The sequence below is a fragment of the Anderseniella sp. Alg231-50 genome, from assembly GCF_900149695.1.
Taxonomy (GTDB): Bacteria; Pseudomonadota; Alphaproteobacteria; order Rhizobiales; family Aestuariivirgaceae; genus Anderseniella.
Window position 1 is genome coordinate 1 of sequence record NZ_LT703008.1, and the last position, 56,213, is coordinate 56,213.

Consider the following 56,213-nt stretch of genomic DNA (forward strand, 5'->3'; position numbering starts at 1 on the left):
CTTGATGAACAACGACCCGTAAGTGCCTGTCACTTCGGCAGCGCCGGTAACCCCGTCGAAGGGAAGGTCCGCTTGTACATCTGCGGCCGCCGAGCCGTGTGTGACGGCCAGAAGCCCTGCTTCGACCTGGTCAACATCACTCCAGGTGCCGGACACGTCGCCGGAGACTTCATCAACACCGGCCACACCGAAGCCCGCCTCGATCAATCCTGTAGCATTTACCTCGGCAGCAGAGATGACCGGTTGGTCGTTGGTGCCATTGATCGTCACCACCACGTTCTGCGTGGTGCTGCCGCCATTGCCGTCACTGATGGTGACGACATAGGTCAGCTCGACACTGTCGCCTTCACCGAGGAAGTCGATATCGGCATTGGCCACGTCATAGGTCCAGCCGGTGGARCCGGTGCCGTCGGTCTGCGAGAAATTGCCCAATGCCGGATCATCSAGGCTGAACGCTGCCTTGAGGGCTGCTTCCTGCGGGCCGGTCAGCGTGTAACCGTTGGCCAGCGTGCTGGCGCTCACCGTACCGCCGTCATGGCCGGCGGACGGATTGTCGCTCAAATCCACATCGGTAAAGCTGATGGTGCCGGTCGCATCGTCAGGATCGGCGTCGGTGCCGCTGGGCACATCCGCTGTCTCAGTCACCGTACCGGCTTGCGCGGCCGAAGTGATGACAGGCTCATCATTGCTGCCGGTAACAGTGATGATGACCGTATCAGTGACAACGCCGCCATTGCCGTCATCAATTGTCACTTCAAACGACAGTTCGACGACATCGTTGGCGCCGAGGAAATCAATATCCTGATCGGAAATCAGATAGGTCCAGTCGACAGTGCCGTCGCCGGCGGTTGTCGAACCGAATACACTGTCGAAAGAGCTCCTGACACCGCCGTCATCAAGGGAGAATGCATCGAACAACGCCGTGGTCTGCGCCGGTGTCAGCACATATCCATTGGCCAGGGTAGACCCTGTAACCGCGCTGCCTGTGATGGAGGTCGTGTGCTGATCGCTCAGATCAACGTCGGTGAAGGTGATCACACCGGTTTCCACCAGATCAGTGGTCAGTTCGGCCGGACTGGTCGACAAGTCTGCGATTTCGTCGAGCGTGCCGCTGACATCGCGTGCACTTGCCGTGACATCGACCAGGGGCACGTCATTAGTGCCGGTAATGGTGACTGTTATCAATTGCGAAGTGGTGTCATTCGACGTGCCGCTGTCGTCCTGAATATTCACCAGATAGGTTACGACAAGGGTCTCACCGGCCCCCAGGAAATCGATGTCCTGGTCTGCAATGGTGAACTCCCACGCAACTTGCCCCGGATTGGGGCTGGCGCCAGGATCGGGTGTTGCGGACGGTGTCTCCGTCAGGGTGAGTTGCACACCGCCGAAAATTTCGCCGAATACATCGCCCAGATTTTCGGACGGCAAGTCAGCGCGGTTCCACTGGGCACCGTCAAAAACCGGCGTGTTGGTCACGACGGTGTTGTGGCCGTCGGTTGAATCAAGGTCCTCAAAAGCGACGAAACCTGATGCCATCAGTTCGACCGGCGAATCCTGTACCGCAGCGGTTTCGATGATACCGTCTTCATGGCTGGCTTGCGCAGACACAACTACCGGTTGATCGTTGCTGCCAAAAACCGTTACCTCAACCGTGTCGGAATCAGTGGAGTTTCCAGGGTCTGCAATCAGGTAGGTGAAGCTATCGACAGCACTTTCGCCATCGGCAAGGTAGTCAAATGCAGGGTTCGGGTTATAGGTGAAGTCACCGTTGGCGGCGATCTCGACCACAGCCCCGGACGACAGTACAAATGTCGTCGATCCGGTGGGGCTGATAATTCCGCCGACAAAGTCAAAATCGACGCCCTCTTCCCAGATCAGGTCTTCTCCGAACCCAACCACCCGGACATCAAATCCTTCAGGGTCTTCATCAGGCTGGATGCTGGTGTTGGCGATGACATTGCCTGCGAAAATGTCATCCTCATCAGTGAAGAAGCCATCAAAAAAGGCGACCGGAGGGTCATCCTGATCAGGAGTATCAAATACAATTTTCTGGGCAGACGCGATGGCGAGCGGGTTGCCGGCGAGTTCTTCGATGGTAAACGAACCGGACAGGGCGACCAGTTGTATATCAAGAAACGATCCTGATCCGCTTTCGTTGTCAAACTCGCCCTGCTGGCCGCTCGCTTTGGCGTACACTGCCCTGATCAATTCCAGTGCGCTAAGGTCGTTCAGCGTATCCTGGTCAGTCTTCTGGACGATGATCGGGGTTTCACCGACACCGGTTATTATGAGCTTGTTACCGACTTCGGTGACCCTGCCGATAATTTCACCGGTCGCCTTGTCCAAAACCAGGTACTCGCCGGTATTGTTGCTGTCGATATCCTGGAACAGGGAAAGTTCCGTTGAACCCAGTTGGCTATCAATTTCAGCTCCAACCGTTGTCCCGCGAATGGCCAGGACCGCGACGGGGGTTTCAACTTTCATGTTGCCGGTGGGTGCAATCGAACCGGCGACAAACACGAACGCGCCCTGCACCAGGTTGACCAGCATTGAAGAGTCCTGGGCCTGATCACCGTTGAACACGAATTCGTTCAACACCATGCGGGCATCAGACGTCATCGAGAACAGCGAGCCGTCTTCCAGACTCAGACCGAATTTGGTGTCGGGTCCGGTCTCGACCACGTCACCCAGATACACCTTTGTTCCCGGTGACAATTGCACAACGCTGCCATCGGTCCGGGTTGCAATGGCGGTTCCCTCGAGATGCTGGACTTCGCCGATCGGATTGCCTGCTTGTACGCCACCGCCGGACTGCGCATATTGACCCGGGAACAGCGGGCCTGCCAACGCTTCGACAACGTCACCACTGAGCATTGCGCCGTTCGGTCCGACCAACGTGGATGCTGTACCGGTGTGGAAGTATCCCTCGACTGTTATAGTCTTGCCATCAGAACCGGAAATTTCCAGATCGTTTCCTGAACGGGAGTAATCGCCTTTGAAGAGCAGCGCTGCGTCGGCAATCTGGATCGCAGATCCGTCGCCGGGCGCCTGCAATTGCACGTGCGGAGCATTGGTATCCGGAGAGGTAAACTGGTTAACAGCCATAACAGGAACTTTCCAAGCTTAAGTACTTGTTTCCCCAGATCGAAGGAGAATACTTTACGTAACGTTGAATCACAACCCTTGCGGGTGGAGCAAATATCGGGCCAGACTTCGAATTTCCGGTCAAATTCATCGATTAACGCTCCCGAAACGCCTCACCGGCGATTTTTCGCACCGGTTTCAGCAGATAGTTCAAAATGGTGTGATCACCTGTCAGGATATCAACAGATGCAATCATGCCCGGAATGATCGATAACTGGGCTTCAGGTGGTCCAATCTGGTTCGATTTTGTGCGTACAATCACCCGGTAGAACGACTGTTTGTCCTCATCCGTCGAACTGTCGGCACTGATTCGCTCCACATTGCCCGAAATCACCCCGAAGACGGTGTAATCATAGGCAGACAATTTGACGTTGGCCTTCTGGCCGGGGCGGATGAAGGCCACATCGCGCGGACTGATCTGCACTTCGATCAACAGGCTTTCATCCAGCGGCACGATCTCGACAATATCCTTGCCGGGTGTCACCACGGCTCCCACGGAGCTGACATTCAACCGGTTCACCACACCGCGCAGCGGCGCCAGCAGCGTTGTCCGGCGGACCCTGTCTCTGGCCGATTTGATGGTTTCAGTCACAACTGACAGGTCCGAGCGCACCTTCACCAGTTTTTCCCGCGCCTCTGTGCGAAACGTCTGGGCGGCATTTGCCAGGCGCTGTTCGGCTTCCACGACTGAAGCCCGCTCACGCGGCACCCTTGCGCGAACTTCGGCCAACTGCCCAGCCGTTTCAGCATGCAGGCGGCGGACCTTGATCAGTTCCAGCGTCGGGATCGCGCCGCGTTTTTTCAAATTTTCCGACAGTTTCAATTCTTCGGCGGAAAACTTGTTGGACTGTTTCAGCCGCGCCTCGCGGGCTTCGAGCTCCGCTAGGGTCTGCCTGACCTGTATCAGTTGTTGTTCGAGGATGGTCTTCTCTTCGGAGCGCTTTTGCCGGCGTGCCGCAAACAGCGCACGTTCGCTTTCAACCTTGTCCGAAGCGTCAGCAACCAACTTTGCCGGAAACGCCAGTGTGTCCAGACCGTTTGCTTCGGCCTGAAGCCGAACTTCTTCGGCACTGAGCGCCAGCCAGCGTTGCCGTACCTCGCCCAGCCGGGCAGAAAACTCCGTATCGTCGATGCGAATGAGCGGCTGGTCTTTTTCAACCGTATCGCCTTCAGATATCAGGAATTCCCGCACAATTCCCGGTTCCAGCGTCTGGACCACCTGCAACTGGCTGGAGGGAATGACCCGACCCGTTCCCCGGGTTACCTCTTCCACCGTCGCCCACCAGGCCCAAACCAGCAGGCTGGCCATGAGACACAGTAGGCACAGGATAAGCATCCACGGCCCGCGCGAATAGGATTGTTCGTAGGCACGCCTGGCGTTCGCGGCAAATCGCAGATCGTCCGTGCGCATCAGCTCATTCCCTTAAGTTGCTGTGTTGCCGCCTTTTTGTTCTGTTGCAATTTTTTCAGGACATCGTCGCGTGGCCCGTCAGCGATCAGCCTGCCGTCCTCAACCACGATCAGCCTGTCAACCAGCGCCAGCAGCGAGGCGCGATGGGTCGCAATGACCAGCGTCGTGCTCTCTCTCGGCAAGTTGGCAAGCTGGGCCATCAGATGGTTTTCAGCAGCCGTGTCCATCGCGGCAGACGGCTCATCCAGGAAGAGCACCTTCGGCTTCCTGATCAGCAATCGTGCAAGCACGACATGATGCCGCTGCCCGCCGGAAAGGTTTTTGCCCCGTTCCGCAACAGGGGCGGCCAACCCCATGGGATGGCCTGCGACAAGCGGATCCAGTCCGGCCTGGTGAACGGCCTCAAGTACTTCGCGATCACTGGCATGCGGGCGACCCAGAACTATGTTTTCCCGAATGGTGCCGGAAAACAGGTGTGGTTCCTGATCCAGATACCCGATGGCCGACCGGACATCGCCAACCGCATACTGACGCGCGTCCAGCCCATCGACCAGGACCGAGCCTTCGGTGGGTGAAACCAGGGCTCCCATCAACCGGCCGAGAGTGGATTTACCGGACCCGATGCGTCCGATCATGCCGACCCGTTCACCCGGTTCTATCGACAGGTTGATATCCTGCAAGGCCGGTCCAGGGCTTTCCGGATAGGACAGAGACACACCGCGGAACTCAACCGCTGCGTCCTTGATGACGCCACCGGCATGCTTGTGGACCACATCGTCGCGATCCAGCTTCATGAACCTGCCCAGTGCCCGCAGGCTTGCAAAGGCAAATTCGGACCGGGACAGGGACATGGCGATATTGGCCAGGGGCGCAAGAATCCGGCCCGCCAGAATGTTTGCCGCAATCAAACCGCCGATTGTCAGTTCGCCTGCACCGATCAGGAACACGCCCCAGACAATGATCGCCACGCTGACGCCCTGCTGCACCAGTCCGGTGAAATTCAGTGCGATGGACGCCCATAGCCGGGTTGTCGCCGAGGCTCGCACAGAAGCTGCGGTAGCCTGTTCCCATTTACCCTGCAGGTACCCTTCCCCGCCGGCTGCCTTTACCGCCTCAACGCCGGTCAGGGCCTCAACAAGCATGCCGTGCCGGTTTTGCATCAGGCCATGGGTCTGCTTGATTGAACGGCTGAGCGGAATCTGGAGCAGCAATGTCACTGCAAGGACCAACGGGACAGCAATGAGCGGGATCAAAGCGAGACTGCCGGCCACAAGCCACAGCACGGCCAGGAAAATGCCGATGAACGCAAGATCGATGACACCCACAAGGAGCGACGACGTCAGGAACTCGCGTGCACTTTCAAAATCCTTGATCTGGTTGGCCAGGACACCGGACGGTGCGGTTCGCGCCGACATTCTCGCGTTCATGGCCTGCTCGAACAGGGTGGAGTTCACCCCGAGATCCACCCTCTTACCGGCTCCGTCCAGAAGCAGGCCGCGCATCAGTTTCAGGATGAAATCAAACAGGATGGCAATTGCCACGCCGGCTGTTAATGCCCACAAGGTCGGCATCGACTGGGTCTGTATAACCCGGTCATAGACGTTCATGATGAACAGTGGCAGCGCCAGTCCAAGTATGTTGATGACCAGCGCGGCCAGGGCTACCTGAATTCCCACTGGCCAGAATTTGAACAGCGGCGACAGCAACCAGTGCCGTGCGGGTTTCACGTCTTCGGTAAATCCGGGCGACTGATCGGCGACTGCCGAAACATAGATCACATAGTTGGAAGCCTGCTTGTCGAGCTTCTTCAGCCGCACCCGGCGCGGCTTGTCGGAAACGGCGGGAAACACCACGCGGGCAAATTTGCCGATGGTGGAAATATCGGTGACGACGCAGGCGTCCCCGCGATCGAATAACACGATGAACGGTGCAACCAGGGCGGGCACCTCGGAAGGTTTACGCTGGAACACCTGGGCTTCCATGCCCAGATTTTCCGCTGCCCGGCCGACCAGTTCAGGTGTCAGGCGACCGTCTACCAGCGGCAGGTTACCGCCGGCAGCGCCGGATGAAAACGGCAAGCCTGCCTGCGCCGCGATGAAGCCGAGACAGGCCAGCACATGATCGGTTGCTACCGGATCAAACCCGTCCACAGCATGCCCGGTATTCGCTTGCCGGTCATCACCGGAGCCTTCGGCCACCGGTTGGCTGGGTTTCGATCGTTGCAGCATTCAAGAACACCATTATCTTTGTGCGTCCAGACGAATTCACGCGATGACAACTGCTTGTCTAGCGAAGCGGTTGAATGACCAGGTCATGATTGCCGCCCAGACTGCGTGCCGGTGCAATGTTGCTGATCGGGACCGCCTCTTTCGGTGCTTCGACCCCGAATGTGTCGAGCAACTGCCCGGTCAGGGCTACCACCTGGTAAATTGCAAACCGCTTGATTGCCTCGGCGCTCGAAAGATCAAAGCGCACCCTGAATCTAGTATTTTCAGCATCCAGCACGTCCAGAATGCTGCGCTTGGACAGCTGGTATTCGTCGAGGTAAGTGCGAATGATCTTGGAGTTGCTGGCTTCCTGGCTTTTCAGCGCCGCCACACGGGCGTGGCCGTTTGTGTATTTCGCCCACGCCGATTCGATTTGCTGAATGACTTCACGCTCACGTCGTTCCAGATCAGCTACCCTCTGCACCACGCGTTCGGACAGTTCGCCGACGCGGGCGGTGCGAATCTTCCCGTCGAACAGGCTCCAGCTCAGCACAACGCCGCCGCGCAATTCCCTGCTGCGGCCGGGCGTACCGTCTATATCCTCGCCATACACCGCTTCGCCCTCAAGGAAGACCTGCGGATAATAAGCCGACTTGGACTGGTTGCGCTCGTGTTCAGCCTCGACAATGTCCGACTTCAACGCGAGCAGGACCGTGTTGTGGGCAAGCCCGGTGTTGATCGAGTTGCGTAAGCCTTTTCTGGCGTGGCGAGGAATCGGAATTGAGCGCAGTTTTCCCGGGCGGCGGCCGACGACTTCCGAGTACCTGGCTTCAGCCGTCTGCAGCGCGGTTCTGATCTCGGCATGAACGGCACGCGCGCCTGCAAGCCTCTCCTTGGTCTGGTCGAGGTCCGAAATTGGCGAATTGCCACCCTTGTAGCGGACGTCGACCAGGGACAGGATTTCCCTGTGCCGTTTGATGTTGGCGGCTGCCAGATGCAGCAACCTGCGGTGACGCAACACATCTATGTAAGTTTCAACGGCATCCAGCCCCACGGCTTCAGACGCCGCGAGAACCCGAAGCGCGGCAGAATCAATGCGCGCTTCCGAACGGTAAATCTGATTGGCCCGATCCCAGCCGTCGAACACCACCTGCCTGACCCGCACAGAGACTTCGCGGCGGGCGCGCAGGATATTGTTGTTGGCGATACCGATCCCCAGCGGGCGATCGATTTTTTGCGCCTGCAGGCTGGAATTCATGCTCAGTTGCGGCAACAGCCGGCCGGTGGCCTGGTCGAGTTCATAATTGCGCGCACGCCGGTTGGCGCTGGCTGATTTGATGGCCGGATTGGTGGCAACCGCGCGGCGAACCGCGTCTCCCAGTGTCTGCGCCTGCGCCGGGGATGGATCGGCGATCAAAAACGCAATTGCGCACAGCATGGCCGCTTTCAGCCAATGCCGGCTATAATCTGAATAAGTACGCATGCCCCTCAGCACTCCGCCTTAGTAAAAAAACAAACCTCTGCCGTTGAGTTAGTTTCCTTCACTTGTGACCATTTTGCTTCCCCGGTCGTTGGCTTGCGATTTAACCAACGCAATGCCAACCGGGAAACCAAGTCCGTTTGTGCCTTAAATCCACCCCATAAAAGTCTGGACAATGCCATGATGCACACACTCCGGGCGATCAATCAAGCGAAATGGCCGCAACGTCAACTAATAGTGTTAATTTTCAATATTATGTAGCAGTGTGCAAACCAAGCTACTGTGCGAAAAACTACAGACTCAGGAGCCGTCAATCAAATTTCAGACCGGTTTTTGCCTCATTTCTCAAGGATGTCGTTGACACCTTCCCAATCGCTGCCGGGTGGATTGGCTGAAAACTCGGCGGCCCGGTCGGCGTAAATTGTGTAAAACTCCGCAAAGTCTACCTTTGCAGCTCGGCCAGCACACTTTCTGGCAATTTTTCTGACGTCGTCCCAACGCTGATCGTAGTAGGCTTCCAGCATCACATCATGATCTTTGGCAAGGGAGCGGAAGTTTTCCGTCGCCGCCATTTCGCTGTCTCCCAGCAACGCAAAAATGTCCTCAGGCTCGTTTTTGCCCTTCACACGGACACGGTCAATCAAGAGCACGGCCAGACGGTTTTGTACCGCTTCAGCCGTTTGCCTGCCGATGATGATCTTGGTGCCATAAGATTTTGTCTGGCCCTCAAGCCGTGCGGACAGGTTAACTGCATCGCCCAACACCGTGTAATCGAATCGAAAATCAGACCCCATATTGCCGACCACACACTCCCCGGTGTTGATCCCGACGCCGATTTCCAGCGCAACATCTCCGGCTGCCACGCGTTGCTGGTTGAGCGCGCCGAGACGCCTGGTCATGTCCAGCGCCGCACAGCATGCATTGTAGGCGTGTTCACCATCGGCAAGCGGCGCATTCCAGAAAGCCATGATGTTGTCGCCCATATACTTGTCGATGGTGCCCTTGTGCGCCACCACCGCCTCGGACAGGGGTGTGAGCAGTGAATTGATCAGCATGGTCAAGCCTTGCGGATTGGATTTGTATTTCTCCGAAATGGTGGTGAAACCACGCACATCGGAAAACAGGATTGTCATCGGCTTGGTCTCACCGCCGAGGATCAGCTTGTCGGGATCCTCGGTCAGCTGCGCCACCATGTCCTGGGACAGATATTGCCCAAACGCCGTGCGGATGCGGCGTCTGTCTATTTCTTCCTGCAGATAACCCAGCACAATCAGGACACTGGAAACTGCCAGTGACGCCATCAGGGGGAATGCATAGTCGAATATGAGGGCCTTCTGGGCAAATGCCCACCAGGATGCGCCGACCACGGCAGCCGCCACAACGCCGCCTGCGAACACCGTGATCACCGCACCGAAGCGCGGCAGCAGTGCAATCAGGCCCAGCCCGATCAACAGGGCGAGACTCACTTCCATGCCATTGGCCCAGGCAGGTCGTTGCAGGAGTGTCTTGCTCAACACGGCATTGATGAGCTGGGCATGGGCTTCCACGCCGGGCATAGCGGCTTCTACCGGGGTGGCCTTCAGGTCAAACAGCCCGGTCGCGGATGCACCCAGCAGGACAAGGCGGCCTTTGAATACCTCCGCATTCACCCGGTCCGCCAGCAAGTCGGCAGCCGAAACGAATATCTGCTGATTGTGCGGATGAAAGTGCAACCAGGCCTTGGCATTGCTGTCGGTCGGCATGGCAACGCCGGCCAGTACCAGGGAGCTTACCCCGGCCTCGCCCGACCTGATCAGAATGGTCGACTGGCCTGTTGCCACCCGCAGCAGTTCAAGGCTGAGAGACGGCAGCATCTTGCCCTGGGCCATCATCACCAGTGGCATCTTGCGCACCACGCCGTCGGTTTCCGGACGCAGCGACACCATGCCCCTGCCTTGTGCCTTTGCTTCCAGCTCCGGCACGTTCCTGACCATACCGGGATAGGTATCCAGAAAAGCCTGCGGGTCCGGTCCGAGCATGGCGATGGGCGATTGTTTCAGGTCACCGGCGTGCCACTGCTTGAGTTCCTTGTGATAACCGGACTGGCCCAGCACGACACGGGTTCGTGTCATGGCATCGGCAAATACCTCGTCATTGGATTTCATTGTGCGCAGGCGGGCAGCGGTATCCTTGTCGTAGGCCTCCACAATACCGGCCATGTTTGCCGGCGACATGCGGTCGTGCTCGGGAAACAGGATGTCGAGCCCAACGGCGACAGCGCCGGCCTGCCCCACCTTGTCGATGATTTTCGCCAGCAGTGAACGTGGCCACGGCCATTGGCCCAATTCGTTGAGGCTCTTTTCGTCGATGTCGACGATGATGACCTGCTGCGGTGTCGGCTTCGGCGCCAGGGCCAACTGATACAGGTCGAATGTCTTGAGACGCAGTGTCTCCAGCGGGGCCGGGTCGGCAACCCGCAGCGCCACCAGCAACAACAGCAATACCAGAGCCAGCAACCGACTGACATTTGTCCTGTTCAGTGTCTTTAACAGAGCCGCCTCCCAACCAGACCTGTGCCTGCATTCCAAGCGGGCGATACTGGTCTAGTTGGCAAGCGTTGTGAATACCCTTGGGTAATGTGAACAAGAGTTATGCAGTAGCCATGAGTACTTTCTGGCGGGCGCAGGCGGCACTGCGGTGGACAAAGACATTGCGGTACCCCTCATCGGAGTACAGGTCGATGAGTGACTGGCGATGCGGGTATTTTCCTATGGCGATAACGTCCCACTCTTCTTCTTCACCGATAAACTGACCGGCAAACGGTCCCACATGCAGGAAATGGCCGCCAACCTTTTCCAGGGTGGGGATACTCACGGACGCGTAGCGGCTGAAAGCCTCCTGCCCCGAAATATCGGTGTCCATGCCGGTAAAATCCGATGGATACACGGCGTCTGAATTTAGTTTGAAAAAATTCACAAGCGTGATCGCTGCATCGGTCGGAAGATTGAAAATCCGCTCCCACTGCTGCTCGGTTGGTGATGATCCATCCGAGCCATTGCCATACCATTCCACGAAGTCTTGTGGCGTCATTCTCTGTGTCCCTTGAAAGTCTTGAAGTTGGATAGAAGTAATCTTCGCTGGCGCGGTCGATGTGCAGAAAACTGCTGCGCGCACAACACAAGGCGCCGCCGCCCTGCTGAGGTGCTGCAGGGTCTTTGAGACTGCCCGTGATATAGGCGCTCTTGTAGGTCAAAATGAGGAACAAACATTGAAAATTCGTTGGCTGCCATGGAGCGCCAAACCATCAACCAAGTTAGTTCATTTACATTTGAAAATTGGTGCGGTCGAGAAGACTCGAACTTCCACGGGTGTTACCCCACAGCGACCTCAACGCTGCGCGTCTACCAATTCCGCCACGACCGCAAATCGTCAAAGACAGGTAGGATGGCTGCAGCGTGTAACAGTGCGGCGAAGCCAAATCAAGCCCTCAAAACATGGGACATTGGAACCGGACACCATTTGGCGTAAACAGTCGTCCATGAGTATCAGTCGAGACACCCTGGCTACAGACAATGCCGACCTGCCGCATGTGCCGCCGGTTGAGTGGCGGGTGGAAACCGGACCGGTAGATTATCCAGCCGCCGAGGCGTTCATGGAAGCACGTGTGGCCGCCATTGCATCAGGCCAGGCGCCCGAGTTGGTCTGGCTGGTCGAGCACCCTGCCCTGTACACCGCAGGCACGTCTGCAGATGCATCCGACCTGGTGGATGCAAACCGGTTTCCGGTCCATAAAACCGGACGTGGCGGGCAGTACACCTATCACGGTCCGGGCCAGCGGGTGGCCTATGTTATGCTGGATCTCGGCAGGCGCGGCCAGGATGTGCGCCGTTTTGTGGCGCAACTAGAAGACTGGCTGATCAGGACACTCGACGCATTCAACATAAAGGGCGAGCGGCGCGAGGACCGGGTCGGCGTCTGGGTGCGCAGGCCGGAAAAAGGTGCCGGGGTCGAGGACAAGATCGCGGCAATCGGCATCCGGGTGCGCAAATGGGTGACCTATCACGGTATCAGCCTGAATGTGGAACCCGACCTGGAGCATTTCTCAGGCATCATTCCGTGCGGTGTCACCCAACATGGCGTGACCAGCCTGGTCGATCTCGGCCTGCCGGTCGACATGCACGATGCGGATATTGCGCTGCAGGCGCAGTTCGAAACCGTTTTCGGACCTATTCAAACTCCATGATCACCGCATCGACAGCCAGGTTTGCCCCGGGCTCGGCGTGGATGACCTGCACCTTGCCGTCGCGCTCGGCGCGCAGGATGTTTTCCATTTTCATGGCTTCCACAACGGCCAGTTTTTCTCCTGCCTTGACGTCCTGGCCCTCGTTCACGTCTATGGACACCACCAGGCCAGGCATCGGGCACAGCAGCTTCTTTGACGTATCAGGCGGCAGCTTCACCGGCATGAGTTTTACCAGCTCGGCTTCACGGGCGGTATAGACCAGTGCGTCGACTTCAGAGCCGCCGTGCGACATCCGGAAGCCGTTCATCTGGGCGCGTACCTGAACGGAGACGGCATTACCGTTGATACGGCCCTGCCATACCGGCTCGCCGGGCGACCACTGGCATTCAACCGCTGCCTCGCGCCCGCTCACGCTCAAGCGGAACAACTTGCCTTCACAGCCGATAATTTCAGCGTCTACCCAGTCGTCGGCAACCTTGACGCTGCGCATGGCGGAGAACTGGACGGGGCGCCCGCCCATCTGCCCGGAAATCTCGCGCTTGCGCTGGTTGAGCACGTGGTCACACACGACAGCAACAGTTGCGATATTGAACGATACCGTGTCAGTCAGATCAGCCCCGTTGAAGCCGTCCGGAAACTCATCCGCGATGAAGCTTGTTGAAAGTTCACCGGACTGCCAGCGCGGATGAGCCATGATGGCCGATACAAACGGGATATTGTGTTGAATACCGTCGATGTAGAATGCGTCCAACGCCCCCGACATGGCGGCAATCGCGGCACTGCGATCAGCGGCATGGGTACACAGCTTGGCGATCATCGGATCGTAGAAGATGGATATCTCTCCGCCTTCATAGACACCGGTGTCATTGCGCACCGTAATGCCGGTGTCGTCGTCCCTGCTCTCTGCCGGCGGGCGATACTTGGTCAACCGTCCGGTCGACGGCAGGAAACCCCGGTATGGATCTTCTGCATAGACGCGGCTCTCGATGGCCCAGCCGTCAAGCTTCACGTCTTTCTGTTTGATGGCAAGCTTGTCGCCATAGGCGGACCGGATCATCTGTTCAACGAGATCAATGCCGGTGATCAGTTCGGTTACCGGGTGTTCCACCTGCAGGCGGGTGTTCATTTCCAAAAAGTAGAATGACTTGTCCTGCCCGGCGACGAACTCCACTGTACCGGCAGTGTCGTAGTCGACAGCTTTGGCCAAAGCAATTGCCTGGGCACCCATTTCCGCGCGGGTTTTCTCGTCGAGCAGAGGCGACGGCGCTTCCTCGATGACTTTCTGGTTGCGGCGCTGGATCGAACATTCACGCTCGCCGAGATGAATGACATTGCCGTGCTTGTCGCCCATCACCTGAATTTCGATGTGGCGTGGATTGACGATGAATTTTTCGATGAAGACACGATCATCGCCAAACGACGACTTGGCTTCCGACTTGGCCGAGTTAAAGCCTTCTTCCACTTCACCAGCGGAATGAGCAATACGCATGCCCTTACCGCCGCCGCCGGCTGACGCCTTGATCATCACCGGATACCCGATGTCATCGGCGATCTTGACAGCTTCCTCGGGGTCATGGATTTCGCCCAGGTAGCCGGGTACGGTGTTGACCTTGGCTGCATTGGCGAATTTTTTGGATTCGATCTTGTCACCCATGGCCTCGATGGCCCGGGGATTGGGACCGATGAAAACCAGCCCGGCGTCTTTCAGTGCATGGGCAAACTTTGCGTTCTCCGACAGGAAGCCGTAACCCGGGTGAACCGCTTCAGCGCCCGTCTGCTTGCAGGCGTCGATGATCTTCTCGATGACCAGATAGCTTTCCGCAGCTGCGGGCGGGCCGATATGCACTGCCTCGTCGGCCATTTCGACATGCATGGCACGGGCATCGGCATCGGAGTAAACCGCCACAGTGGCAATACCCATGGACTTTGCGGTTTTCATCACCCGGCAGGCGATTTCACCGCGGTTGGCTATCAGTATCTTCTTGAACATTTATACCCCTGCGCAGATTTTCGCGCACAATAATGCCGATGCTGCAAATTGTTCTAGCGGCGAATGCGCGCGGGGTAAACTGATGAAAAAGTTGCATGTCATGTCCCAGGCAGACGCGGCATACCCCGGCCTTATTTGCATGGCCTCACAATATCATGTCCTGCAGTGATTTCGGGTGGTCCGTTATCTGCTCATAACCGTCTTCGGTAACAATGAAACTGTCACCGACCTGGGCGCGGAATGACCCGGCAACGCTGACCGACCCGTCCACCGCCAGCACCATGCCCGGCTGCAGAACAGTCTTGTCACCGAAGACCAGTTCCGGCTTTTCCAGAAAGCTGTAACCGGTGGCGCGGCCGCAACGGAACGGATAGTCGTGCCCCGCCGCCTGAATGACGTCCGCATAGGCTGCATGAACGGTTTCAGCTGTCACGCCTGGCCGCAAGACGGCCAGAGCCGCGGCCTGGCTGGCAACCGCAGTTTCATAGACGTCCCGCTGTATCTTGTCCTTGACCTCCCCAATCCAGAAGGTGCGATCAAAACCAAGCTTGAAGCGGTGGAAATTGGTCATGCCGCAAAAACACAGGAACACCGGGTCGCCATGCCTCATGATGCGGGTCGACGCGCGATGGTGCGGTTTGGTGATGTCGCGGCCCGACGCCATGATCTGCAGAAAATGCGTGTTGGGCGACATGCACTTGTCGTCATAGTGAGCGGCCAGCAGCTCGGCGGCTTTTCGGGTACCTGCCGCAGAGGTTGCGAGTGCAACCTCGAATTCCGGCACATTTGCGCCGATGGCGGCCCGCCCTGCATTCATCATCGCCATCGCCACCTGCCCGGCATGGCGCGCCAATAGCAGTTCGTCCGGTGACTTGATCATGCGCATGCCGGCAATCACCGGCATCACATCGGTCAACCGCCGCGGTTCAACGATCCTGTCGAGGTAGTTGCGCACGACCGCAGGCATCAGGTCCGGTTCGATGCCTACGCGGCCCTCGCCTGCCATCGCAGCAGGCAGCTGTTCGCGCCATTCACTGCCGAGGCCGTCATTCCATTCGGCAATCCGGTCAACACGGGCCGCTGCCTCGGCCATGTCTTTTTCCATGGCGGGCGTTATCAGCAGGCTGTCACCGTCGCGCGGCACTATCAGGATCGTCGGACGGCCAAAATCCATGTGCAGGTAATCGTAATAGCCGGTCAGGTAATAGACGCTGTCATCGTCGGTGATCACGGCACAGTCGATGTCCGCTTCGCTCAGTCGGGTTCGCAATTGCTGCATACGTTGATCGAACATCATGCAGTCTCGCCCAGCTGCTGTTCCACAAGTGTCACCCAGTAGGACGAGCCCGGCACCAGCGCTGCATCATTGAAATCATAGTCGGACGAATGCAACGCTTTCGCATGAGCACCGCCGGTGCCGTTGCCCATCAACATGAAACATCCCGGACGCGCGGCGGCGAGATGCGCGAAGTCCTCCGAGAACAGTTTTGCAGCACAATCACCGTCCACCGCATCATCACCGGCAAGGGTCTGTGCCGCACGGATGGCCGACCGGGTGGCGCTGGCAGCGTTGATCGTGGCAGGGAAGATGGTGTCATACGACACTGTCGCGACCACACCATGGGCGGCGCAGATGCCTTCGACAATGCGCCGCATATGCATTTCCGTGGCCTGATTTATTTCAGGTGACAATGCCCTGGCATCGCCGCGCAGCACGGCCTTGCCCGGCAGGACATTGCGCCTGCCATCGCTTTCAAACTCGGTTACCGACACCACACCGTTCAGGCTCGGATTGAGCTTGCGTGACACTATGGTTTGCAGGGCGCCGACGATCTGCGACCCAACCATGATGGCGTCCACGCCCATATGCGGCAACGCCGCGTGCCCGCCATGGGCAGATATTTCAATTTCAAACAGGCTTTCACTGGCGGTAATGGCATTTGCCCGGGACGCAAATGTGCCTGCTTCCATGCCCGGGATATTGTGCATGCCATGCACTTCATCAACGCCGAACCGGTCGAACAGTCCATCGTCCAGCATGGCGGCAGCGCCGAGGCCGTATTCCTCATTGGGTTGGAAAATGAACACGACGCGGCCGCTGAAATTGCCTGCTTCAGCGAGATGCTTGGCGGCGCCCAGCAACATGGATGTGTGCCCGTCATGACCGCACGCATGCATCACACCGTCATTGGATGACCTGTAGGACACATCGCCGGTTTCACTGATCGGCAGAGCGTCCATGTCGGCCCGCAACCCGATGCTGCGGGTTGCATTGCCTTTCTGGAGGACACCAACGACGCCTGTCTGGCCCAGCCCGGCATGCACCTCCACTCCGAAGCTTGTCAGAAGATCAGCGACTTTCTGCGCCGTGCGGTGTTCGTTGAAGCCGAGTTCCGGATGTTGATGAAAGTCATGCCGCCACCCGACCATCAGGTCTTCCAGGCTGCTGGTTGGTGCATCTGTGTGTGACACGGCGTTCTCCCTGACAATCATGCCTGCCGGTTTGCCTCAGCATATTCTCATCCTTCGGTTTTGACAGAGCTGGATGTCAGTGGCAACACCCCTTTCCCAACGCTTTCAGCCGCCAGTAATTATATGGCAGAGGCGTCAGGAACCCCGCCAGTAACATGACCGGTACGACCCACCACGTAAGCCGGGCGCCGCCGGTCAGCAGCACATCCACCGTATTCATGGCAACTTCCATCGATATCATGGATATCAAAGACATGCCGATGGCCGTTTTGAATGCCAGGTTGATGGCCATCTGGCGGCTGAGTATCACGGTTTCCAGCGCAATCGACGTCAGTAACCCGTTCACAATCGCAAGCAACATGATGGCAAGTGTAGGCCACGGTATCCCGGTAAACTGGAAGAACGCGATGGTACCCATGTCCCCGATAGCACACCCCAGAAGGCACCATGAAGTATTCACCGACGCCTGTTTCCAGACCGGTGCGTCGCGCCAGTTGAGTGCAGTAATTGTTGTAGCGAATGCCATGTCTGCTCCGTTTTGCGCAATGTGATTTGACGTTATATCGAGACTTTGTAATGCTTCCAGCAACTGGAAGGTCAAGAGGCAGTGCGAAGATGAACATAGGTATGATTGCCAGGCGGGCTGACCTGCCGACAAAGACGGTTCGCTACTATGCCGACATAGGCCTGGTCAAGCCGTCCGGCCGGTCAGAAGCGGGTTACCGCATCTACACCGATGTCGAGTTGAACAAGCTGCGGTTCGTGCGCAGCGCAAGGTCATTCGGCTTCACCGTTGAAGAGTGCCGCGAACTGTTGGGACTGTATGAGGACCGAGACCGGTCCAGCCGGGACGTTAAGCGTATGGCGTTGCAGCGTATTAGTGAAATCGAAGACAAGATGACCGAACTGCAGACGCTGCACGACGAACTTTCGCGGCTTGCAACCTCCTGCCGCGGCGACGACCGGGCCGACTGCCCGATACTGACCGGGCTATCCAAATGAGCGCGGATCAGGCAATTGCGATACGAAGACTGACTGGCAATATCGGTGCCGAAGTGACCGGTATTGATTTGCGCGACGCCATTTCAGAAACCGCCGCGGTCGAGTTGCGAGAGTGCCTGGCCCAGCATCAGGTGGTCTTCTTTCCAGATCAGCATTTGGATCTGCAACAACAAAAGATGCTTACGGCGATATTCGGGCCTGCGCTTCAATTGCCTTATGTCACACCGATGGATGCAGAACCGGAAATCATACGAGTGTACAAGGGCGCTGACGAAAAAGGCGGCGTATTCGGGGGTGACTGGCATTCCGATTTCAGTTTTCTCGATGCACCCCCCTCCGGCTCAGTCCTCAGTGCCCATACGCTGCCGCCTTACGGCGGGGACACGCTGTGGGCAAGCCAGGCTGCAGCCTGGGATGCCTTGCCGGAGGCGCTGCAGCGATTATTACTCGGCCGCGATGCAATTCATGTCGGCAAACCCTATGGCGTGAAGTGGGCACCGCCGGCCAAGGAGCAATCAGGCGCAGGTATCAAAATGTCCCGCGGTGACCCGACAGCGGACCGGGAGCGGAAACATCCTGCAGTGTTACAACACCCGGTAACCGACCGTCGCATGCTGTACCTGAACCCGACCTATGTCACGCGTCTGGACGGAATGAGCGAAGCTGAAAGCACGCCCCTGCTCGACCAGATACAGCGGCATGTGACCAGGCCGGAGTTTTGCATCCGGCATTCCTGGACACCTGGCACAGTCGCGGTTTGGGATAATCTCGCAACCCAGCATTATGCGGTGAACGACTACCAGGGCCATGAAAGGCTGATGTACCGGACAACGTTCTCCGGCCTGTCACCGCGCGAAATGGCCGCTGTGCCGGAAAAAGCCAGGCAAGCGGCCGCGGAGTAGCTCAATTTCCTTGACCGCCGCCCGCTTCTGCCGCACACACCGCGCCCATGACCCAGACAACACATCCGCAGGTTCCCACTATTGGCCTCGTTTCCCTAGGCTGCCCGAAGGCACTGGTGGATTCAGAGCGCATACTCACCCAGCTTCGCGCAGAAGGTTATGTCATCTCACCAGATTATGAAGGTGCAGATGCAGTGATCGTCAACACCTGCGGTTTCCTGGATTCCGCCAAGGCGGAAAGCCTTGCGGCCATTGGTGAGGCGGTGAAGGAAAACGGCAAGGTCATTGTAACCGGTTGCATGGGCAAGGATGCCGACACCATCCATGACGCTCATCCGCAGGTTCTGGCGGTCACCGGCCCACACCAGTATGAGGCGGTCGTGGGTGCGGTGCATGACGCCGTGCCGCCGGCGCATGATCCCAAGTTTGACCTGGTGCCAGACCAGGGCTTGCGGCTGACGCCACAACACTATGCCTACCTGAAGATTTCCGAAGGCTGCAACAACCGCTGTTCGTTCTGCATCATTCCGTCGCTGCGCGGCGATCTGGTGTCCCGCCCGATGGCGTCGGTGCTTTACGAGGCCGAGCGTCTGGTGAAGGCCGGCACAAAGGAACTGCTGGTGATCAGCCAGGACACATCGGCCTACGGCGTGGACATAAAATACGCTGACAGCAAATACCGGGGCCGCGACGTGAAAGCCAAATTCATCGACATGGCCCGTGAGCTGGGCGACCTGGGGGCCTGGGTCAGACTGCACTACGTCTACCCCTACCCGCACGTCGATGATGTTATTGAGTTGATGGCGGATGGCAAGGTGCTGCCATACCTGGATATTCCGTTTCAGCATGCAGCCCCCGGTGTTTTGAAGAACATGCGGCGCCCGGCCAACCAGGAAAAAGTGCTGGATCGCATTCATGAATGGCGCAAGACCTGTCCTGAACTTGCCATCCGCTCGACCTTCATTGTCGGTTTTCCCGGAGAGACGGAAGAAGATTTCAATTATCTTCTGCAGTGGATGCGCGAAGCGAAAATCGAACGCGCCGGGTGTTTCAAGTACGAACATGTGGATGGTGCCAGGGCCAATGAACTTCCCGGTGCTGTTGCAGCGGAAGTGATGGAGGACCGCTGGCATCGTTTCATGGCTGCACAGGCGGACATATCGGCTGAAATCATGGCGTCGAAGGTGGGCCGCGAAATCGACGTGCTGATTGACGAGGTTGATGTGGAGGAAGGCGAGGCCATTGGCCGGTCGGTCTGGGACGCACCGGAAATTGACGGCAACGTTTTCCTGCCCAATGAAACGGACCTGAAACCGGGCGACATGGTACGGGCAACGGTCGTCGACGCAGAAGAGTATGACCTGGTCGCAGAGCTTGTCTGACCTCGCATACCAATCACGATAATTTCAGCTTACGCTCAATCGGATTATGCCTAGTCTCCTTCGCATGAAGGTACTGCTCAACGCTTTTGTACTGCTCGCCGGCCTCATCCTCGATCTGTCGCCTGCGCGCGCCGACACGTTGAAAGCGCTGGCTCACATCGGGCCGTGGCCGGTTGCCTCGCAGTTGATCGGCTATCAGAACCGCTTATGGTTCGCGACATCGGTCAAGGGGGTCAATCACAACTCGTCAGACCTGTGGAGCCTCGATATGGCCACCGGCGCGACGCGCTATGAACGATACCTGTTCAGCCAGGACGCCGGCATACCGACGGTCCACCAGGATCTGTTGTACTGGCCCTACGAAGACATGCGCGACGGGTCCGGCTGGGGTGCCGCCAGTGTTACGGATGGAACCCGCTGGAGCCGATTTCATGTACCCACGCTGCGGGCCTTTCACCTGCATTCACTGCGGCCATGGAAGGGCACGCTGGTTGGCACAACCGCAGCCTACACGGCAGGCCTTCATGTATCGGCTGACAATGGCTCGACCTGGCAGATGCTGACCGAGTTCAAACCACGTGTCGGCAGGTTTGTCCGGCTTACCGAGATCGGCGTTGAAAACGACAATCTTTTTGCCGTCGCCAGCGAGCGCACCGGGCCAACCCTGATGCAGTATGCCGACGGCAAAATGGAAGATGTGCCTGGCTGGCCGAAGGGACAGGATGTCTTTGCGCTCACAACGCACAGGGATGCGCTCTTCTCCATAGTGGGTCGACAGGGATCGACCGTGTGGCGGATACGCAACGGCAGGCCTGCGGCACTTGGCCAGGGCGAGGAAGGCTGGTGGCTGCGTGCCCTGACCAGTGACGGCAAGCGCCTTTGGGCCGTGCAGGCAAAGCAAGGCGGCGGTGCTGTATGGTCGAGCGCAGATGGCGATCATTGGCAAAAGGAACATGATTTCACCGGCGGACGGGCCTGGTCCATCGCCAGGGTCGACGGCAAAACCTTTGTCGGCGGCGCCGGTGCCGGCGGCAAAGCCATCATCTGGGGACCTGATGGTCCTGTTGCCTCAGCTGCTTTCAGCAATCCGAAATCTGTCCTGCCACGAAGCAGCCCGACGCCCGGCAAGGCTCCGATTACAGATTGGCAACAGGCGAACAGGAACATGATCGCGGCGTTTGCGGCAGAAGACAATTATGCCGGCCATGCCACGCCATTGGCCAGGCTGACGTACACCCAGGCTTTGAATTCGCCTCCGGATCGCTATTTCAGATCATTGCTGGACTTCCCGAAGCCGGACCGTCAGGTAGACGCTTTTGGCGGACAGTTCACCATCAGCACGGCTGAGCTGGCAAACTGGAAAATGCTCTGGGGCATGGGACTGGCGGGTGAAAAGCAGGTTGCGCCGGAAATTCTCAAGCGGCCCTGGATACGAACCTCAAACGGACCGGAAAAATGGTTCGATCAGTTGCTGATAGGATTGTGGGCGATACAATGGTCGGGCCAGAACGATCAGGCCACCATGGACGCACTCATCAATCGGCTCGGTTATGATCGCGATCCTGTTTTCATCACCTCACAAGTAGTTGGCACCTTGAATGCAGTTACCGGTCAGCGCTATGCATATGACCGTCAGGCTTGGCAAGCCTGGTGGGAGACCAACCGCGATACGTGGCCTAAATGACACTTGATGAATACAACACCTACTGCGCTTCGCTGACCGCCACGACCCACGTCGTGCAATGGGGCGGCGCCCATGTATGGAAAGTCGGCGGAAAGGTTTTCGCCGTCGCCGGCTGGAGCAAGGACGACGCCTTTGCGGTCACGTTCAAGGTTTCCGAACTGGCTTATGAAATCCTCAAGGAACAGCCCGGCCTGCAGCCTGCGCCCTATCTTGCATCACGTGGAATGAAATGGATCCAGCACTACGCCCATCCCGGCCTCGATGACGCGGGATTGAGAGATTACATCGCGGAATCGCACAAGATTGTTGCCCTGGGTCTGACCAAGAAACTGCAACGCGAACTCGGTGTCGGCAGCGCCGCCTGAAGATGCTACTTCGCCGCGCGGACGATCTTGTCTTCCGTCTTGCGCATGATCTTGTCGTATTGCTGCAACTGCGTTGGCGTGAATACCTTGGCCAGTGCATTGCGTTCGTCGCGCGCAGCCGACTGCAGCGGGCCGCTGGCCTTCATCAGCAGCGACATTTTCGGAGTTGCGGACCTGCGAATGCCGTACTTCCGGAAAATCTTTCTAAAGCGGCGGTCGGACTTGCGCATGATGCGCCGCACCTTGCTCCGCTGGCTTTTGGTCATCTTGATTTTGCGTTCAAAGCCGGAGTCGTAAATCGAAGCGGCGTTTGCCGGTTGAACAGCCACAGTCGGCAGACTGACAGCAACAGCCGCAGCGGCTATAAACAACCCTGTAAATGCCCTTCGAAAAACCTTCTGAACCGTCATCTCGAATCATGCCCCATGTTTGAATCAGCGCCGTCCGCTGACCCGATGAGACCATTGTCGCGCGACGCGGGTCAAATCAAAGTTCAGTCAGCCATGCAGATTTTTTGCAAGTGTGGCTTTTATGCATCAGGTCGCGTAACGGCAGCGATTGGACCAACCACAACTCACAGTGGAATGTTGTCATGCTTCTTCCAGGGGTTTTCGACCTGCTTGTTGCGCAGCATGTTCAAGGCTCGTGATATGCGACGGCGGGTGGCATTGGGCATGATGACTTCATCGATATAGCCGCGTTCCGCCGCCACAAACGGATTGGCGAAGCGATCCTCATAGTCTTTCGTGCGCTGGGCGATCTTGTCCTTATCGGCCAGTTCCGAGCGATAAATGATCTCCGCGGCGCCTTTTGGGCCCATTACGGCAATTTCCGCGGTCGGCCAGGCATAGTTCACATCGCCGCGAATGTGCTTCGAACTCATCACGTCATAGGCACCGCCATAGGCCTTACGCGTAATAACAGTGACTTTCGGCACCGTAGCCTCGGCATAGGCAAACAACAGCTTTGCACCGTGTTTGATCAGGCCGCCATATTCCTGCGCGGTTCCCGGCAGGAAACCCGGCACGTCCACGAATGTCACCAGCGGGATGTTGAAGCAGTCGCAGAAGCGGACAAAGCGCGCAGCCTTGCGGCTGGCATCACTGTCCAGCACACCTGCCAGCACCATTGGCTGATTCGCGATGATGCCCACAGTGTGACCCTCGACACGGGCAAAGCCTACGACGATGTTCTTTGCGTGGGCTTCCTGAATTTCGAAAAAGTCTCCTTCGTCCACTGTCTTGTGGATCAGTTCCTTGATGTCATAAGGCTGGTTGGGATTTGCCGGGATCAGGGTATCGAGTGACTTGTCCAGCCGCTCGCCGTCATCGTCCGTCGGCACATCGGGCGCATCTTCGGTGTTGGATGCCGGCAGAAAGTCAATCAGCCTGCGCATCTGCAACAGGGCCTCGACATCATTTTCATAGCCCTTGTCGGCAACTGAAGATTTGACCGCGTGCACGGATGCCCCACCCAGATCTTCGGCCGTCACGGTTTCATTGGTCACGGTCTTCACCACGTCCGGGCCAGTGACAAACATGTAGCTGGTGTCCTTCACCATGAATATGAAGTCGGTCATCGCAGGTGAATACACATCGCCCCCGGCACACGGGCCCATGATAACTGAAATCTGCGGGATGACACCGGACGCAAGCACGTTGCGCTGGAACACTTCACCGTAGCCTCCAAGCGCAGCCACGCCTTCCTGGATGCGTGCGCCGCCTGCATCAAACAGGCCAATGATGGGCGCCCGGTTCTGCAGCGCCATATCCTGTATCTTGGTTATTTTCCTGGCGTGAGCTTCTGACAGGGACCCGCCGAACACCGTAAAATCCTTCGCGAACAGGTACACAGTGCGGCCATTGACCGTGCCCCATCCCGTTACAACGCCGTCGCCGGGAATTTTCTGGTCCTGCATGCCGAAATCTGAGCAGCGGTGTTCGACAAACATGTCGAATTCCTCGAACGAACCTTCGTCCAGCAGCAGGTCAATGCGCTCACGAGCCGTCAGCTTGCCGCGCTTGTGCTGTGCCTCAATACGACGTTCGCCGCCGCCAAGCCGAGCCACATCCCGGCGCTCCTGAAGTTGGTTGAGAATATCCTGCATGTCAAAATCCCCTGCCCTGAACGGCGAATGTTGTAAGATGTTCTATCACTTGCCCGCAGCAAGGCAAGTTGTACCTTTGACGATGAACAACCGGATCAATGCGGCTTTCAACACATGCCCATGAACTGCATTGTTGCGTCGAAATCCAGTTTGCGGACGGCGCGGCGGGCCTCGGCTTCTTCGTCGCCGCCCCATTGTTCAATCTGCCAGTCTTCATCGGCATGGGCGGCGGCCCAGGCTGCTTCAGCCGACAAGGCGCCGGACGCAGTCATCATGGCAATCAGAGTCGATCCGGTGAGCGTCGTAATGTTGTGAATGGCGGTCAGCCTGAATTCATCCTCTGCGCCCAGTACTTTTGACACAGTCGCAAGCGCGGTGTCTGGCTGCGTGTGATGCACGATACCCTCAACACAGATAAACTGTACATTGTGGGTTGCTTTTACCCAGTCGAGTACCGGGTCCCAGAGCATGGCCTGGCGGACGACCAGCGGGTCAGGCGTACCGGCGCGATAACAGACCAGGTCGCTGGCTGCGAAGTCCGTCAACTCGGCAACAATGCGGGCTTCATCATCGCGCACCCGGTCGACAGCCGTGTTTGCCAGTCGGGTGATGATCATGGTGGACGGGTCTATGTAAGTTTCCTGAGCCTCCCATTCGGAGGCAATGGCACCGGCCATGTCACGCGACGGCACCGCAAAAGCGCGTTTCAGCGGTGTCTTCACGATGCGACCATCGAGCCGGATGTCAAAGCCGGCATCGGTTTCCCCTACCGCCACCTGTTTGTAGAAGCGTTTCGGCAGATTGCGATCGATCCGGGCCGTCAGCAGTCGCCTGGCACGTTCATCCTCGGTTTCGGTCATGCATCACTGTCCAGATAGCCGTTAATCGATGCTTCCAACTGATTGTATTCATGCAATATATCATGTGCTCCGGATGACATCAGATCATCAACCGGGTGATAGCCCCACGAAACTCCGATAGCGCCGACACCGGCATTGCGGGCCATGGTCATGTCGTAAGTGGTGTCGCCGATCATGACGGTGTTATCAACCTGCGCACCGGTCTCGGATATCGCCTGGTGAATCATGGCAGGATGAGGCTTGGACGGGGCATCGTCTGCGGTTTGGATGGAGGAGAAGTAGCCCTGCAGGCCTTCACGATCAATCATGGCCCTCACGCCACGCTGGGACTTGCCGGTGGCAATCGCCATAATGACATCATCCATGGCGTGATACCGGTCCAGAACTTCACGGCATCCGTCATACAGCGGCTCCTTGTGGGCCTCGGTGGCACGCAGGTACTGAAAGGCGTTCTTGTAGCCTTCGGTCAGTCGCTCGTGTTGTCGGGCATCGCCTTCAGGAAACAGGACCTGCATGACTTGCGGCAGCGACAGGCCGACGATTGACAAGGTTGCCTCACGCCCCGGCCAAGGCAACTCCTCGCGTTCGAACGCAAACTGCATGGATCGCACGATATTGTGCTGGCTATCGACCAGCGTGCCGTCACAGTCAAAGATAATCAGCTTCACGTGTCGTATTCCTCGCCCGCCTCGGGCACGTCATATTGTTCCGGATCAAACCCGCAGGTGACCATGCTCTCTCTCATATGGCCCGGTACAGGTGCGGTTACATCCACTGTCCCGCCCTTTGGATGGGGAAACGTCACCCTTCGGGCATGCAGATGCAACTTGTGCGCAAAGCCTTCGTCTTTTTCTTCACCACTGCCGTCATGTTCAAGAGAGCCGTATTTCGGATCACCGATGATCGGATGGTCGATCATCTGCATGTGGACACGCAGCTGATGCTGGCGGCCGGTCACCGGTTTCAGTGACACCCAGGCCACCGACGGCGGGGCCTTGTCGATGACCGCATAATGGGTCATGGCCTTTTGGGCGCCGTCCTGTTTCATGTTTTTCGCAATCTGCACCTTCTCTTCACCGGGACCGCCCGCCTTTACCAGCGGTTTGTCGATCACGCCCTGCTCCGGCCTCGGCACACCTGACACCAGCGCCCAGTAAATTTTCCTGACTGAACGGGTCTGAAACAGCTTGCCCAGGGCAGTTGCCATTGACCGGGTCTTGGCGATCACCAGAACACCGGAAGTGTCGCGGTCGAGCCGATGCACCAGCCGGGGCCGGTCGTAGAGTTCTGCAGCCATGCCCTGCAGCAATCCGTCAATATGCCTGGTGGTGCGTGAACCGCCCTGCACCGCAAGGCCGGACGGTTTGTTCAGTACGTAGAGATGCTTGTCTTCAAACAACACAAGCGAGTGGAACAAGGCCTTGTCATGAGCACTCAAAGGCTTGGGTTTTGCCGGGCCATCCTGGTTGGCTGCAGCGTCGAGGTTTATCGGTGGCACGCGGATTGTCTGACCGGGCAAAAGCCGTTCGTTGGCTTTCACCCGACCGCCGTCCACGCGTACCTGGCCGGTGCGCAGCAACTTGGACAACCGGCCATGGGAGACCTGCGGGAAATGCACCTTGAACCAGCGGTCCAGCCGCATGCCGTCCTCGTCTCCCTTGACGGAAATCTGTTTGACACCACTCATTGCAACACCGCTCTCGCCAGGTACAGTCCGGCGAACACCGCCAGCAGCGACAACACAACAGATCCACCGGCATATCCGAATGCCATGCCGTACTCCTTGCGCTCATAAAGCGTCGCAAAATCAAGCGAAAAAGCCGAAAACGTGGTGAACCCGCCCAGGATGCCGGTTGTCAAAAACACACGCATTTCCTGACTTGTGGTCCAGGCCAGCGCCATCACGGCAATGAGCAGTCCCATCATGAATGAACCGGTGATGTTGACGATCATCGTGCCCCACGGGAAGCCATGGCCAATAAGCTTCGGTGTTGTGATATTCACACCGTAGCGCGCGGCAGCACCAATTGCTCCGCCCAGAGCTGCATAAAGAAACATTGTCATGGCAGCGAGGTATACTCACGCGCAACCATAACCGCAACAATCCTCTGGACGGCATACAGTGTCCATGTAAAAACCCTTCACATGAATTGGCACAAGAAACCGCGCGACAGCTATCACCACGGCAATCTGCGCAAGGCGCTGATTGACGCTGCCCTGGACCTGATCGGATCCAAGGGCACCGGCGGGTTCACATTCGCTGAAGCGGCGCGCCATGCCGGCGTCAGCCCGGCGGCACCTTACCGGCACTACAAGGACCGCGAAGCGCTGGTGGCAGATGTGGCCGGGCAAGGTTACCGGGCATTTTCCAGCGCCCTCGGTAAAGCATGGAATGACGGCAAGCCGGACGCAGCGACCGCATTCAAGCGGACCGGCAATGCCTACCTGGCATTTGCCCGCAAGGAGCCTGCCTATTATTCGGCCATGTTCGAAAGCGGACTGAATGTATCGACCTATCCGGAATTGCGCACCGCCGCGGATGAGGCGTTCGAGACCCTGAAGGTGGCAGTTGCCGCCCTCATTGCCACGGCGCCTGAGGGACAACGCCCGCCGGTGCTGATGGTGTCACTGCATGTCTGGGCAGTCAGCCACGGGATCGCGTCCCTGTTCGGCCGCGGCGACGGGGCCGCATTCAAGCAACCGATTTCAGCAGAGGAACTGCTTGAGTCTCATATGCTGGTTTACCTGCGCGGCCTTGGTCTGACGATTTAATCGACGGAATTGCAGCCATCAACTCGTCCTGCAGACAGGACATATGTGAGCCCGGTTCAGTGTCCCGTCAGGTCTTTCATTAAATTTCCCAGACTGTCTTGACTCCAACACAAACAATGCTCACATATGTGAATGTTAATAACATTTACATAAACACAGAGGCGAGACATGAATACACTCGTTGAACGCTTGGACCACTATGGCATGGGTGCATGGATAGCACTGATGGTGGTCAGTTTCGTGGTCTTTTGGCCACTCGGATTGGCAATACTTGGATACATGATTTGGAGCGGACGCATGAGATGCAAAAACAAGGGCAAGGTCGCGGCCTTTAACGCAACCGGATTTGGCATGGGCAAAGGCGGCCCCGGCCGTTGGTACCGCGGCGGTTTTCCAAGTTCCGGAAATCGCGCCTTTGACGACTATCGCGAAGAGACCCTCAACCGTCTTCAGGAAGAACACGAGGAGTTTCAGGCCTTCCTTGAGAAACTTCGCCATGCACGTGACAAATCCGAATTCGACCAGTTCATGGCTGACCGGACCAAACGCGCTGAAGCAACCGATGTTGAAGACGCACCAGAAACAGATGCCAAGGACGAAGGCGACAAGCCTGCCGCCTGACGCATCGGTTACCGCAATGAACGACAACCCCGGCCTCATGCGCCGGGGTTTGCTTTATGGAGTTTGACACAAAACCCAATTGTGCTACTAGCACTGCCAGGTCGGGGCAGCGATGGCGTCGCTGCACAGATCCCCGACCAGGGTTGAACGATCAGACCCTCATGGCATCCTGAACGCCCGGATGAGTTTTCTCCGGGCATTTCTATGGGTAATCCCCAACCGGCCTGGAGAACGGCTTGTTGGAGATTTGTCATGTTGCAAAGAATTACCCGTCCAGATGCTTTTCGTTTTCACAATGGCGAGAAGGCAAAACTTCCTTTCACTGCAAAAGAGTATGAGCGCCGCTTGAACCGGTTGCGCAGGATCATGACGCGCTTGGACCTGCCTGCGGTGCTGCTGACCTCAATGCATAACGTCGCCTATTATTCCGGCTTCCTGTATTGCAGTTTTGGCCGTCCTTACGCGTGTGTCGTGACCCATGACGCGTGCACGACGGTTTCCGCCAACATCGATGCCGGCCAGCCGTGGCGCCGGTCGTTCGGCGACAATGTCACCTACACAGACTGGCAACGCGGCAACTACTGGCGCGCCATACAAGAACTGATAGGTGAACCTGGCCGGCTCGGCATAGAAGCCGATCACCTGACCCTCGCCATGCGCGACCAGGCAACCGCAACCCTGGGCGCACCCGACATGTGCGACATCGGCAAGGCCACCATGGCGCAGCGCATGGTGAAGTCGCCTGAGGAAATCAGGCTGATCAAGTCTGGTGCGAAGGTCGCCGATATTGGCGGTGAAGCCATTCGGGATGCAGTTCAGATCGGCGCGCGCGAGATTGACATCGCCATGGCCGGGCGTAATGCCATGGAGACAGCGATTGCCGAGCGTCATCCGGACAGTGAGATCCGCGACAGCTGGGTATGGTTCCAGTCCGGCATCAACACCGATGGCGCACACAACCCGGTCACCACGCGCAAGCTGGAACGCGGCGATATTCTTTCGCTCAACACGTTCCCGATGATCTCCGGATACTACACCGCACTGGAACGCACGCTATTCATCGGCGAACCGTCAAAAGCAGAGCGAAAACTGTGGGAAATCAATGTCGGAGCGCATGAACTGGGCATATCGCTGATCAGGCCGGGTGCAAGCTGTTCTGCCATCACATCAGAGATCAACAGCTACTTCGAAGACCATGATGTCCTGCAGTACCGGACGTTCGGATATGGCCATTCGTTCGGTGTCCTGTCGCACTACTACGGTCGCGAGGCAGGCCTTGAACTGCGTGAAGATATCGACACGGTGCTTGAGCCGGGCATGGTGGTTTCAATGGAACCGATGCTCACCGTGCCGGAAGGAAAACCCGGCGCCGGCGGTTACCGTGAACATGACATTTTGGTGGTTGGCAAAAGCAGTGCGGAAAACATCACCGGTTTTCCGTACGGTCCGGAGCATAACATCATTACCGCACAGAACTGATCAACCGAACGGGCGATCAGTTTTTGGGGGGAAGTGGAGCCGTACGGGTGGAACCGGGGGAAAACGGCGTTGGGGCCTGTCAGTTGCTGGCAGGCTCCACCACTCTCAGATACAGATGCCAGGTGGCATGGCCCAGTACCGGCAGGATGATGAACAGGCCGAGGAATGCCGGTACCAGGGCAAGTGCCGTCAGGACCAGCACAACAAGTCCCCACACCATCATGGCAAACGGGTTGGTCAACACTGCCTTGATGCTTGTGATTATGGCCGTGACGAAATCCACCTCCCTGTCCAGCAGCAGCGGGATTGACACGACAGTCACGGAGAACAGCACGGTGTAAAGAATGCCGCCAACGATGTGTCCTGCAGCCAGGAAACGCAGCCCGTCGCCAGTGTTCAGGACTGTGTGGATGAAGCCGTCCAAAGTCGAAAATGACCTGAATCCGAGGAACAGCGCCACCAGCAGGCGAACCTGATACATCCACATCCACATGATGAACAGGGTGACGAAGGCCATAATGGACAACTCCCGCCCCTTCTGCCGCCACACTGTGGTCAGAACACCTGACCAGGTCAGCGGGCGTCCGTCCTGCAGGCAGCGGCTTACTTCATAAATACCAACGGCAACGAACGGGCCCACGAGGGGAAATCCGATAGCCAATGGATAGATCATGTAATGCATGTCCAGCCGGGCAATGAGGGCCACAACCAGCAACCCGCCCAAGGCATAGAAGCCACCAAAGAACAGGCCAAACAGCGGCGCCCGGAAAAAATCGCCCACACCGGCAACGAATGCCGCGCGGATATCTGCCAGTCCAATGCGCCGAACAACCGGCATTGTGCCGGCAGATGCCGGTTTTACCTGTGGTTGCTTCACCATAGAAACTTTCCTCCCCTGCCAAAAGCCCTTTTCCGGGTCTTCAGGCATAGTGGCTACCTTGCGCAACGAACGAAATGATCTGGATCAATTCAGCGCTACGGGTCGTCCGGCATCATTTCTCGCCGCGTTGGGCACGCAATGACGCCCACCAGTCAAGCCGTTTGCGGATCTCCCGCTCAAAGCCTTTGTCGGGCGGATCATAGAAGGTTTGCCTGCCCATTTCGTCCGGAAAGTAATTTTGGCCGGAAAATCCGTCAGGCTGGTCGGGATCGTATTTGTAGCCTGATCCGTACTCCTGCTCTTTCATCATCTTGGTCGGCGCATTGAGGATGATTTTCGGCGGCATTACCGACCCGGTTTCCTTCGCCCGCCGCATCACCTGCTTGTAGGCAGTGTAAACCCCGATAGACTTGGGTGCCGTCGCCAGATAAACCGCTGCCTGCGCCAGGCCCAACTCGCCTTCCGGTGAGCCGAGAAAATCATAGACGTCCTTGGCTGCAAGCGCCTGCACGACCGCCTGCGGATCGGCCAGGCCGATATCCTCATTGGCCATGCGCACCAGACGCCGGCAAATGAATAAGGGATCCTCTCCGGCGACCAGCATGCGCGCCAGCCAGTACAGGGCCGCATCCGGGTCAGATCCGCGGATCGACTTGTGCAGCGCCGAAATAAGATTGTAATGCCCGTCCTGGCCCTTGTCGTAAACCGGGACGCGCCGCTGGATGGTCTCTGCCAACCCGGCTGCATCCAACGCGTCCGAGCCCGCATCAACAACGGCAAACAAGTCCTCGACAAGATTGAGAAAATAACGTCCGTCGCCATCGGCCATAGCGAACAATTGCTCACGGGCTTCCCCGGTTACGGGTAACGACCTGCCCTCCAGCTCCTCAGCCCGCGTCAGCAAACCCGCCATGGCTGCGCTGTCGAGCCGGTTGAGGGTCAGGACCTTTGCGCGCGACAGCACCGCGGCATTCAGCTCGAAAGACGGATTTTCGGTGGTAGCGCCGACCAATGTTATGGTGCCGTCCTCCATCCAGGGCAGGAAACTGTCCTGCTGCGCCTTGTTGAAGCGGTGGATCTCGTCCACGAACAGCAAGGTGCCCTGCCCCTTGTCCGTGCGGCGCAGGCGCGATGCCTCGAACACTTTCTTGAGGTCCGCCACACCTGAGTGGATGGCCGATATTTGCTCAAAGTGAAGGTCGGCCTCTCCGGCCAGCAGGCGAGCAATCGTGGTCTTGCCGGTTCCGGGCGGCCCCCACAGGATCATGGAGCTGATCCGGCCGGAAGAGATCATCCGCGAAATCAGCCCAGCCTCACCGGTCAGGTGGTCCTGTCCCTGCACCTCGGCCAGAGACTTCGGCCGCAACCTGTCGGCAAGTGGACGCGGTGCAGATGCTTCCAGTCCCGCAGCGTCAAACAGCGATGCCATTGGCCGGCTTCTCCTTAACCGCCAAACTCGCGGCGAATGAGCTTGCCCTTGCGCAGGATGGCCACATCCCAGTATCCGTCCCGCCGTCTTAGAATCTTGCGCAGATCCGACACGGAACCAAGTTTGCGCTCATTGAGCTCGACGATGACATCGCCCTTCTTGAACCCGAAACGACGCGCCAGCGACCTTTTGACACCGGAGACCGCCACGCCCTCCACGGAAGACGGCAAGCCAAGCTCTTCAGCGACTGCAGGTGATATATTGACCACCTGCAGGCCGGTAAACGGTGACCTGCCCTTGATGACAGTGGTGTTGCGTGGCGGGTCTTCCGGCGCGGGCGTCAGTGAAACATCAGCCTTGAACCGTTTTGACTTGCGGCTGAAGACCACCCGGGACTCCTCACCAACAGGCAAGGTCGCAAATCGGAAACTGAATTCCTGAGCATTCTCGATCCGCTTGCCGGCCAGGCGCAACAACACATCGCCGCGTTTGATGCCGGCCTTTTTAAGCGGGCTGTCGGGGTGCAATTGTGAAACCAGCGCACCGCGCGGGCGGTTGAGCCCCAAGGCAGATGCCAGGTCGCTTGTCACATTCTGCAGATCGGCCCCGACCCAGGGCCGTGTGACCTTGGTGGCGCCGCTCAGTGACTGCTCTATGACGGAGCGCACCATGTTGACGGGAATAGCGAAACCGATGCCATTGGAGCCGCCGGAGCGTGAAAAAATGGCGGTGTTGATACCGATCAACCGACCGTTCATGTCCACCAGCGCACCCCCGGAATTGCCCGGGTTGATGGCCGCGTCGGTCTGTATGAAAAACTGATACGACGATACGCCGACACGGGTTCGCGCCAATGCCGAGACGATACCGCTTGTAACTGTCTGGCCGACACCGAACGGATTGCCAATGGCAAGGACGAGATCGCCCACTTCCAGCGCATCGGAATCACCCAGGGACAGAGGAACGAGCGGTTCGCCATCCGGTTTGATGCGCAGCACGGCCAGGTCGGTACGCTCATCGGTCAAGATGAGCTCGGCGTCAAATTCCCGCTTGTCGGACAGGACGACGCGGATTTCGGTTCCGTTCTTGATGACATGGTTGTTTGTGACGACAATGCCGGACGCATCCACGATCACGCCGGAGCCCAGTGAATTCTGGGCCCGCCTGCGCGGTCTGCCGCCAAACAGTTCATCACCGAAAAACCGGCGGAAAAACGGATCAGCCCCAAAAGGCTGGCGGCGGCCCTGGGTTTTCACGATGCGCTTGGCATAGACGTTGACCACACTCGGCGCGGTGGTCTTCACCACCGGCGAAAATGACATGGCAATGTCGCCACGTGACGCCGGTACCTGCTGAGCACTGGCGGGTCCCAATGCCAACATTACCGGCACCAGGGCAATTGCTGCATAAAACAACACTTGGCGGACAAACTGCATGATCGGAGAATCCTTGATTGCATAGAGACGAATTGTTGGCGCACCCTATCAAGACCGCAACAATTGGCCAACCATTCCCGGCAACTTGTCTGTATTTGTTATCCGGCAGAGGCGGTTTTCCCGGCTTCGATCAACTGCAGCAATTGCTGTAGTTTTTCCAGCGGTACGCCGATGTTTGAACCGCCATATTCAGGCAGGATCGCAGCATTTACGCCGACTACCCGGCCATTGCTGTCCATGACCGGTCCGCCGCTGCCGCCCTTGGCGGTATCTGCGTCATAGACAATCGTGGCCGCAGTGACTTTCGCCACGATTCCCTGGCTTGCCAGTGGCTGGATGAACGAACTCTCCGACAAGCGTTCCGCGACTTTCCAGAAATTGGTTTCGCCGGCTTCACGGATCTTCATGACGAACGCCTTGCCGGCCTGGGCAAGCATGGCCCTGAGCCCGGTCGGATAGCCCATCACGATAACGTTGTCGCCCGACGTGAGTTTGATGGAGGACAGCTCAAGGCCTGCTACTTCAGGCGACGCGCCGGTAAACTTCAACACGGCAACGTCGGCATCATCACTGGCGCGGACCAATTCGACCGGCAATGCTTCAACCCTGCCCGGCATGTACGCGACAAAGCGAGTGAACTCCGGCTGCAGTCCCCGTCCCCCGAAAGCACCTAGGTTGGCATCACTTTCCCACGGCAACGCAACATGCCGGTTGGTGACTATCCTGCCGCCTTCTGCGAGCACGAAACCGGTTCCGGTATAGCGTTTTTCGGCAATCGTTCCTTCACCATCCAGTGTCAGACGGGGATTGCCGCGTGCATCCACGACCGGCTTACCGTTCGGCCCGACAATGTAGCGCAGAAACCGGCCTGTCGATGTTTCCCTGAATGCGTAGGAGCCTTGCAGGAACATGACCGACGGTATTGCGGCGGCTATCGCTCGCGCACTTGCCTTGCGGGATTTTTCCAACACCTCGAGCCGACCGGTATTAGCGGTCAGGGTTTCATCGATCCGGTCGCGGAGCGTGTTCAGGTCCTGGGGTGTCAACGCCTGTTCGCGGGCCTGCGCCAGAGACTCGGCAAACTTCTCGATGTTGGCGCGCTCGCGGGCAAGGTCGCTCTGCAGCATCACATTGATCTTGTATTGCTGGTAGAGCAGCAATCCCAGACTGGTGAGCGCAGCAATCACACCGACTCGAAACAGGACCGTGGTCTGCCCGGCAAAACGTCTGAACATGCTTATCAGCGCCCGGCAAATTCTGGTGAACACAGGCTGTCGGCTGGTGCGGAGATAGGCCACCGCATCCGACAGGATTTCCGAAACCACCTTGCGGGGCTTTTCTTCGCCCCCGCACAGGCAGAACTGAGACATTGGCCCACTATCGCCGAATTCTATTACGTCCGCGCTTTGCAGAAGGTGTGATGAAACAAGTTTTCCATTGACCCACAATGGATGATCTCCGCGCGCCTCAATTTCATAGGATCCCGCAGCAAGATGGAGACGGGCAATTTCCTGCCCGCCTTCGGATCCTGATCGCGCCGGCGCTATGTGAATACGTTTGTTGGCCCGCAGATAGACATCAAGTGTCTCGCCATGCAATGTCGCTTGAACACCTTCGTCGCCACCGGTCAGATGGTCGAAGGTTGCGACAGGTTCTGTCGCGTTTTGCAGTTGCTCATCCATGGCAAGGCATGCCTTTCATCTTGCGAACGCCTTACCCCTCAACCAACAATTGGCGATTATGGCACATCCCTGTCAACCAATTGCACGCTAAGTTTACCGTCGATCCAGTTTTGTTGAAAGGATGATAGCAGACTCAGTGCGGGTAACGCCTTCGAGGATGCCTATCTGGTCAAGCACCTTGTCTATATGGTCCGTGGTCAACGCCCTTATCTGTGCGATCAGGTCAAACTTCCCGGATACCGTATGCAGAGTTTCAACCTGCGGCATGCGCACAAGCGCGCGGACAACATCCGCATTCATACGTGGCTCCACGGACAGCTCAACATGCGCCAGAATACCTTCTGCCGTTCCCTGGCTGGCGAGCCTGACGCCATATCCGGCAATGACCCCACTGATCTCCAGGCGCCTGAGCCTGTCCTGAATTGTAGTGCGGGACACGCCAAGCCTTCGGGCCAGTTCCGAAACCGGCATCCTGGCATTGGTTTGCAGCAGAGCAATCAGCTCTTCGTCTTTCTCGGTCACTCGCATAATCGTCATTCTATGCCTGAATACGGCATTTCGACGAAATATATGGCAAATGACGAAAAAAGTGCGTCTGTTTATCGCTCCCGCATGGCCTCATCATCTTATGTAACGCCGAATCAAACAGGTCCAGGAGCTCGAGATGGTATTAGCGCTGCAAACATCCCGCATCAGACCTTCAGTTGCCGCGCCTGCGAAATTTTACCGTGACAGCCTGGACGCTGCAGCAAACCTGGACTGCGAAGCCCCGGTACTGTGTTTTTCACCGGCCACTCTGACAGCGCGGGCAAACCTGTTCATCCAGGGATTTCCAGGCGAAGTCGCTTATGCCGTCAAGGCAAACCCGTGTCCGCAGGTCATGCAGGTGCTGGCCAGGGCAGGCATCGGCGTGTTCGACGTCGCCTCCACAATGGAAATGGAGACGATCGCCCGGAGTTGCCCGGGCGCCAAACTGCATTATCACAACCCGGTTAAATCGCGTGGTGAGATTGCAACCGCGTGGCATGCGTTCGGCTGCCGGAGGTTTGCCGCCGACAGCCATGAAGAGATCACCAAAATTTCCCAAACGATCGGTCCGGCAGGTGGAGCGGAAATTGCCATCCGGTTTTGCCTATCCTCACATGGCGCATCGGCGCATGATTTCTCAGGCAAGTTCGGCGTTGACGAAAAAACCGCGGCCGGGCTGATGAAGCATGCGGCTCAGTGTGGTTTTTCCCCCCTGCTCACGTTCCATCCCGGTTCGCAGTGCACAGACCCGCAGGTCTGGTGCAGTCACATTGAAGCAGCCGGGCGAATTGCAAGAGACGCAGGCATTGTACTTACACGGCTGAACGTGGGCGGCGGTTTTCCGGCCCGCTATTCCGCCAGTGCAGGCCCGGACCTGGCGACCTACTTCCAAACCATCCAGCACAGCGTCTCGAGCGTCTTCGGCAACAATCGGCCCGAACTTGAATGCGAACCCGGACGCAGCATTGCAGCGCCGGCCTTTTCCCTTCTCACCAGCGTCAAGCTGGTGCGTGAACGAACGGGCGACCTGTTTTTGAACGACGGAATTTACGGCGGCCTGCTGGAAGTCACCCAGGTGCCTGACCTGCTGCCGTTCTACCGGGTGCTGCGCAACGGACAGGTCGTTGTTGCTACAGATCAACGATCGTTTGCGGTATTCGGACCTACATGCGATCCGCTCGATGTCCTTCCGGTTACGCTCACCCTGCCGTCAGATATTCGCGAATCCGACATCATCGAGTTTGCCGGCATTGGTGCCTATGGCATGGCGACCGCGACGAGCTTCAACGGATATGGTTCCGTGTCACAGGTTACGGTTGAAACTGCCTATACCGGCTGATACCGCCGCTAACTCTTGACGTCGTCACGCCCCAGCACTGTCATCATCGTTGCGGACAGGGTGGCAATGCGCTTGCGCGAACCGTTATTCAGCGCGAACGCCTCACCTTCGCAGAACGTGATCGTTCGTCCGGGCTTGATGACCCTGCCTTCAAACATGAATGTCTGCCCTGCTGCCGGCGCAAGCAGGCTGGTCTTCAGCTCAACAGTCAGCACACCGGCATCTTCAGGCATCAGCGAAAAGGCGGCATAACCGCAGGCCGTATCCAGGACCGTGGTTGTAACGCCTGCATGAATGAACCCGTGCTGCTGGGTGAAGCGGTCATCATGAGCCATTTCCATGACAACCATTCCAGGTTCAACAGAAACCAGCCTGACCCCCATTGTTGCCAAGGCTGCCTGGCGGGCAAAGCTGTCCGCAACCCGTTGTGCATAGTCTGCTGTTTTTGGTGAAAGGCCGTTCATCCGGTCATGTTGCTTCATAGCCGGCAAAAAGAAAAGGCGGCTCCCGCAGGAACCGCCTGAAACTTTTCAATGCGGGTAAGACGATTATGCCGCTTCAGCTTCGCCTTCGTCAGCATCCTGGGTTGGACCTGAATCCAGCCCCTTGGCCGCCGGGTCACGGTCGACAAGTTCGATCACTGCCATCGGCGCGCTGTCACCATAGCGGAAACCGGCTTTCAGAACGCGTGTATATCCGCCATTGCGTTCGCCATAGCGAGCGCCCAGGACGTCAAACAACTTCTTGACCTGGTCTTCGTCGCGCACTTTCGACATGGCCTGACGGCGTGCATGCACGTCACCACGCTTGGCAAGCGTAATCAGCTTTTCAGCGATCGGCCGCAAGTCCTTGGCCTTGGGCAGAGTTGTGACAATCTGCTCATGCTTGATCAGCGCAGCCGCCATATTGGCAAACATTGCCTTGCGATGCGAGCTTGTGCGGTTGAGCTTGCGTCCGCTCTTTCCGTGGCGCATTGGCCTTCTCCTTGGATACTTACCTGCGGGGCAGCCTCGCGGCTGTCACCGATGAATTTCAATCAGTAGTGAGTCTCGAACTTTTTCGCCAGTTCCTCGATGTTCTCAGGCGGCCAGTTCTCGATATCCATGCCGAGATGCAGGCCCATCTGAGCCAGCACTTCCTTGATCTCGTTCAGTGACTTGCGGCCGAAGTTCGGAGTGCGCAGCATTTCGCCTTCCGTCTTCTGGATCAGGTCACCGATGTAAACGATGTTGTCGTTCTTCAGGCAGTTTGCCGAGCGAACAGACAGTTCCAGCTCATCGACCTTCTTAAGCAGGGCTGCGTTGAACTCCAGCTCCGGCTTTTCTTCCTCGGTGACAATCTGCTGGGGCTCTTCGAAGTTGATGAACACCTGCAGCTGATCCTGGAGGATACGGGCCGAATAGGCCACGGCATCTTCCGGCGTCATGGAACCATCGGTTTCGATGGTCATGATCAGCTTGTCATAATCCAGCACCTGGCCTTCACGGGTGTTCTCAACCTTGTAGGACACGCGCTTTACCGGGCTGTACAGGCTGTCGACCGGGATGAGGCCGATCGGAGCGTCTTCCGGGCGGTTGCGCTCTGCAGCAGCATAGCCCTTGCCCGTGTTGACAGTGAACTCCATGCGCACTTCTGCGCCGTCATCGAGCGTGCAGATCGGCAGGGTCGGGTTCAGGATCGTGATGTCACCGCTTTCCTCGATATCGCCTGCGGTAACAGCGCCCGGACCCTGCTTGCGCAATGTCAGGCGCTTGGGACCTTCGCCCTGCATGCCGACAGCGATTTCCTTGATGTTCAGCACGATATCGGTCACGTCCTCACGCACGCCGGCGATGGAGGAAAACTCATGCAGCACGCCATCAATCTGGACCGATGTTACTGCCGCGCCTTGCAATGACGACAGCAGTACACGGCGCAGGCTGTTGCCGAGCGTCATGCCAAAACCACGTTCAAGCGGTTCTGCAACCAGTGTCGCTGTACGACGGCGGTCACGGCCGGCATTCACGTCCAGCTTTATCGGCTTGATAAGATCTTGCCAGTTCTTAGTGTTCACGGTGTCGACCTCTGTGCAGTTGTGGGTATCTGGTGTCCGCGGATCGGACCAAGACCCCTGAATTCATATTGTGTCGGCAAACCGGGCTGGCCATCCAGCTGATTTGCCCAAGTTCTGGTTGCCCTATACGCGGCGACGCTTGGGTGGACGAACGCCATTGTGCGGAATAGGCGTAACGTCGCGGATCGATGTCACCTGAAGACCAACCGCCTGCAGCGCGCGAAGCGCTGACTCACGGCCTGAGCCCGGTCCGCAGACCTCGACCTCAATAGTCTTCATGCCGTGTTCCATTGCAATCTCGCCGGCCTGCTCCGCAGCGACCTGTGCTGCATAAGGCGTGGATTTGCGTGAACCCTTGAACTTCATCTTGCCGGCCGACGACCAGGCAATAGCATTGCCCTGTACATCGGTGATGGTGATCATGGTGTTGTTGAACGTGGAATTCACGTGGGCAACACCTGAGGAGATGTTCTTACGTTCCTTACGGCGCGTACGTGTTGGTTCTTTAGCCATCTAAAAATGCTTTCCGAGAAAGAAACTGGTTACTTCTTCTTGCCTGCAATCGCCTTGGCGGGTCCCTTGCGGGTGCGGGCATTTGTGTGAGTGCGCTGACCGCGAACCGGCAAGCCACGACGATGGCGCAAGCCACGGTAGCAGCCAAGGTCCATCAGGCGCTTGATGTTCATTGCTGTTTCACGACGCAAATCGCCCTCAACCATGTAGTCGCGGTCGATGGCTTCACGGATCTGGATCACTTCCGCATCCGTCAATTCGTTGACACGGCGCTCTGACGCGATGTTCACGGTTTCACAGATCTGCTTCGCGTAATTCGCGCCGATGCCGTGAATATACTGCAGCGCGATCACTACGCGCTTGTTCGTCGGAATGTTGACGCCTGCTATACGGGCCAAGACGCTATTCTCCTGCATACGGTCTGGCCTGACATATTGTCAGAAGTGCCAGCACCAAAACTGAACCAAAAAACGGATTGTTGATGCCTAACGGCAACAAGGCTCACCCCAAGCAGGCATAGTGCTACTTGCGGTCAGCCTGTCAGCAACCGGATTGGCGCAGTTTCTATGCCGGATTCCCCGGCACGTCAACCATTTAACCGCTATCCGATTGCTTACGACCCCTACCCGTTCAACACCTCCATGATCTGACGGGCAACTTCGTCCATATCCGCCATGCCATCAACACTGCGCAACGTACCTTTCGTTGCGTAATACTCGATCAGCGGCGCCGTCTGTGCATGATAAACATCAAGCCGTTTTTTCAGCGCCTCTGCATTGTCGTCGGCCCGCGGGCCGCCTTCCGTTTCAGCCGCACGTTTTTCAATGCGGTTGATCAATATTCCGTCGTTGACCTTAATCTCCACAACGGCGTCAAGCTCCAGCCCCTTCTCCGCCAACATGACGTCCAGGGCTTCGGCCTGCGACACATTGCGTGGAAACCCGTCGAGGATAAATCCGGCCGCGCAATCAGCATCTTCAATGCGGTCCGAGATAATGCCGACCACGATGTCATCCGGCACCAGTTCGCCACGGGCCATTGTATCCTTGGCTTTCAGGCCGATCGGCGTGCCCGCAGCAATAGCGGCGCGCAGCATGTCACCGGTGGACAATTGCTTCATGTTCTTGCCGGCCTCGATACGCTGCGCCTGCGTACCCTTGCCGGCGCCTGGAGGGCCGAGAAGGATTATGTTCACTTGCGCGATCCCCTGAGCTTGGTCTTCTTCATCAAGCCCTCATACTGCTGGGCCAGCAAATGCGACTGTACCTGAGACACGGTATCCATTGTAACGGACACGATGATCAGCAAAGACGTGCCGCCGAAATAGAACGGTATGGCCGCATATGAAGTCAGTATCTCCGGCAGCAGACAAACCGCCGCCAGGTACAGCGCACCAACCACCGTTATTCGGGTCAATACATAGTCAATATATTCCGCTGTGCGCTCACCCGGCCGGATTCCCGGTATGAACCCGCCATACTTTTTCAGGTTATCGGCTGTTTCCTTCGGATTGAACATGATCGCGGTATAGAAGAACGCGAAAAAGATGATCAGGCCAATATAAATCGCAAGGAACAATGGCTGACCACGACCCAACAGCGCATTGATGGTGTTGAGCCAGTCAGGACCACTGCCCTGGCTGAAATTCGACACCGTGATCGGCAACAACAGCAACGAAGATGCAAAGATCGGCGGGATAACACCTGCAGTGTTCAGTTTCAGCGGCAGATGGGACGGGTCAACATTCTGGATCTGGTTGCCGACCTGGCGCTTGGGATACTTGACCAGCAACCTGCGCTGCGCCCGCTCCATGAACACGATCACGGCAATGGTCACCAGGGCAAGAATGATGATGCCGATAATCAGGAATGTCGACATCTGGCCGGTGCGGCCAAGTTCAAGAATGGCTGCAATGGCTGACGGCAGTCCGGCGATAATGCCGGCAAAGATGATCAGCGAAATACCGTTGCCGATACCGCGAGCCGTGATCTGTTCACCCAGCCACATCAGGAACACGGTGCCGCCGGTCAGGGTAATAACCGCGGAAATCCGGAAATACCAGCCAGGATCAATCACTGCATTTCCCTGGCTTTCGAGGCCGACAGCTATACCATAGGCCTGCAACGCCGCCAGAATGACGGTTCCGTAGCGGGTATACTGGTTGATTTTCTTGCGGCCCTGCTCGCCTTCCTTCTTGAGTTGCTCAAGATGAGGACTGACGGTGGTCATCAGCTGGATGATGATCGAGGCCGAAATGTAAGGCATGATATTGAGGGCGAAAATCGCCATGCGGCCAAGCGCACCACCGGCCAAGCCGTTGATCCAGCCGAGAATACCGGAAGAGTTCTGCTGCACAAGGCGCGCAAGCTCATTGGCATCGACACCGGGGATCGGAATATAGGTACCCAGCCGGTATACCACCAGGGCTGCCAGTGTGAACCAGATACGTTTCTTGAGGTCTTCTGCTTTTGCGAAAGATGCGAAGCTCAGATTTGCTGCAAGTTGCTCAACAGCGGATGCCATTCGGGATTCCTTATCCGTGTACCTGACCAGTGTTGGTGATCAATATCGGCACGCAACCGCTTGATCACAAGCACCAAGTTATCACAAAGGCCCGTTTTGCGAGGTCAGGCCTTGGCTTTTTCTTCCACCACCGGCTTTTCTTCGATCAAGTTCACCTTACCACCGGCCTTTTCAACAGCCGCAGCTGCAGATTTGGTAGCGTGGTTGACATGCAGATCGAGCTTGGCCTTGAGTTCACCCTTGCCGAGAACGCGGACACCATCAAGCGGCTTCGACACAACACCGGCAGCAATCAGTGCCGCCAGGTCGACAGGCTTTTTGATATCAAGTTTCTTGGCATCAACCGCAGCCTGAAGGCGGCTCAGATTGACTTCATTGAACGACAACCGGTTCGGCTTGGTAAAGCCGCGCTTGGGCAACCGCCGGTAGATCGGCATCTGACCGCCTTCAAAGCCGAACTTTGGCCCACCTGCGCGCGATCCCTGACCCTTGTGGCCACGACCCGCGGTCTTGCCCTTGCCGGAGCCAATACCACGGCCAACACGTGTGCGCTCTTTGCGGGCGCCCGGATTGTCTGCAATTTCGTTGAGCTTCATTGTCTTTGCTTCTCTATTCTGTGTTTGATCGCGTGTGCGAAAAGTCTTTACTGACTGTCCACAACGCGAACAAGGTGTGCAACCTTGGCAATCATGCCGCGAACAGCCGGCGTGTCTTCCAGAGTGCGCTGGCGGTTCATCTTGTTGAGACCCAGGCCAACAAGAGTGGCGCGCTGATCACCCGGACGGCGAAGCGGTGATCCAATCTGCTGGACAGTGACGGTCTTTTTATCCTTGGCCATGATATTCCTCAATCAACCATTTATAAGTCGGCGCAGCTCCGCCGGATCAATCTGCTGAGATCTCGCCATCCTTACGGCGTGAAATGATATCAGACACCTTCTTGCCGCGACGTGCAGCAACCGAACGCGGGCTGGTCTCGTGCTTGAGCGCATCAAAAGTTGCGCGAACCATGTTGTACGGGTTCGAGGTTCCGATTGATTTTGCAACAACGTCCTGCATGCCAACACTTTCGAAAACAGCACGCATCGGGCCGCCGGCGATGATACCGGTACCGGCAGGTGCCGAACGAAGCACGACACGACCGGCGCCGTGGCGACCGGCGACATCGTGATGCAGGGTCCGGCCTTCGCGCAGCGGAACACGGATCATCTCGCGTTTGGCGCTTTCGGTAGCCTTGCGGATTGCCTCAGGTACCTCTCGCGCCTTGCCGTGACCAAAGCCGACACGGCCCTTCTGGTCTCCAACAACAACGAGAGCGGCAAAGCCGAACCTGCGGCCACCCTTAACAACCTTGGCGACACGGTTGATGTGGACGAGCTTGTCGACAAACTCATTGTCCTGATCCCGGTCCCGGCGTTCGCGTTCTCTAGCCATGTAAATATACCTGCTTCTCAGTCAAAATTGTTAGAACTTCAGACCGCCTTCGCGGGCTGCGTCAGCCAGGGTCTTGACCCGGCCATGATAAAGATATCCGCCACGGTCGAAAACAACCGCTTCCACGCCCGCCTTCTTTGCCCGTTCGGCAACCAGCTTGCCGACAGCCGCTGCCGCGGCCGAATCAGCTCCGGTTTTCAAAGACCCGCGCAGGTCCTTCTCAAGCGTTGAGGCAGCGGCAACGGTTACACCCTTCACATCGTCGATGACCTGCACCGAGATGTTCTTGTGTGACCGGGTCACGCTGAGACGCGGACGGCCATTGTTGTTGGCCTTCAGTTCCCGGCGGACGCGCTGCTTGCGGCGCTCACTAATCGTCAGTTTTCCAGACATTGTCTTAAAGCCCTTCAGCTCAACCGTTACTTCTTCTTGCCTTCCTTGCGGAAGATCGTCTCATCGGCGTACTTGACGCCTTTACCCTTGTAAGGCTCCGGCGGACGCCATGCCCGTATTTCGGCAGCAACCTGGCCGACACGCTGCTTGTCGATACCCGACACGACGATTTCCGTCGGTTTCGGCACCTTGATGTCGATGCCCTGCGGGATCGCGTAAACCACATCATGGCTGTAACCCAGATTGAGTTGCAGGCCCTGACCCTGGAGCGCGGCACGATAACCAACACCGTTGATTTCGAGCGTCTTGGTGAACCCGTCCGTTACACCGGTGATCAGGTTCGCGATCAAGGTACGAGACAGGCCCCACGCAGAGCGCGCCGGCTTGGTCTGGTCAACGGGAGATACACTGATCTCGTCGTTCTCATGCTTGACACTGACCAGGTCAACCAACTGAGTTTGCATCTCACCCTTGGGTCCCTTGACCGTGATGGTCTGGCCCTCAAGGGTAACGGTTACACCACTTGGCACCGGTACCGGTTTTTTACCAATACGAGACATGGGCTTCCTTGCCTCCGATCCTTAATTCAACTGTCACCTGCCCCCAATGGGCATCAACAGAAACAACAACAAATAGCGTGTATCGCCTGCAGCCTTAAAAGACCGTGCAGAGAACCTCGCCACCAACATTATTTTCACGTGCCTGGCTGTCAGACATGACACCCTTTGACGTGGACATGATCGCCACACCGAGGCCGTTATAGATCGTCGGCAACTCGCCGACAGATGCATATACGCGACGGCCCGGCTTGGATACGCGCTTGATTTCGCGAATGCCCGGCTCACCGTCAAAATACTTCAGCTCGACTTCAAGCTCTGCCTGGCCGGTTGTGCGCTCGGTTACTGCGAATCCGCGAATGTAACCTTCAGACTGCAATACTTCCAGCACACGCTCACGCAGACGCGATGACGGGCTTGCCACTTTGGACTTGCCACGCTGCTGCGCATTGCGGATGCGGGTCAACATATCGCCGATTGGATCCGTGACGTTCATTTTTTGCTCTTTCCTCTAGAACCTTGGCGTGCCGTTACCAGCTCGACTTGACCACACCGGGGATCAACCCCTGGTTGGCCAGATCACGCAATGCAATTCGAGACATGGCCATCTTGCGATAATACCCGCGCGGACGACCGGACACTTCACAACGGTTGCGCACCCGGATGGCGGCGGAGTTGCGAGGCAATTCAGCCAGCTTCAGGCGTGCCGCAAAACGCTCTTCCATCGGCAGCGACTTGTCGTTGGCGATAGCACGAAGCTGCGCGCGTTTGCCGGCATACTGCTTCACCAGACGCTTGCGGCGGTTGTTCTTCTCAATTGCACTTTTCTTTGCCATGAGTTCTTCCGTTTCCTTGTTCTTCTCGTTGTCCTACGCCGCAGCCTGCTGACCCTGGCGTATACGGAACGGGAAGTTGAATGCCGCCAGCAACGCCCGAGCTTCGTCGTTGGTGTTTGCTGTCGTGCAAATTACGATGTCCAGTCCCCACATGCGGTCGATTTTGTCGTAATCGATTTCCGGGAACACGATGTGCTCTTTCAGGCCGGTTGCATAATTGCCGCGGCCGTCAAAGCTCTGGTCTGAAAGACCACGAAAGTCACGAACGCGCGGCAGTGCGATATTGATGTAGCGGTCCAGAAATTCGTACATCTGCTGCTTGCGCAGGGTAACCTTCACACCAATGTCCATGCCTTCACGCAACTTGAATGTCGCGATCGACTTGCGGGCCTTGGTGACGGTGACTTTCTGACCGGCGATCTTGGTCAATTCTTCGGCGGCCACCTTGACCAGCTTGGAATCGCCAACGGCATCTCCGACACCCATGTTCAGCACGACCTTGTCGAGCTTCGGCACCTGCATCGGGTTTGTATAGCCGAACTGTTCGATCAGCTTTGCGCGAATCTCGTCGTCATAGAGCTTGCGCAGGCGTGGTACATATACATCAGCCATCGATCACCTCCCCGGAGCGCCTGGCGACCCGGACTTTCTTACCGTCGTCGAGAACCTTGAACCCGACGCGTGTTGCCTTGCCGTCCTTCGGATCAATGTGCGCCAGATTGGACACATGGATGGACAACTCCTTGCTGACGATGCCACCTTCTTGAGCACCGGTCTGCTTCTGGTGTTTACGTGCAACATTCACACCGCTTACAACGGCACGATTTTCCTTCGGAAAGATCTTGAGCACGTCACCGGACTTGCCCTTGTCCTTGCCGGCGACCACGATCACGCGATCACCCTTTTTCAATTTCAGTTTCACAGCCATCACAGCACCTCCGGTGCAAGCGAAATAATCTTCATGTGGTTGCGGCCACGCAGTTCACGGGGAACGGGACCGAAAATACGGGTTCCAACCGGCTCACCCTGGTTGTTGATCAACACAGCGGCGTTGCGGTCAAAACGAATTGCAGAGCCATCACCACGCTGGATATCTTTCGCGGTGCGGACGACGACCGCCTTCATCACGGCGCCCTTCTTGACGCGGCCGCGCGGAATGGCATCCTTGATGGATACGACGATGATATCGCCGACGCGCGCATATTTACGCTTCGAACCGCCCAGTACCTTGATGCACTGGACGCGGCGAGCGCCGGAATTGTCGGCGACGTCGAGATTTGTTTCTACCTGGATCATGGCTTCATCCGTTGTTCTTGATGCCCGTTCGCCCTGTCGTTCTGATCAGCGGCGCAGCAGCACGTTCAAATTCTGTTGTCAGACCTATTCGACGACAAGCGCCCAGGTCTTGCTGCGCGACATCGGACGACATTCTTCGATACGAACGATGTCCCCTGTCTTTGCAGAGTTTGCTTCATCATGTGCATGGTACTTCTTGGTACGGCGCACGGTCTTTTTCATCATCGGGTGGGTGAAACGGCGTTCGACACGAACCACGATGGTCTTGTCGTTTTTGTCGCTTACCACGACACCCTGTAGAATACGTTTGGGCATGGGCTCGAAACTCCAATCAATTCGCTGGTGCAGCGACAGCGCGTGAACGCTGTGCCGTCTTGATGCGGGCAATGTCGCGGCGCACCTGGCGAACCCGCGCGGTATTGTCGATCTGACCCGACGCCTTCTGGAAGCGCAGGTTGAACTGCTCCTTCTTCAGCTTGAGCAGCTCATCCTTGAGCTGGTCGTCGGTCATCTGTGTCACTTCACTGGCTTTCATGGCCTTACCTCAAATCCAATCGCTTAACGCTTCACTCACCAAGGCGCGCAACAAACCGCGTCTTGATAGGCAGCTTCGCTGCAGCCAGCGTCATGGCTTCCTGCGCGATTTCGCGCGATACACCATCAACTTCAAACATTATGCGGCCCGGATGAACCCGCGCGCACCAGTATTCTACGGAGCCTTTACCCTTACCCATGCGGACTTCGGTAGGCTTCTTTGAAACCGGCAGGTCAGGAAAAATCCGGATCCAGACACGACCGGCACGTTTCATGTGACGGGTCATGGCGCGACGTGCCGCTTCGATCTGGCGCGCGGTCACGCGGGCAGGTTCCTGGGCCTTCAGGCCAAAGGTGCCGAAGTTCAACTCATATCCGCCCTTGGCAACACCGCTGATGCGGCCTTTGTGTGCCTTGCGGAACTTTGTGCGTTTTGGCTGCAGCATTGTACTGTTTCCTGCTTAATCCAATTAATCTTCGGTTCTAACGACGCGCGTCGTCGCGGTCGCGGCGCGGGCGTGGTCCCCCGCCTTCCTGCATTGCCTGAATCCGCTTGTCCTGCGCCATCGGGTCATGCTCAAGGATTTCGCCCTTGAAGATCCAGACCTTGATGCCGTTGGTGCCGTAAGCGGTGTGTGCGGTCGCAACACCGTAATCGACATCGGCACGCAGTGTGTGAAGCGGCACACGGCCTTCGCGATACCACTCGGTACGAGCGATTTCAGCGCCGCCGAGACGGCCTGAACAGGTAATACGAATGCCTTCGGCGCCCATGCGCATGGCAGACTGCACCGCGCGTTTCATGGCCCGGCGGAATGCGATACGGCGCTCAAGCTGCTGCGCGATATTGTCGGCGACCAGGTTGGCGTCGATTTCAGGCTTGCGCACTTCAACAATGTTGAGGTGAACTTCGCTGTCGGTCATGGCAGACACATCACGGCGCAGCTTTTCGATGTCCGCACCCTTCTTGCCAATGACCACACCGGGGCGAGCCGAATAGATCGTCACGCGGCACTTCTTGTGCGGACGCTCGATGATGATGCGCGAGATACCGGCCTGTTTCAGCTTCTCACGCAGATATTCGCGAATGCGGAAATCTTCGTGCAGGAGCTTGGCGTATTCGGTTCCATCAGCGAACCAGCGGCTGTCCCAGGTACGGTTGATACCGAGGCGGAAACCAATCGGATTGACTTTCTGACCCATCAGACGGCCTCCTCGACCTGGCGCACGATAATCGTGATTTCACTGAAGAATTTCTCGATCTTGCCAACGCGGCCACGGGCACGTGGCTTGAAGCGCTTCATGACCATCTTCTTTCCAACATAGGCTTCCGACACAATGAGCTCGTTGATATCGAGATCATGATTGTTTTCAGCGTTCGCAATGGCCGATTCCAGCGTCTTCTTCACATCGCCGGCAATCCGGCGGCGCGAGAAGGTGAGATCTGCCAGTGCGGCTTCGACCTTCTTGCCGCGAATGATCGTGGCAATATCGTTCAGCTTGCGCGGGCTGACACGCAGGTTGCGCGTTACGGCCTTTGCTTCGTTGTCCGGAAGGACGCGTGCTCTGGATGCTTTACCCATCTGCCCTTACCTCTTCGACTTCTTGTCGGCCTGGTGGCCGTAATAGGTCCGGCTCGGTGCGAACTCACCCAGCTTGTGACCAACCATGTCTTCAGACACGTTCACCGGAACGTGCTTGTTGCCGTTGTGCACGCCGAACGTCAGGCCGACGAATTGCGGCAAGATGGTCGAGCGACGGCTCCAGGTCTTGATAACCTGGTTACGGCCGGAGCTGCGCGCAGCTTCCGCTTTCTTGAGCAGATACCCGTCGACGAACGGGCCTTTATGCAGTGAACGAGCCATTCAACCTAACCCTTATCTCTTCTTGCGCTGGTGGCGCGAACGAACAATGAATTTGTCCGATGATCTGTTTGTACGTGTCTTCTTGCCCTTGGTCGGCTTGCCCCACGGGGTAACCGGGTGACGGCCACCTGACGTGCGTCCTTCACCACCACCGTGCGGGTGATCGATCGGGTTCATGGCAACACCGCGAACCACCGGGCGGCGGCCCCGCCAGCGCGAACGCCCGGCCTTGCCGTCATTGGTGTTCATGTGGTCCTGGTTCGATACGGCACCAACCGTTGCGCGGCATTCAGACGACACCATCCGGGTCTCACCGGACTTGAGCCGCAGCAGAGCCATCGAACGGTCACGGCCGACCAGCTGGGCATAGGCACCGGCGGAACGTGCGATCTGACCGCCCTTGCCCGGCTTCATCTCCACATTGTGGATGATGGTGCCGACAGGGATGTTGCCCAGCGGCATGCAGTTGCCCGGCTTCACGTCGACACCAGTGGTGCCGGTTACGACCTTGTCACCCTCGTTCAGGCGTTGCGGTGCGAGAATGTAAGACAGTGTTCCGTCTTCATATTTCAGCAGCGCAATGAACGCAGTGCGGTTCGGATCATATTCAATACGCTCAACGCTGGCGGTGCCTTCGCGTGTCCGCTTGAAATCGATTACACGATAGGTGCGCTTGTGCCCGCCGCCCCGCGAAAACGAGGTCTGACGGCCATGGTTGTTGCGGCCACCGCTCTTGGACAGACCCTCGGTGAGGGTCTTGACGGGCTTGCCCTTCCAAAGACCGGAGCGGTCAACGATGACCAGCTGCCGCTGTCCCGGTGTGTTGGGCTTGAACTTTTTCAGTGCCATGGTTTACGTCTCAATCGCTCAAATTAAACTTTAAAGACCGGTCGTCACGTCGATGGACTGGCCATCTTCGAGTGTGACAATCGCTTTTTTCACATCACTCTGCCGACCCCGAATGCCGCGGAAACGCTTGGTCTTACCCTTGCGAACCAGCGTGTTCACTGCCTTCACCTTGACATTGAACAGCTCTTCAACAGCTTTCTTGATTTCCGGCTTGGAAGCGGTACCGGCAACATTGAAAACCACCTGGTTGGCTTCACTCAACAGTGTCGCCTTTTCGGTAATCGATGGTGCGCGGATAATATTGTAGTTTTTTTCCATGCTCATTTGAACCGCGCCTCCAGCGCTTCAACGGCAGCCTTGGTCAGAACCAGGTTCTGACGGCGCAGGATGTCGTAAACATTGATGCCCTGAACCGGCAGCACATCGACATTGATCAGGTTGCTGGCAGCCTTGGCGAAGTTTTCATTCACTTCGGCACCGTCGATCACCAGCACATTAGTCAGGCCGAGTTTCGAAAATGCGCCTGCCAGATCCTTGGTCTTCGGTGTCTTCACGTCAGAACTGTCCAGAATGATCAGTTCGTTGGCCTTGACCTTGGCCGACAGTGCATGACGAAGGGCCAGCGCCCTGACCTTCTTGGGAAGGCCAGTGGCGTGACTGCGGACTACCGGCCCATGAGCCTTGCCACCCCCGACAAATATACCGACCCGGCGCGAACCGTGACGCGCCCGACCGCCGCCCTTCTGGCGACCGAAACGAGCACCAGTGCGGTTGATTTCCGCGCGGCCCTTGGTCTTGTGTGTACCGGCGCGGCGCTTGGCCAACTGCCATGTCACCATGCGGTGCAACAAGTCACCGCGAGGCTCGAGGCCGAAAATCTCGTCGGACAGGTCAACCGTGCCCGCCTTCTTGGCCTGAAGTGTTTGAATATCGGTTTTCATTGTTCGCTGCCTCCATCGGCACCGTCATCGGTTTCGGCAGGCGCGTCTTCCATCGCCTTGGCTTGAGCAGCAGCATCGTCAGCGGCAATCCGTTCTGCTTCCGCGGCAGCTTCGGCAGCAGCAGCAGCCTCGGCTTCAGCAGCGGCAGCAGCAGCGGCGGCGGCAGATGAACGAAGCGCAGCCGGGATAATGGCGTTTTCAGCCTGCGGCTTCTTGACGGCGTCGCTCAACCGGACCCAGCCACCCTTGGCACCAGGCACAGCACCCTTGACCATGATTAGGCCACGCTCGGTGTCTGTCTTGACAATCTGCAGGTTCTGAACGGTTACACGCTCATTACCCATCTGGCCGGCCATCTTCTTGCCCTTGAACACCTTGCCCGGGTCCTGGCACTGGCCGGTCGAACCATGCGAACGGTGAGAGACCGACACACCATGCGATGCACGAAGTCCGCCGAAGTTATGGCGTTTCATGGCACCGGCAAAACCTTTACCAACCGAAGTGCCGGACACATCGACGTACTGGCCCGCGAAGTAGTGATCGGCAATGATCTCTTCACCCACATCGACCATGTTGTCCGGGCTTACCCGGAACTCGACGACCTTGCGCTTGGGCTCTACCTTTGCAACCGCGAACTGACCGCGGTCAGCCTTGGTCAGGCGCTTCACCTTGGCGGCACCAACACCAAGCTGCAAAGCCGTGTAACCGTTCTTTTCAACGGTCTTGTGGCCGACAACCTGGCAGGTATCCAGCTTCAAGACAGTCACCGGAATATGTTCACCTGCGTCGGTGAAAATCCGGGTCATGCCCAGCTTCTGTACAATTACTCCTGAACGCATAGTTCAGACTCCCGTTCGTCTCGCTCTGAAATCAGAGCTTGATCTCAACATCAACACCAGCAGCAAGGTCGAGCTTCATCAGCGCGTCCACCGTTTGCGGAGTTGGGTCAACAATATCCAGAATGCGACGATGCGTGCGCATCTCAAACTGTTCGCGGCTCTTCTTGTCCACGTGGGGCGAGCGGTTCACGGTGAACCGTTCAATCCGCGTCGGCAGCGGAACCGGACCACGAACCTGAGCGCCGGTGCGCTTGGCCGTATTCACGATTTCACGTGCCGAACCATCGAGAACCCGATGGTCGAACGCTTCGAGACGGATGCGAATATTCTGTTTTTGCATCTACTTGGATCCGTAAGTTGGGGTGTCCCTGACAACCAGAAACACCCCTATTCAGTTTAGTTACTCTATGATGCCGGCAACGACGCCTGCACCGACGGTACGACCACCTTCACGGATGGCGAAGCGCAGCTTCTCTTCCATCGCGATCGGCGTGATCAGTTCAACTTCAAACGACACATTGTCGCCAGGCATAACCATTTCGGTCCCTTCAGGAAGCGTAACAACACCCGTCACATCCGTCGTACGGAAGTAAAACTGCGGACGGTARTTGCCGAAGAACGGKGTATGACGACCGCCTTCTTCCTTGGTCAGAATGTAGGCTTCTGCCTTGAACTTCTTATGCGGCGTGATCGAACCGGGCTTGCACAGTACCTGACCGCGCTCGACACCTTCACGGTCAACACCACGCAGCAGCGCACCGATGTTGTCGCCGGCCTGGCCCTGATCGAGCAGCTTGCGGAACATCTCAACGCCCGTGCACGTCGTCTTGGTGGTGTCACGGATACCGACAATCTCGATTTCCTCACCAACCTTCACAACACCACGCTCAACACGACCGGTCACAACCGTACCACGACCGGAAATCGAGAACACRTCCTCGATCGGCATCAGGAACGGCTGGTCAATCGGACGCTCAGGCTGAGGAATGTACTCATCAACAGCTGCCATCAGCTTGATAACAGCSTCYTTGCCRATCTCAGGTGTCTTGTCTTCCAGGGCTGCAAGCGCTGAACCGCGCACGATCGGAATATCATCGCCAGGGAAGTCGTAAGACGACARCARCTCGCGGATTTCCATCTCGACAAGCTCAAGCAGCTCTTCGTCGTCAACCTGGTCAACCTTGTTCATGAACACAACAAGCGCAGGCACACCAACCTGGCGCGCAAGCAGGATGTGCTCGCGGGTCTGCGGCATAGGACCGTCAGATGCAGACACAACCAGAATAGCACCATCCATCTGGGCAGCACCGGTGATCATGTTCTTCACATAGTCAGCATGGCCCGGGCAATCCACGTGGGCGTAGTGACGGTTATCCGTCTCATACTCAACGTGAGCCGTGGAAATGGTAATACCACGGGCTTTTTCCTCAGGTGCCTTGTCAATCTCGTCATAGGCGGAAAATTCCGCACCACCAGATTCAGCCAGAACCTTCGTGATCGCCGCCGTCAGCGACGTCTTGCCATGGTCAACGTGACCAATCGTGCCGATATTGCAGTGCGGCTTGTTACGTTCAAACTTTGCCTTGGCCATTTTACAGTCTCCCTCAGTCAGGGTTAGTCAGTTAATTCACGAAATCCGGTTACGCGTACTTTGCGACCACTTCATCAGCCACATTGCGCGGCACTTCAGAATAGTGATCAAACGACATGGTGTAGGCAGCGCGACCCTGGCTCATCGAGCGCAAATTGTTCACGTAGCCAAACATGTTTGCCAGCGGCACCATTGCATTCACAACCTGCGCGTTACCGCGTGCGGTTGTACCGGCAATCTGGCCACGACGGGAATTCAGGTCACCGATAACAGACCCGAGATATTCTTCAGGCGAAACGACCTCAACCTTCATAACCGGCTCAAGCAGAACCGGGCCCGCCTTGGAAATAGCTTCACGAAGCGCAGAGCGCGATGCAATTTCGAAGGCAATCGCCGAGGAGTCGACTTCATGATAGGCGCCGTCATTGAGAGTGACTTTCACGTCGACCATCGGGAAGCCGATGATATTGCCGGACGTCATCACCGAGTTCAGGCCCTTTTCCACGCCGGGCAGGTATTCCTTCGGAACATTGCCGCCAACAACCTTGCTCTCGAACACCATCCCGGAATTTTCCTCGCCAGGCTCGACAGTGAACTTCACGCGAGCAAACTGGCCAGTACCACCGGTCTGTTTCTTGTGCGTGTAGTCAATATCGGTCGCCTTGGTGATGGTCTCACGATAGGCAACCTGAGGCGCACCCACATTGACATCGATCTTGTGCTGGCGACGCAGGATGTCGACCTTGATGTCGAGATGCAGCTCGCCCATGCCCTTGATGATGGTCTGGCCGCTTTCTTCGTCGGTAGACACATAGAAGGACGGATCTTCAGTAGACAGCTTGGCAAGCGCCAGACCCATCTTTTCCTGGTCAGCCTTGGTTTTCGGCTCAACAGCCATCTCAATGACCGGATCAGGAAATTCCATCTTTTCCAGGATCACAGGCTTGGCGACATCACAAAGCGTATCACCCGTACGTGCTTCTTTCAGACCGACCAGCGCAACAATGTCGCCGGCATAGGCATCAGAAATTTCCTCACGGCTGTTCGAGTGCATCAGCACCATCCGGCCGATACGCTCGGTCTTGCCGCGCGTCGAGTTCAACACGGTTGAGCCCTTGGACAGCTTGCCGGAATAGATGCGGGCAAAGGTCAGGACACCATAAGGGTCGTCCATGATCTTGAAGGCGAGCAGCGAAAGCGGCTCATCATCAGATGACTTGCGAACCGTTTCTTCTTCGGTCTTGGTGTCGATGCCCCTGATGGCTGGTACTTCCAAAGGTGAAGGAAGATACGCGACAACTGCGTCAAGAAGTGTCTGGACACCCTTGTTCTTAAAGGCAGAACCACACAGAACCGGGAAGAATGCGGACGACAGAACCGCCTGACGCAACAATCTCTGCAGCGTATCGAAGTCAGGCTCGGTACCTTCCAGATACGCTTCCATTGCAGGCTCATCCAGTTCGACGGCAGCCTCAATCATTTCAAGGCGCAGTTCGTCGGCCCGGTCCTGCAGTTCAGCGGGAATATCCATTTCTGTATATTCCGCACCCATGTCTTCGGTTTTCCAGACAATGGCCTTCATGCGAACAAGGTCGATAACACCCTTGAAATCGTCCTCAGCACCGATTGGCATCTGAATCGCGATCGGGCGTGCACCAAGGCGCTCCTTGATGTCCGACAGGCATTTGTCGAAGTCAGCACCGATCTTGTCCATCTTGTTGCAGAACACGATGCGAGGCACGCGGTACTTGTCGCCCTGGCGCCAGACCGTCTCGGTCTGAGGCTCAACACCGGCATTGGAGTCAAGCACGCAAACCGCGCCATCCAGAACGCGCAGCGAGCGCTCTACTTCAATGGTGAAGTCAACGTGGCCAGGCGTGTCAATGATGTTCAGGCGCTTGCCGAGCCACTCGGTCGTGGTCGCAGCAGAGGTAATCGTGATGCCACGCTCCTGCTCCTGCTCCATCCAGTCCATGGTGGCGGCGCCGTCGTGCACTTCACCAATCTTGTGGCTCTTGCCGGAGTAGAAAAGGATACGCTCGGTAACAGTGGTCTTGCCGGCGTCAATGTGCGCCATGATGCCAAAGTTGCGGTAGTCTTTAAGTTCGTGCGTGCGGGCCATCTGCCTGATCTCCGAAATGAATTACCAGCGGTAATGGGAGAAAGCGCGGTTCGCTTCTGCCATCCGGTGAGTATCTTCACGCTTCTTTACTGCGGTACCGCGATTGCTGGCAGCATCCATGAGCTCGCCGGACAAACGCTCGATCATTGTGTTTTCGTTGCGACCGCGTGCAGCTGTAATCAGCCAGCGGATCGCCAGTGCCTGACGGCGCTCGGTGCGCACTTCAACCGGCACCTGGTATGTTGCACCACCGACACGGCGCGAACGAACTTCAACTGCTGGAGATACATTTTCCAGCGCCTGGTGAAAAACGGTGAGCGGCTCCTGGCGCAGCTTTTCCTCGATCTTGTCGAACGCACCATAAACAATACGCTCAGCGACAGATTTCCTGCCATCGAGCATCAGGTTGTTCATGAATTTCGACAGGATCAGATCAGCGAACTTCGGGTCCGGATTGATTACGCGTTTTTCTGC

General features: G+C 57.3%; 61 protein-coding genes, 1 tRNA gene and 1 pseudogene (1 of these 63 running past the window's edge). 10 read left to right on the forward strand and 53 right to left on the reverse strand.

Annotated features, from left to right (window positions below; all coding sequences use genetic code 11):
- From DHN55_RS21705 to DHN55_RS21735, 7 genes are all read right to left on the reverse strand, one after another.
- A partial coding sequence (locus DHN55_RS21705) for a VCBS domain-containing protein (protein ID WP_337660659.1) occupies positions 1-3,105 on the reverse strand: 3,105 nt, incomplete at its 3' end.
- Between the two features lie 133 nt (positions 3,106-3,238).
- Positions 3,239-4,555: an HlyD family type I secretion periplasmic adaptor subunit gene (locus tag DHN55_RS21710; RefSeq protein ID WP_108883665.1), complete on the reverse strand. Its 1,317-nt coding sequence runs from the start codon at positions 4,553-4,555 to the stop codon at positions 3,239-3,241.
- Positions 4,555-6,783 (reverse strand): type I secretion system permease/ATPase, encoded by a 2,229-nt coding sequence (locus DHN55_RS21715; protein ID WP_108883666.1) that lies wholly within the window; start codon positions 6,781-6,783, stop codon positions 4,555-4,557. The genes DHN55_RS21710 and DHN55_RS21715 overlap by 1 nt, the downstream gene beginning before the upstream one ends.
- A gap of 58 nt (positions 6,784-6,841) precedes the next feature.
- Positions 6,842-8,245 (reverse strand): TolC family outer membrane protein, encoded by a 1,404-nt coding sequence (locus DHN55_RS21720; RefSeq protein ID WP_108883667.1) that lies wholly within the window; start codon positions 8,243-8,245, stop codon positions 6,842-6,844.
- A gap of 335 nt (positions 8,246-8,580) precedes the next feature.
- Positions 8,581-10,737 carry a CHASE2 domain-containing protein gene (locus DHN55_RS21725; RefSeq protein ID WP_337660660.1) on the reverse strand — a complete coding sequence of 719 codons (2,157 nt, stop codon included), beginning with the start codon at positions 10,735-10,737 and terminating at the stop codon, positions 8,581-8,583.
- A 133-nt stretch (positions 10,738-10,870) separates the two neighbouring features.
- Positions 10,871-11,311 (reverse strand): DUF1330 domain-containing protein, encoded by a 441-nt coding sequence (locus DHN55_RS21730; protein ID WP_108883669.1) that lies wholly within the window; start codon positions 11,309-11,311, stop codon positions 10,871-10,873.
- A 246-nt stretch (positions 11,312-11,557) separates the two neighbouring features.
- Positions 11,558-11,644, reverse strand: a tRNA-Leu gene (locus DHN55_RS21735).
- Positions 11,645-11,759: 115 nt separating this feature from the next.
- Between DHN55_RS21735 and lipB the strand changes: the two genes are divergently transcribed.
- Complete coding sequence (gene lipB, locus DHN55_RS21740; protein ID WP_108883732.1) at positions 11,760-12,464, forward strand: lipoyl(octanoyl) transferase LipB; 705 nt, start codon at positions 11,760-11,762, stop codon at positions 12,462-12,464.
- Here lipB and DHN55_RS21745 read toward each other — a convergent pair.
- The 4 genes from DHN55_RS21745 to DHN55_RS21760 all read right to left on the reverse strand — a co-directional run bounded on the left by DHN55_RS21745 (position 12,448) and on the right by DHN55_RS21760 (position 17,452).
- A complete protein-coding gene (locus DHN55_RS21745) occupies positions 12,448-14,454 on the reverse strand; it encodes an acetyl-CoA carboxylase biotin carboxylase subunit (RefSeq protein ID WP_108883670.1) in 2,007 nt (668 codons plus the stop codon). The two genes, lipB and DHN55_RS21745, sit on opposite strands and share 17 nt — an antisense overlap.
- 145 nt (positions 14,455-14,599) lie before the next feature.
- Complete coding sequence (locus DHN55_RS21750; RefSeq protein ID WP_337660661.1) at positions 14,600-15,751, reverse strand: M24 family metallopeptidase; 1,152 nt, start codon at positions 15,749-15,751, stop codon at positions 14,600-14,602.
- Entirely contained in the window at positions 15,748-16,926 is a 1,179-nt protein-coding gene (locus tag DHN55_RS21755; RefSeq protein WP_337660662.1) for a M20 aminoacylase family protein, read from the reverse strand. The genes DHN55_RS21750 and DHN55_RS21755 overlap by 4 nt, the downstream gene beginning before the upstream one ends.
- Positions 16,927-17,002: 76 nt before the next feature.
- Entirely contained in the window at positions 17,003-17,452 is a 450-nt protein-coding gene (locus tag DHN55_RS21760) for a DUF4396 domain-containing protein (protein ID WP_108883671.1), read from the reverse strand.
- 89 nt (positions 17,453-17,541) lie between these two features.
- Between DHN55_RS21760 and cueR the strand changes: the two genes are divergently transcribed.
- From cueR to DHN55_RS21785, 5 genes are read left to right on the forward strand one after another with little or no spacing between them, the layout of a single operon-like run.
- Entirely contained in the window at positions 17,542-17,928 is a 387-nt protein-coding gene (gene cueR, locus DHN55_RS21765; protein WP_108883672.1) for a Cu(I)-responsive transcriptional regulator, read from the forward strand.
- Positions 17,925-18,830: a TauD/TfdA family dioxygenase gene (locus DHN55_RS21770; protein ID WP_108883673.1), complete on the forward strand. Its 906-nt coding sequence runs from the start codon at positions 17,925-17,927 to the stop codon at positions 18,828-18,830. Before cueR ends, DHN55_RS21770 begins: the two co-directional genes overlap by 4 nt.
- A gap of 47 nt (positions 18,831-18,877) precedes the next feature.
- A complete protein-coding gene (gene rimO / locus DHN55_RS21775) occupies positions 18,878-20,212 on the forward strand; it encodes a 30S ribosomal protein S12 methylthiotransferase RimO (protein WP_108883674.1) in 1,335 nt (444 codons plus the stop codon).
- A 46-nt stretch (positions 20,213-20,258) separates the two neighbouring features.
- Positions 20,259-21,896 carry a hypothetical protein gene (locus tag DHN55_RS21780; RefSeq protein WP_337660663.1) on the forward strand — a complete coding sequence of 546 codons (1,638 nt, stop codon included), beginning with the start codon at positions 20,259-20,261 and terminating at the stop codon, positions 21,894-21,896.
- On the forward strand, positions 21,893-22,261 hold the full coding sequence (locus tag DHN55_RS21785; protein ID WP_108883676.1) for an MmcQ/YjbR family DNA-binding protein: 369 nt from the start codon (positions 21,893-21,895) through the stop codon (positions 22,259-22,261). Before DHN55_RS21780 ends, DHN55_RS21785 begins: the two co-directional genes overlap by 4 nt.
- Positions 22,262-22,266: 5 nt before the next feature.
- Here DHN55_RS21785 and DHN55_RS22560 read toward each other — a convergent pair whose 3' ends face one another.
- From DHN55_RS22560 to crcB, 6 genes are all read right to left on the reverse strand, one after another.
- Positions 22,267-22,527, reverse strand: coding sequence for a hypothetical protein (locus DHN55_RS22560; protein ID WP_337660664.1), 261 nt, complete (start codon positions 22,525-22,527; stop codon positions 22,267-22,269).
- Positions 22,528-22,835: 308 nt separating this feature from the next.
- Complete coding sequence (locus DHN55_RS21795; RefSeq protein WP_108883678.1) at positions 22,836-24,368, reverse strand: carboxyl transferase domain-containing protein; 1,533 nt, start codon at positions 24,366-24,368, stop codon at positions 22,836-22,838.
- Positions 24,369-24,475: 107 nt separating this feature from the next.
- The gene (locus tag DHN55_RS21800) at positions 24,476-25,228 is read right to left on the reverse strand and encodes an ATP12 family protein (protein WP_108883679.1); all 753 of its coding nucleotides are present in this window, start codon (positions 25,226-25,228) and stop codon (positions 24,476-24,478) included.
- Positions 25,225-25,896, reverse strand: coding sequence for an HAD-IA family hydrolase (locus DHN55_RS21805; protein WP_108883680.1), 672 nt, complete (start codon positions 25,894-25,896; stop codon positions 25,225-25,227). Before DHN55_RS21805 ends, DHN55_RS21800 begins: the two co-directional genes overlap by 4 nt.
- Complete coding sequence (locus tag DHN55_RS21810) at positions 25,893-26,915, reverse strand: RluA family pseudouridine synthase (RefSeq protein WP_108883681.1); 1,023 nt, start codon at positions 26,913-26,915, stop codon at positions 25,893-25,895. The genes DHN55_RS21805 and DHN55_RS21810 overlap by 4 nt, the downstream gene beginning before the upstream one ends.
- On the reverse strand, positions 26,912-27,292 hold the full coding sequence (gene crcB, locus DHN55_RS21815; RefSeq protein WP_108883682.1) for a fluoride efflux transporter CrcB: 381 nt from the start codon (positions 27,290-27,292) through the stop codon (positions 26,912-26,914). Before crcB ends, DHN55_RS21810 begins: the two co-directional genes overlap by 4 nt.
- Before the next feature lie 81 nt (positions 27,293-27,373).
- On the opposite strand from crcB, the gene DHN55_RS21820 reads away from it, so the two are divergent.
- The 3 genes from DHN55_RS21820 to DHN55_RS21830 all read left to right on the forward strand — a co-directional run bounded on the left by DHN55_RS21820 (position 27,374) and on the right by DHN55_RS21830 (position 30,100).
- The gene (locus DHN55_RS21820; protein WP_108883683.1) at positions 27,374-28,000 is read left to right on the forward strand and encodes a WHG domain-containing protein; all 627 of its coding nucleotides are present in this window, start codon (positions 27,374-27,376) and stop codon (positions 27,998-28,000) included.
- Between the two features lie 225 nt (positions 28,001-28,225).
- Positions 28,226-28,621: a DUF2852 domain-containing protein gene (locus tag DHN55_RS21825; protein WP_443111149.1), complete on the forward strand. Its 396-nt coding sequence runs from the start codon at positions 28,226-28,228 to the stop codon at positions 28,619-28,621.
- Positions 28,622-28,873: 252 nt separating this feature from the next.
- Positions 28,874-30,100 carry a M24 family metallopeptidase gene (locus tag DHN55_RS21830; protein WP_108883685.1) on the forward strand — a complete coding sequence of 409 codons (1,227 nt, stop codon included), beginning with the start codon at positions 28,874-28,876 and terminating at the stop codon, positions 30,098-30,100.
- A gap of 79 nt (positions 30,101-30,179) precedes the next feature.
- On the opposite strand, the gene DHN55_RS21835 is transcribed toward DHN55_RS21830, so the two are convergent.
- From DHN55_RS21835 to DHN55_RS21855, 5 genes are all read right to left on the reverse strand, one after another.
- Positions 30,180-30,980 (reverse strand): DUF2189 domain-containing protein, encoded by an 801-nt coding sequence (locus tag DHN55_RS21835; protein ID WP_108883686.1) that lies wholly within the window; start codon positions 30,978-30,980, stop codon positions 30,180-30,182.
- A 112-nt stretch (positions 30,981-31,092) separates the two neighbouring features.
- On the reverse strand, positions 31,093-32,409 hold the full coding sequence (locus DHN55_RS21840) for an AAA family ATPase (protein WP_108883687.1): 1,317 nt from the start codon (positions 32,407-32,409) through the stop codon (positions 31,093-31,095).
- 14 nt (positions 32,410-32,423) lie between these two features.
- On the reverse strand, positions 32,424-33,845 hold the full coding sequence (locus tag DHN55_RS21845) for a Do family serine endopeptidase (protein WP_108883688.1): 1,422 nt from the start codon (positions 33,843-33,845) through the stop codon (positions 32,424-32,426).
- Between the two features lie 98 nt (positions 33,846-33,943).
- Positions 33,944-35,527, reverse strand: coding sequence for a trypsin-like peptidase domain-containing protein (locus tag DHN55_RS21850; RefSeq protein ID WP_108883689.1), 1,584 nt, complete (start codon positions 35,525-35,527; stop codon positions 33,944-33,946).
- Between the two features lie 93 nt (positions 35,528-35,620).
- On the reverse strand, positions 35,621-36,055 hold the full coding sequence (locus DHN55_RS21855; protein WP_108883735.1) for an Lrp/AsnC ligand binding domain-containing protein: 435 nt from the start codon (positions 36,053-36,055) through the stop codon (positions 35,621-35,623).
- A gap of 136 nt (positions 36,056-36,191) precedes the next feature.
- Here DHN55_RS21855 and DHN55_RS21860 point away from each other — a divergent pair, with 136 nt between their 5' ends.
- A complete protein-coding gene (locus tag DHN55_RS21860; protein ID WP_108883690.1) occupies positions 36,192-37,394 on the forward strand; it encodes an ornithine decarboxylase in 1,203 nt (400 codons plus the stop codon).
- A gap of 8 nt (positions 37,395-37,402) precedes the next feature.
- On the opposite strand, the gene DHN55_RS21865 is transcribed toward DHN55_RS21860, so the two are convergent.
- From DHN55_RS21865 to rpsG, 31 genes and pseudogenes are all read right to left on the reverse strand, one after another.
- Positions 37,403-37,858, reverse strand: coding sequence for a hotdog domain-containing protein (locus DHN55_RS21865; protein WP_108883691.1), 456 nt, complete (start codon positions 37,856-37,858; stop codon positions 37,403-37,405).
- An 84-nt stretch (positions 37,859-37,942) separates the two neighbouring features.
- Positions 37,943-38,368 (reverse strand): 50S ribosomal protein L17, encoded by a 426-nt coding sequence (gene rplQ / locus DHN55_RS21870; protein WP_108883692.1) that lies wholly within the window; start codon positions 38,366-38,368, stop codon positions 37,943-37,945.
- Positions 38,369-38,430: 62 nt separating this feature from the next.
- Positions 38,431-39,447: a DNA-directed RNA polymerase subunit alpha gene (locus tag DHN55_RS21875; RefSeq protein ID WP_108883693.1), complete on the reverse strand. Its 1,017-nt coding sequence runs from the start codon at positions 39,445-39,447 to the stop codon at positions 38,431-38,433.
- A gap of 123 nt (positions 39,448-39,570) precedes the next feature.
- Positions 39,571-39,960, reverse strand: a complete 390-nt coding sequence (rpsK, locus tag DHN55_RS21880; protein WP_108883694.1) for a 30S ribosomal protein S11 — start codon at positions 39,958-39,960, stop codon at positions 39,571-39,573.
- Positions 39,961-39,989: 29 nt separating this feature from the next.
- On the reverse strand, positions 39,990-40,358 hold the full coding sequence (rpsM, locus tag DHN55_RS21885) for a 30S ribosomal protein S13 (protein ID WP_108883695.1): 369 nt from the start codon (positions 40,356-40,358) through the stop codon (positions 39,990-39,992).
- Positions 40,359-40,582: 224 nt separating this feature from the next.
- Complete coding sequence (locus DHN55_RS21890; RefSeq protein ID WP_108883696.1) at positions 40,583-41,155, reverse strand: adenylate kinase; 573 nt, start codon at positions 41,153-41,155, stop codon at positions 40,583-40,585.
- Positions 41,152-42,483 carry a preprotein translocase subunit SecY gene (gene secY / locus DHN55_RS21895; protein ID WP_108883697.1) on the reverse strand — a complete coding sequence of 444 codons (1,332 nt, stop codon included), beginning with the start codon at positions 42,481-42,483 and terminating at the stop codon, positions 41,152-41,154. The genes DHN55_RS21890 and secY overlap by 4 nt, the downstream gene beginning before the upstream one ends.
- A 104-nt stretch (positions 42,484-42,587) precedes the next feature.
- Positions 42,588-43,079, reverse strand: coding sequence for a 50S ribosomal protein L15 (gene rplO / locus DHN55_RS21900; RefSeq protein ID WP_108883698.1), 492 nt, complete (start codon positions 43,077-43,079; stop codon positions 42,588-42,590).
- Positions 43,080-43,126: 47 nt separating this feature from the next.
- Positions 43,127-43,321: a 50S ribosomal protein L30 gene (gene rpmD / locus DHN55_RS21905; RefSeq protein WP_108883699.1), complete on the reverse strand. Its 195-nt coding sequence runs from the start codon at positions 43,319-43,321 to the stop codon at positions 43,127-43,129.
- A gap of 46 nt (positions 43,322-43,367) precedes the next feature.
- A complete protein-coding gene (gene rpsE, locus DHN55_RS21910) occupies positions 43,368-43,916 on the reverse strand; it encodes a 30S ribosomal protein S5 (protein ID WP_108883700.1) in 549 nt (182 codons plus the stop codon).
- Positions 43,917-43,946: 30 nt separating this feature from the next.
- Positions 43,947-44,309 (reverse strand): 50S ribosomal protein L18, encoded by a 363-nt coding sequence (gene rplR / locus DHN55_RS21915; RefSeq protein WP_108883701.1) that lies wholly within the window; start codon positions 44,307-44,309, stop codon positions 43,947-43,949.
- A 26-nt stretch (positions 44,310-44,335) separates the two neighbouring features.
- The gene (gene rplF / locus DHN55_RS21920; RefSeq protein ID WP_108883702.1) at positions 44,336-44,869 is read right to left on the reverse strand and encodes a 50S ribosomal protein L6; all 534 of its coding nucleotides are present in this window, start codon (positions 44,867-44,869) and stop codon (positions 44,336-44,338) included.
- Between the two features lie 94 nt (positions 44,870-44,963).
- Positions 44,964-45,362, reverse strand: coding sequence for a 30S ribosomal protein S8 (gene rpsH, locus DHN55_RS21925; RefSeq protein WP_108883703.1), 399 nt, complete (start codon positions 45,360-45,362; stop codon positions 44,964-44,966).
- A 34-nt stretch (positions 45,363-45,396) separates the two neighbouring features.
- Positions 45,397-45,702: a 30S ribosomal protein S14 gene (gene rpsN, locus DHN55_RS21930; RefSeq protein ID WP_108883704.1), complete on the reverse strand. Its 306-nt coding sequence runs from the start codon at positions 45,700-45,702 to the stop codon at positions 45,397-45,399.
- A gap of 33 nt (positions 45,703-45,735) precedes the next feature.
- Positions 45,736-46,314, reverse strand: coding sequence for a 50S ribosomal protein L5 (gene rplE / locus DHN55_RS21935; RefSeq protein ID WP_108883705.1), 579 nt, complete (start codon positions 46,312-46,314; stop codon positions 45,736-45,738).
- On the reverse strand, positions 46,307-46,624 hold the full coding sequence (gene rplX / locus DHN55_RS21940; protein WP_108883736.1) for a 50S ribosomal protein L24: 318 nt from the start codon (positions 46,622-46,624) through the stop codon (positions 46,307-46,309). The genes rplE and rplX overlap by 8 nt, the downstream gene beginning before the upstream one ends.
- Positions 46,625-46,629: 5 nt before the next feature.
- On the reverse strand, positions 46,630-46,998 hold the full coding sequence (rplN, locus tag DHN55_RS21945; protein WP_108883706.1) for a 50S ribosomal protein L14: 369 nt from the start codon (positions 46,996-46,998) through the stop codon (positions 46,630-46,632).
- A gap of 84 nt (positions 46,999-47,082) precedes the next feature.
- On the reverse strand, positions 47,083-47,313 hold the full coding sequence (rpsQ, locus tag DHN55_RS21950) for a 30S ribosomal protein S17 (protein ID WP_108883707.1): 231 nt from the start codon (positions 47,311-47,313) through the stop codon (positions 47,083-47,085).
- A gap of 16 nt (positions 47,314-47,329) precedes the next feature.
- Positions 47,330-47,533: a 50S ribosomal protein L29 gene (gene rpmC, locus DHN55_RS21955; RefSeq protein WP_108883708.1), complete on the reverse strand. Its 204-nt coding sequence runs from the start codon at positions 47,531-47,533 to the stop codon at positions 47,330-47,332.
- 31 nt (positions 47,534-47,564) lie between these two features.
- Positions 47,565-47,978: a 50S ribosomal protein L16 gene (rplP, locus tag DHN55_RS21960; RefSeq protein ID WP_108883709.1), complete on the reverse strand. Its 414-nt coding sequence runs from the start codon at positions 47,976-47,978 to the stop codon at positions 47,565-47,567.
- A gap of 37 nt (positions 47,979-48,015) precedes the next feature.
- The gene (gene rpsC, locus DHN55_RS21965) at positions 48,016-48,735 is read right to left on the reverse strand and encodes a 30S ribosomal protein S3 (protein WP_108883710.1); all 720 of its coding nucleotides are present in this window, start codon (positions 48,733-48,735) and stop codon (positions 48,016-48,018) included.
- Complete coding sequence (gene rplV, locus DHN55_RS21970; RefSeq protein ID WP_108883711.1) at positions 48,735-49,115, reverse strand: 50S ribosomal protein L22; 381 nt, start codon at positions 49,113-49,115, stop codon at positions 48,735-48,737. The genes rpsC and rplV overlap by 1 nt, the downstream gene beginning before the upstream one ends.
- Positions 49,116-49,121: 6 nt before the next feature.
- A complete protein-coding gene (rpsS, locus tag DHN55_RS21975) occupies positions 49,122-49,397 on the reverse strand; it encodes a 30S ribosomal protein S19 (RefSeq protein ID WP_108883712.1) in 276 nt (91 codons plus the stop codon).
- 12 nt (positions 49,398-49,409) lie between these two features.
- Entirely contained in the window at positions 49,410-50,246 is an 837-nt protein-coding gene (rplB, locus tag DHN55_RS21980) for a 50S ribosomal protein L2 (protein ID WP_108883713.1), read from the reverse strand.
- 30 nt (positions 50,247-50,276) lie between these two features.
- Complete coding sequence (locus DHN55_RS21985; protein WP_108883714.1) at positions 50,277-50,570, reverse strand: 50S ribosomal protein L23; 294 nt, start codon at positions 50,568-50,570, stop codon at positions 50,277-50,279.
- Positions 50,567-51,187, reverse strand: a complete 621-nt coding sequence (rplD, locus tag DHN55_RS21990; protein WP_108883715.1) for a 50S ribosomal protein L4 — start codon at positions 51,185-51,187, stop codon at positions 50,567-50,569. Before rplD ends, DHN55_RS21985 begins: the two co-directional genes overlap by 4 nt.
- Positions 51,188-51,321: 134 nt before the next feature.
- Positions 51,322-52,026 (reverse strand): annotated as a pseudogene (rplC, locus tag DHN55_RS21995) (50S ribosomal protein L3); the annotation flags it as partial.
- 31 nt (positions 52,027-52,057) lie between these two features.
- Positions 52,058-52,366: a 30S ribosomal protein S10 gene (gene rpsJ, locus DHN55_RS22000; RefSeq protein WP_108883717.1), complete on the reverse strand. Its 309-nt coding sequence runs from the start codon at positions 52,364-52,366 to the stop codon at positions 52,058-52,060.
- A gap of 60 nt (positions 52,367-52,426) precedes the next feature.
- The gene (gene tuf / locus DHN55_RS22005; RefSeq protein ID WP_108883718.1) at positions 52,427-53,617 is read right to left on the reverse strand and encodes an elongation factor Tu; all 1,191 of its coding nucleotides are present in this window, start codon (positions 53,615-53,617) and stop codon (positions 52,427-52,429) included.
- Positions 53,618-53,666: 49 nt separating this feature from the next.
- Positions 53,667-55,739, reverse strand: coding sequence for an elongation factor G (fusA, locus tag DHN55_RS22010; protein ID WP_108883719.1), 2,073 nt, complete (start codon positions 55,737-55,739; stop codon positions 53,667-53,669).
- A 21-nt stretch (positions 55,740-55,760) separates the two neighbouring features.
- Positions 55,761-56,213: the 3' portion of a 30S ribosomal protein S7 gene (gene rpsG, locus DHN55_RS22015; RefSeq protein ID WP_108883720.1), read on the reverse strand. 18 nt of this gene lie beyond the right edge of the window; the window shows 453 of its 471 coding nt (coding positions 19-471); the start codon falls outside the window, past its right edge; its stop codon occupies positions 55,761-55,763.

What these genes read in the sequence shown, in the direction of transcription:
- DHN55_RS21710 (WP_108883665.1), bottom strand. Translation starts at nt 4,555, where the DNA reads ATGCGCACGGACGATCTGCGATTTGCCGCGAACGCCAGGCGTGCCTAC.
- DHN55_RS21715 (WP_108883666.1), bottom strand. Translation starts at nt 6,783, where the DNA reads ATGCTGCAACGATCGAAACCCAGCCAACCGGTGGCCGAAGGCTCCGGT.
- DHN55_RS21720 (WP_108883667.1), bottom strand. Translation starts at nt 8,245, where the DNA reads ATGCGTACTTATTCAGATTATAGCCGGCATTGGCTGAAAGCGGCCATG.
- DHN55_RS21730 (WP_108883669.1), bottom strand. Translation starts at nt 11,311, where the DNA reads ATGACGCCACAAGACTTCGTGGAATGGTATGGCAATGGCTCGGATGGA.
- lipB (WP_108883732.1), top strand. Translation starts at nt 11,760, where the DNA reads ATGAGTATCAGTCGAGACACCCTGGCTACAGACAATGCCGACCTGCCG.
- DHN55_RS21745 (WP_108883670.1), bottom strand. Translation starts at nt 14,454, where the DNA reads ATGTTCAAGAAGATACTGATAGCCAACCGCGGTGAAATCGCCTGCCGG.
- DHN55_RS21750 (WP_337660661.1), bottom strand. Translation starts at nt 15,751, where the DNA reads ATGATGTTCGATCAACGTATGCAGCAATTGCGAACCCGACTGAGCGAA.
- DHN55_RS21760 (WP_108883671.1), bottom strand. Translation starts at nt 17,452, where the DNA reads ATGGCATTCGCTACAACAATTACTGCACTCAACTGGCGCGACGCACCG.
- cueR (WP_108883672.1), top strand. Translation starts at nt 17,542, where the DNA reads ATGAACATAGGTATGATTGCCAGGCGGGCTGACCTGCCGACAAAGACG.
- DHN55_RS21770 (WP_108883673.1), top strand. Translation starts at nt 17,925, where the DNA reads ATGAGCGCGGATCAGGCAATTGCGATACGAAGACTGACTGGCAATATC.
- rimO (WP_108883674.1), top strand. Translation starts at nt 18,878, where the DNA reads ATGACCCAGACAACACATCCGCAGGTTCCCACTATTGGCCTCGTTTCC.
- DHN55_RS21780 (WP_337660663.1), top strand. Translation starts at nt 20,259, where the DNA reads ATGCCTAGTCTCCTTCGCATGAAGGTACTGCTCAACGCTTTTGTACTG.
- DHN55_RS21785 (WP_108883676.1), top strand. Translation starts at nt 21,893, where the DNA reads ATGACACTTGATGAATACAACACCTACTGCGCTTCGCTGACCGCCACG.
- DHN55_RS22560 (WP_337660664.1), bottom strand. Translation starts at nt 22,527, where the DNA reads ATGACCAAAAGCCAGCGGAGCAAGGTGCGGCGCATCATGCGCAAGTCC.
- DHN55_RS21795 (WP_108883678.1), bottom strand. Translation starts at nt 24,368, where the DNA reads ATGCAGGATATTCTCAACCAACTTCAGGAGCGCCGGGATGTGGCTCGG.
- DHN55_RS21800 (WP_108883679.1), bottom strand. Translation starts at nt 25,228, where the DNA reads ATGACCGAAACCGAGGATGAACGTGCCAGGCGACTGCTGACGGCCCGG.
- DHN55_RS21810 (WP_108883681.1), bottom strand. Translation starts at nt 26,915, where the DNA reads ATGAGTGGTGTCAAACAGATTTCCGTCAAGGGAGACGAGGACGGCATG.
- crcB (WP_108883682.1), bottom strand. Translation starts at nt 27,292, where the DNA reads ATGACAATGTTTCTTTATGCAGCTCTGGGCGGAGCAATTGGTGCTGCC.
- DHN55_RS21820 (WP_108883683.1), top strand. Translation starts at nt 27,374, where the DNA reads ATGAATTGGCACAAGAAACCGCGCGACAGCTATCACCACGGCAATCTG.
- DHN55_RS21825 (WP_443111149.1), top strand. Translation starts at nt 28,226, where the DNA reads ATGGTGGTCAGTTTCGTGGTCTTTTGGCCACTCGGATTGGCAATACTT.
- DHN55_RS21830 (WP_108883685.1), top strand. Translation starts at nt 28,874, where the DNA reads ATGTTGCAAAGAATTACCCGTCCAGATGCTTTTCGTTTTCACAATGGC.
- DHN55_RS21835 (WP_108883686.1), bottom strand. Translation starts at nt 30,980, where the DNA reads ATGGTGAAGCAACCACAGGTAAAACCGGCATCTGCCGGCACAATGCCG.
- DHN55_RS21840 (WP_108883687.1), bottom strand. Translation starts at nt 32,409, where the DNA reads ATGGCATCGCTGTTTGACGCTGCGGGACTGGAAGCATCTGCACCGCGT.
- DHN55_RS21845 (WP_108883688.1), bottom strand. Translation starts at nt 33,845, where the DNA reads ATGCAGTTTGTCCGCCAAGTGTTGTTTTATGCAGCAATTGCCCTGGTG.
- DHN55_RS21850 (WP_108883689.1), bottom strand. Translation starts at nt 35,527, where the DNA reads ATGGATGAGCAACTGCAAAACGCGACAGAACCTGTCGCAACCTTCGAC.
- DHN55_RS21855 (WP_108883735.1), bottom strand. Translation starts at nt 36,055, where the DNA reads ATGCGAGTGACCGAGAAAGACGAAGAGCTGATTGCTCTGCTGCAAACC.
- DHN55_RS21860 (WP_108883690.1), top strand. Translation starts at nt 36,192, where the DNA reads ATGGTATTAGCGCTGCAAACATCCCGCATCAGACCTTCAGTTGCCGCG.
- DHN55_RS21865 (WP_108883691.1), bottom strand. Translation starts at nt 37,858, where the DNA reads ATGAACGGCCTTTCACCAAAAACAGCAGACTATGCACAACGGGTTGCG.
- rplQ (WP_108883692.1), bottom strand. Translation starts at nt 38,368, where the DNA reads ATGCGCCACGGAAAGAGCGGACGCAAGCTCAACCGCACAAGCTCGCAT.
- rpsK (WP_108883694.1), bottom strand. Translation starts at nt 39,960, where the DNA reads ATGGCTAAAGAACCAACACGTACGCGCCGTAAGGAACGTAAGAACATC.
- secY (WP_108883697.1), bottom strand. Translation starts at nt 42,483, where the DNA reads ATGGCATCCGCTGTTGAGCAACTTGCAGCAAATCTGAGCTTCGCATCT.
- rplO (WP_108883698.1), bottom strand. Translation starts at nt 43,079, where the DNA reads ATGAAGCTCAACGAAATTGCAGACAATCCGGGCGCCCGCAAAGAGCGC.
- rpmD (WP_108883699.1), bottom strand. Translation starts at nt 43,321, where the DNA reads ATGGCCAAGGATAAAAAGACCGTCACTGTCCAGCAGATTGGATCACCG.
- rpsE (WP_108883700.1), bottom strand. Translation starts at nt 43,916, where the DNA reads ATGGCTAGAGAACGCGAACGCCGGGACCGGGATCAGGACAATGAGTTT.
- rplR (WP_108883701.1), bottom strand. Translation starts at nt 44,309, where the DNA reads ATGTCTGGAAAACTGACGATTAGTGAGCGCCGCAAGCAGCGCGTCCGC.
- rplF (WP_108883702.1), bottom strand. Translation starts at nt 44,869, where the DNA reads ATGTCTCGTATTGGTAAAAAACCGGTACCGGTGCCAAGTGGTGTAACC.
- rpsH (WP_108883703.1), bottom strand. Translation starts at nt 45,362, where the DNA reads ATGAACGTCACGGATCCAATCGGCGATATGTTGACCCGCATCCGCAAT.
- rpsN (WP_108883704.1), bottom strand. Translation starts at nt 45,702, where the DNA reads ATGGCAAAGAAAAGTGCAATTGAGAAGAACAACCGCCGCAAGCGTCTG.
- rplE (WP_108883705.1), bottom strand. Translation starts at nt 46,314, where the DNA reads ATGGCTGATGTATATGTACCACGCCTGCGCAAGCTCTATGACGACGAG.
- rplN (WP_108883706.1), bottom strand. Translation starts at nt 46,998, where the DNA reads ATGATCCAGGTAGAAACAAATCTCGACGTCGCCGACAATTCCGGCGCT.
- rpsQ (WP_108883707.1), bottom strand. Translation starts at nt 47,313, where the DNA reads ATGCCCAAACGTATTCTACAGGGTGTCGTGGTAAGCGACAAAAACGAC.
- rpmC (WP_108883708.1), bottom strand. Translation starts at nt 47,533, where the DNA reads ATGAAAGCCAGTGAAGTGACACAGATGACCGACGACCAGCTCAAGGAT.
- rplP (WP_108883709.1), bottom strand. Translation starts at nt 47,978, where the DNA reads ATGCTGCAGCCAAAACGCACAAAGTTCCGCAAGGCACACAAAGGCCGC.
- rpsC (WP_108883710.1), bottom strand. Translation starts at nt 48,735, where the DNA reads ATGGGTCAGAAAGTCAATCCGATTGGTTTCCGCCTCGGTATCAACCGT.
- rplV (WP_108883711.1), bottom strand. Translation starts at nt 49,115, where the DNA reads ATGGGTAAAGCATCCAGAGCACGCGTCCTTCCGGACAACGAAGCAAAG.
- rpsS (WP_108883712.1), bottom strand. Translation starts at nt 49,397, where the DNA reads ATGGCTCGTTCACTGCATAAAGGCCCGTTCGTCGACGGGTATCTGCTC.
- rplB (WP_108883713.1), bottom strand. Translation starts at nt 50,246, where the DNA reads ATGGCACTGAAAAAGTTCAAGCCCAACACACCGGGACAGCGGCAGCTG.
- DHN55_RS21985 (WP_108883714.1), bottom strand. Translation starts at nt 50,570, where the DNA reads ATGAGCATGGAAAAAAACTACAATATTATCCGCGCACCATCGATTACC.
- rplD (WP_108883715.1), bottom strand. Translation starts at nt 51,187, where the DNA reads ATGAAAACCGATATTCAAACACTTCAGGCCAAGAAGGCGGGCACGGTT.
- rpsJ (WP_108883717.1), bottom strand. Translation starts at nt 52,366, where the DNA reads ATGCAAAAACAGAATATTCGCATCCGTCTCGAAGCGTTCGACCATCGG.
- fusA (WP_108883719.1), bottom strand. Translation starts at nt 55,739, where the DNA reads ATGGCCCGCACGCACGAACTTAAAGACTACCGCAACTTTGGCATCATG.